This window comes from Acidiferrobacterales bacterium (genome assembly GCA_028820695.1).
Classification (GTDB): Bacteria; Pseudomonadota; Gammaproteobacteria; order Arenicellales; family JAJDZL01; genus JAJDZL01.
Window position 1 is genome coordinate 1 of sequence record JAPPIB010000008.1, and the last position, 57,671, is coordinate 57,671.

Here is a 57,671-nt window from a genome sequence, read left to right on the forward strand (position 1 = left end):
CCAGAATCGGGCTGTTGATGCGAAAATAATGCTCTAACGCGATTTCAGGGTAGACAATGACCCGCGTGGGCAAATAGACCTACACGAAATGTATCGTTCAAAACAGACTGGTGTCGATGAAAGTGACTGGTGTCGAGCAAGTTTGGACGAAGTCAAACAGAATGTTGCCAAGACTGGCTACCCTTACGACAAATTCAATTTTGTGAAAGGAAAAGTCGAAGACACCTTGCTGACTACACTGCCAGATGAAATCGCTGTATTGCGTTTGGACACCGATTGGTATGATTCCACCAAACAGGAAATGATTCACCTGTTCCCGCGTCTGGTGTCAAAAGGCGTAATCATTGTTGACGATTATTACTCTTGGACTGGAAGTAAACAGGCAGTTGACGAATATCTTGACTCAATCAATTTGCCAGTCTTCCTGAAACGAGTTGGAGATTCAGTTATGGGAGTCAAGCCGTGACTCGCACCAATCCGAGTAAATCGCCATTCCACAGTGCATGAAACTTGTCGGATAATGAATAACTCAAACAAATTCTGATAGCTGGAATATTCCTATAGCGGCAATTCGAATTTATTACTAAACCCTCATCATTTCCGCGTTTGTATCACCCCGCCCGCGATGAAATATACTACCTTGTTGTCACATGCTATGTCATTCGCCGCTTCTGCAGAGTCGCAACTGACCGTAGGAGCAGGCGCATATTGTGGGGCGCGCCTGCCGGTCCAAAAGGATGCTGACTGCAAAACAGGCAACGACAACAAAGTGTGGACGTACTCCTTCACTTTTGTGGGCCTGGGGGTTTTGTTGTCTTTTTCCGTTCTTGAACTGAGCAAATTTCAAGGCAAACTCCCGATACCGCTAAACCAAAGCAAACCTTCAAGTATTCAGTATCCTCGCATTAATGAACACAGTAAAGAAAGCCCCTGAACGCGTCACGGGGTAATGACCGTGAATCCACAATCAGAGCGTACAACATAATCCGGATATGCATTCTCAATAACGCTGTGAATGTCCCAATTGTCCTCAACAAAGTAAACGAATCGATCATTGAGGTGAGGTGTAACACTCTTGAGCGTGGTCATGATGGCTTTTTCGCTATGATTGCCGTCATCTGCGACTATATCGATCCTATCTCCTCCTAGAATTTCCTTAACGTATTCTTCAGAATAAACAAACTGGTCATATTCAAACAGTTCAGGTGAACTATTGCTGAATGCGCCGCTCTGGAGCAGGTTGTCCATATTCTCTTCGATGTTGGACAGATCAACATCAAATCCGATGCAGCGAGCATTGGGGAAAAGGTCACACCAGATTGCCAGACCGGTGCCGTTCAATACACCAAATTCGCAGATCACCCGACGCCGGTCACGGTCCTGTACATAAGGCTTGAGAAACTCTGCATAGTAAATCGCATATCCGTGATGCAACATCCTGTCACCACCCGAAGCGAGAGTCTCGGAGCCAACGGGATCGATTAAACTGTTTTTGGTGGGTATACAGATAACCTTTCCTCCAAATTTTATTTCTGCATCAATCAACCATTCCCGTGATCCTGGTTCTGAAACCGATCGTAGCCTGCGCCAAGTATTCTCATAAATTCTGTTGCGCGATCTCACAATTGAACGGTGCCAGTCTTGGCGCGTTCTCCAAGTTCTGAATTTGATGCGCAAAGTCCGATAAGTCTGATACCCGACACTGTCCCAAATTCTTGCACGAATCAACTGCTTGTACTTGAGTCTGACAATGTGTTTGTAAGCTTTGTACCTATGCCAAAAAGTTCTTTCCATTATTTTCGATAACCCTTTTTCATTAGAATCAATGGCGAGACATTGAAACTCCCTCCGGCAGTAAAGAGCACTTCGTGTTAGTTAACTCAGAACGGAAAACCACACATGCGTATTCGAATGACATGCTGGAGCCGAGTGATTGAACAAAGAGGAGCACGTTAAAGATACTCAATCATTGGGATTGGGTGTGCGTCAGTTCGTCAGTTGAAGTGGTTGTGCGTCTGACCGGCGAGTCTATTCGAGATAAAATCATAAACGCTTGATAGTAACAGAAAATTCAGTCGACGCGGTAATCACCAACGGAGGTCAACACACTCATTGCGACATCGTTGAATATGACAAATTGTTCGTAGTTGGACTGAATCTTTCTGTAAATCCACTGATTGTCTTCGATGAAATAGACGAACTTTTCGGCAAGGTGTGGTGAAGCACTATCAAGTGTGGTCAGAATCGACTCGTCGGAGTGGTTGCCATCGTCCACAAAAATATCAATTCTGTCCCCATCCAGAATATCCTCCAGGTATTTTGCACAATACACGAACTGATCATATTCATACAGTTCAGGGTAATTCGTCCCGAAAGCACCAATTTTACGCAGATTCTCCTCGTTTCGATAGAAACTGGACAAGTCGAAATCCAATCCGATGACTCTGGAGTTCGGAAACAAATCACACCATATCGCAAGACCGGTACCCTTCAGCACGCCGACCTCGCACAACACAATCCGATCCTTGTCGCGATTGTGCACATACGGCTCAAGAAACCTTGCATAGTGATCAGCATATCCACGATGGAGCATTCTATCTCCCCCTGTTTGCGGGCGCGGCTGTAAACCTTCAACGTACCTTCGGTCGTGACTGCTCAACTTTTCGATGGTCACATTTTCGGAGTATCCGCCATATCGGATTTCAGTTTGAATGAGCCAATTCGCAGTTCCCGGTGTTGTTGCCGTTGAAACTTCATCAAGGTGAAGACGCTCCGTTTCCCTGTATCTCTTTGTGATGCCGGCGTCAGTTCTGCGTTTGACCTTATATGCTCGCTCCGCGGCTCTGATTTTCAAATACCATCTCGTATTGCCAAATCGTTTCCAAATCGACCTTTTCAATCCAAGTCGAACTTCACGCATCAGATGTTTTAGCTTTCCCCTGGGCTTCATTGTTCCATTGTCCGTTTTTCGAAATGACAGATACGTGTCGGAAGCGGTCGGGGACTTTCGATACCATTGATACGCATGTGTCCGCCAATCAAACGTCTTACAGAGCATCGCCTGACGAATGTCTGATCGTTAAACCATACCGTTTCGCCCGGTCCCCAATTTTTGCAGATTAATTCGTGCAACGCGGACCACCGCGCTCTTTGGTCACAATCTTCCAGATTAAACTCTGCATCAGACTGCCAATTTGGCCCGCCTTTCCTTGGCGACATTGACGAATCGGTCAAGTTCTTCCACAACACTGGGGTCAATATTCGGCTGCTCATACTCTTCCAGCAGTCGTTTGAACAATCGATTCGCCCTGACAGTCGAATCGACCGCACCGTCTTCGTACCAAGTCTCGAAGTTTCGCCAGTCGGACAGTATGGGTCGATAAAACTCCGAATCATAGCGCTCCATCGTCTGTCGGGCGGAGAAATAATGACCACCCGGACCGACTTCACGAATGGCATCTAGACCCAGTGTATCATCATCGACAACAACTGGCTTGAGAACCTCGACCATACCTTGCAGTATCTCGGCGTCAATGACAAATTTCTCAAACGACGCACAAAGCCCGCCCTCAAGCCATCCCAACGCGTGGTGAATCAGATTGGCATGCCCCATGATACTGCCCCAAACCGCCATCTGTGATTCATAGGCAGCCTGTACATCAGGTGCATTCGATGCATTGACATTCGAGGACCGGTAAGGCAGATTGTAGAACCTGGCGAACTGCCCGCCAATCAGGGTCGCCTTGACAAATTCTGGCGTCCCGAATGCGGGAGAACCGGATTGCATGTCGACATTGGATGTGAAGCCGCCATAGATCACCGGCGCGCCTGGATTGACAATCTGGGAAAAGGCGATCCCTGCGAGCGCTTCAGCATTTTGCTGCGTCACCGCACCGGCCAGCGTGATCGGTGCCATCGCACCAGCCAATGTGAAAGGAGTGATGACAACGACCTGATTCATTCGCGACAGCTCGATGATTCCCCATAACATGGGTACGTCATACTGCAATGGTGAATTGACATTGACGATGGTAAAAAGACTCGGCTCTCGAGACAGCTGGGCACGAGAAATTTTCCGGCTGATACACGCAATCTCAATCGAGTCCAGAACACGGTCGCGACCCAGGGAATAACACCGGAACACCTTGTCCGTCAACATCACATTCGCCCGCGCCGTATCCAGATGCCTGGTCTGGGGGTTCAGGTCCAAGGGTTCGACCGGATGACCTGAAATTGCATGGGCGATGTTCACACATTGTGCCAGCTTGATAAACTTGCAATAATCCTCATAGGTTCCAGAACGTCTGCCGTTGTCTATGTCACTGCAGTTCGGCGGTCCGGCAACGGTCGAAAATGCCAGCCAGCGTCCGCCCATCCGCAAACAGCGTTCTGGATTCCTTGCATGGATGGTAAATTCAGATGGCGCTGTCCTGATCGACTCCAATATCAGGTTTCTGTCAAACCGTACCCGTGTGCTCTCGTTGTCAACATCAGCACCTGCTATCTTGAGGATCTGTCGGGCTTCGTCAAGCAGAAAATTGACACCAACCTCTTCCAGAACGGTGAGGGACGCATCGTGAATCCGCTCCATCTGTTCCAGCGACAGCAGTTCAACAGGGTCATAGGGATTCTGGACTTGCTGAAAGGGAAGCTGTGCGACGACCGAATCCGACCGCTTGGGTCGCCGCTTTCTCCGTGTTGCAGAATCAGCCACTTTCCAGCTCTGTCAAATTCGTCGCTCTGGAGTCACTGGAATCCATAAATGTTTCGAAGTTCCGCGTGAGTGCAGAGATTCATTTTCAGTCGCAAGGATAGTCGCATCGATTCATCAACTGATTCTCAGTCACCCAGCGTCTGGATCTCTAAATCTCCGTTTCGGGCAGATCAATACACTGCTTATGAAATCAGGCAGATAATATATATTTAAACGCCTTGACAATTCCTCATTATTTGCGCAGATCCTGTCGACCGCTAGCATATGAAACCCAAATCCGATCCCCTGCTCGAGCCCTTTCAGCTGAAGCATCTGCATCTTCGAAACCGGATCATCAGCACCAGTCACGAGCCTTCGTACTCCGAGGACATGTTGCCTAAACTCCGCTATCAGCTGTATCACGAGGAGAAAGCAAAAGGCGGTATCGCGTTGACTATGTTCGGCGGCTCAACACTGGTTGACCGGGACTCACCGCCGGCGTTCGGAAATCTCTACGCCGGCTCTGATGAAATTGTCCCCTACTTCAGGCAACTCGCTGATCGGGTCCATCAGTACGGGACCGCGGTCATGTGCCAGATCACGCATCTGGGACGGCGGACTTCACCTTACGTCAATGATTGGTTGCCGACGGTGGCGGCCTCGTGCGTGCGCGAACCTGCCCACCGTTCTTTTCCGAAGGAGCTTGAGATTGAGGACATCTCAAGAATCGCCAAGGCTTACGGTGCGGCAGCCAGACGCTGTGTTGACGGCGATCTGGACGGAATTGAGATCGAGGGATACGGACACCTGCTGGACGGATTCTGGGCGCGGCGCACCAACCGTCGTACTGACCGTTATGGCGGGAGTCTTGACAACCGCATTCGCTTTACCGTCGAGGTGATTGACGAGATTCGCAATCAGGTGGGCAGCGACTTCATCGTTGGCATCCGTATGGTTATCGATGAGGATCTTGCCGATGGACTGGAATTTGAAGAGGGCATGCAGATTGCGCAAATTCTGACCGATACCGGAAAATTGGACTTCATCAACGTGATCAAGGGACATGTCGATACCGACGAGGGGCTATCCCACGTCATACCGAATATGGGAACCCCTTCAGGGCCGCATCTCGAGTTCACTGCGGCGGTGCGTTCTGCCCTGAAACTACCCGTTTTCCACGCCGCGAGAATAGCCGATGTCGCAACTGCACGCCACGCAGTTGCGAGCGGTTGCGTCGATCTGGTCGGTATGACCCGGGCGCATATGGCTGATCCGCATATCGTCAGCAAGATTGAACAGGGTGCAGAGGATCAGATCCGACCCTGCGTGGGTGCAGGATACTGCATCGATCGGATCTATATGGGCGGCGAAGCGTTGTGTATTCACAACCCTGCAACCGGACGGGAGGGACAGATACCTCACATCGTACCGCCTTCACGGACTCACAGACGCGTTGTCGTAGTCGGTGCCGGCCCCGCCGGCCTGGAAGCCGCCAGGGTGTGCTCTGAACGGGGACACGATGTCGTTTTGTTCGAGGCGGCCGATCAGCCGGGCGGACAACTCAACACTGCGGCGCGAGTTGAACGCCGGCGCGAAATACTGGGCGTGACCGACTGGTTATACGGACAGTTGCAACGTCTTTCGGTGGAAATGAGATTCAACCACTATGCCGAAGCCGGAGACGTGATCCAGGAAAATCCCGACGTGGTCATTGTTGCGACAGGTGGTTCGCCCAACCTGACATTCTTGAAATACGGTGCCGATTGCGTTACCACGACCTGGGATGTTCTGGATGGTGCTGCAACATTGCATGACGACGTACTGATCTACGACGATAACGGACAACATCAGGCAATTTCCTGCGCTGAGTTCCTGATCCGCAGAGGTTCAACGGTCAGGTTCGCAACCCCCGACCGGCAGATCGCTGAGGAAGTCGGCGGCACCAACTACCCGGTCTATTACAAACTGTTCTACGAGAACAACGTGGAGATGATCGTCAGTCAGCGTCTGATCGGCGCGCAACGCAAAGACGGGACGCTGGTCGGGCACTTCTACAACGAGTTCGACCGCTCTGCCACCCAGATTGAGGCTTCCCAGATTGTCGTCGAGCACGGCACGCTCCCAAACGACGAACTATATTTTGACCTCAAGCGCGACTCACTCAACCACGGTATTATCGATTTTGACGCCCTGGTCAATGGAACTCCCCAGAATACGGTTGCAAATCCCGACGGCAACTATCAGCTGTTCAGGGTGGGAGACGCAGTGGCAAGCAGAAACATATATGCCGCCTTGTATGATTCAATTAGACTCTGCCTTCAGATCTAGATGACCGCCAGAGCCATCGACATCGCGATCATCGGCGGCGGCATTGCCGGTGCATCTGTCGGATCCTTTCTGGCAAATTCAGGTGTGCAGGTACATCTTTTCGAAATGGAAGACTCGCTCGCCTATCACACGACCGGACGAAGTGCCGCGCTGCTGACCCCATATTACGGACCCGACTCGATGAAGGCATTCGCGACAATCGGACGCTCGTACCTGGAAAGTGAATCGGCACAGGCTGAAGACCCGCTGATCGAACCCCGGGACCTGCTGACCGTGATCGACGCCAATCAGACACTTACAGTCGAAAGACCGCCTAACTGCGTCTGGTGGGACGAATCCACCTGCCTCGAAAAAGTGCCCTTTCTACGAAGCGGGAAATTCCTCGGCGGCATTGTTGACAAGGAAGTCTTCAGTATTGACGTGCACGCCCTTCATTCGCATTATGTACGCAACATAACCCGTAAGGGCGGTGTCATCCATCTTGACTCGAGGATCGATAGTCTCAATCAGGATCCATCTGGCTTTTGGGAACTCAGTACGGACGGACAATCCTATAAGACACCGACCGTATGCAATGCGGCAGGCGCCTGGGGTGATGAACTCGCCCGCATTGCAGATATCGCACCCGTAGGACTTGTACCAAAACGGCGAACTGTTGCTATTCTCGATAGCAGTCAGTTTCCAGACGTCAATTTCGACATAGAAACTTTCGTCGTAGTGGAGCCGAACTACGTCTATTTCCAGAATTTCGGTGTCGGCAAACTCATGCTGTCGGCTGCTGACCAGACTCCAAGTGTCCCCTGCGATGCACAACCTGACGAAATGGATCTGGCGGTTGCCATTGCAAGATTCGAGGAGACGACCGACCTTAAGGTCACGCGTATTGATCACAGCTGGGCTGGCCTTCGAACTTTTGCCCCTGACCACAACCCTGTCATTGGTTGGGAACCTCACCGCGAAGGTTTCTTCTGGCTGGTCGGTCAGGGTGGTTACGGCATATTTTCGTCGCCCGGCATCGGCTGCTACGCTGCCTCGCTGCTCAGTGGCAGTGAGCCTCCGAATGCCTACGTACAGTCGCCGTTTGAATTCAGTACGCTGTCACCTGACCGCTTCCGACTGACCTGATATCCGGCAATCCAGGAAGCTTACAGTCCTGACAGGGCTTGGTCGAGGTCGGCGATCAGCTCATCCACATCCTCGATGCCGACTGACAGCCGGATCAGATTGACCGGCACCTGACTGTGCTGTCCCTCAACGGTTCTTCGATGCTCGATCAGACTTTCAACGCCACCCAAAGACATCGCACGGACGAATACGTACGCCCAAGAGGCGAATTTCCGGGGTGGCTCGGAAGACCTGGATACAGAACCGGATCAACTGCATCGTGCGATTCCAGGAACCGGGTGGTTCTCATGGCATTGTCCGAAGTCCGCTCATAACGGATCGACAGTGTTCTCATTCCCCTGAGCAGCATCCATGGCTTGAACCTGGTTCCTGCCACTCATACAGAGAGTGTCTTTTCAAGTCGCACTGAGGTTTCTGGGTTAAGTGCTCGGTAAAACATGTAATCGATACGTAAGAGCGGCAAGTGAAATCGGGAATTGTCCAGCACGAAAAACAAAAATATTTTCATTCTTGCAATATTGAATTGTTCGTGCAAGAATGCAAGAATGATTTCAAGAGAAGTTCTGAACCAAATTTATCAGCATCTTGCTCAGTGTTTACCCCCACTGAAAATTAGAAAGTAATTTTCAGTGGGGGTAAACAATAGATGAACTTGGTCAGTTTTTCCTAGCGCTTCTTATTGTTCAGTCGAAAAAGTGTTTAGAAACTGTCTGCTCCATAGAAGTTTCTTGTCCGCATCGCTTAGTTCGGCTTCTTCGCATACGGCCTCCCAATGTTGCTCGATTGCAGTAATGAGCTTTTCGAAAATCATACGGGCTTGTTCATCAGACAGCAAGAAGTTATGTGCCGCTTCAAGACAGGTTCTAAGCCGGCTGAGGCTGTTGTTACCACAGATCAACATAGCTTGTGAAGCTTCATTGCCCGTGCGATTTTGCGGACATATGTCATAGGCGGGTGTGAGAGTCAGGTCCCTGCCATCCCAAAATGCCGCATGGTTGCGCGCGTGATCATCCGTATTCCCACAAAGAATGTTAAAAACGAGCCGAGAGAATACTTCCACGAGGGTTTTTCTCGGATTTGTGAAGCGGTGACGGATGATTTCAGCAAAGGTTTCGTAACTGGCGTAATGTGCCATCATTTCATCTAGGCTAAGCAAAGTCAACGCAGAGACCATGGCCTTGCGCAGCCAAATGTTGTGCTTTGGAATTCGGTCAAACCGCTCGATCAGGAGCACGTCTTTACCAACGGCTTTGGTCAGTTGGACCGGTGCGACATTCAGTTCAGCTAACGCAGCAAGCCGCATTGCAATGAATTCAGCTTTGATAACACTGTAAAGATCAGTGCTAGAGGAAAACTTCGCAATGTACTTTTTATCCTGATCTTGGATCAAGGCCTTTGGACGCGCGCCGCCGATCGAACTGCTGTGGAACAACGCTTGATCCAGCTCAGGCGTGAATAGATCCCCCTTTTCGACCCGTTCGGAGGATTCAAGTAACTCTTCTATTGTTGGGTTTTCCGCAATTCGCGGCACGTATTCTGTTGGCGAACGTTGAAAATCGAGTGCACCGATTCGATCAGAACCGGATTCCAGCAAGTAGGTCAGTTCATCCAATTCATTGGTATCCGTGTCCGCACCCTTTAGTCCGAGTAGTTTATTGATAATGACACGCCGGCCCCATGCATCGGGTGAGGCATCCCGGATGCAGCCAGGCATAGCCAAACCTTCTGACAGAGGCAGAACCCCACTCTGCAAGGGTAATTCCGGCTCATAAATCGAAATGGCAGGCTGACTGTCACCAATTCGTTCAAGATAGCTCTTGCCGTAGTTGAATCGGACATTGCCATTGTCAGCTTCCAACCGTCCGGCTACAACAGGTTCCGTTGCGTTCGGCAACCATATCCAGACGAAGGCTTCTTTCCCGCTGCTAGAAGTCATCATGCACCATCTTGGTTTTGTGGCGAACAGACTTCGGCAACAATTCCAGTTCTTGTTCTGTACGGTGCAGGTGCTTCTCTAGTGTGCTCCGATCCGCGTCAAATAGCTTTAAGCCAACTATGGTCGCGACTTCGAATACCACGCCAATTTCACATTTAGGATTTCCTTTCTCGATGCGTTGCAGCAGTCCTCTGGAAATTCCAGCGCGATCTGCCACTTCCTGCATAGTGAATTCGCGTTTTTTCCGCGCTGTGCGAATCAGGCGTCCAAGAAGGACGGACGCAGTTTGACTGTATCGCGAGTAGGTGCGTGTTATGGACTTTGGCATCAATTCTATTATTGCTTCATATATGAACCATAGAATTATTTTATGGTTCTTATATGAATCATTATAGTAAACTGCTTCGTGTTGCGTTGACCCCTCGCCAAAGCAACACAATGTCCACAAGCACAAAGATGGTTTCAGTGTGCTGCGATGGGTTATCTCATGGCGATGTACCGGAGTCCAGACCGTCAAATTATCGGCAAATTTTACGAATCGTCAGTTCTCGCATACCAAAAGTCGTCAAGTCGATTGCTAAACACACTGGCGCATAGAGTCCGCCTGCTTTACACCAATGCATTCCGCCGCCGCACTTGAGTGCGACAGCAGTATCGATCAGCAATGTACGTTCCTTGAATTCGGGCGTTCCGAACCCGTCCATCCATTGTCGTAATTCTGCCCCTTGCTCTACATCACGTCTTTCGTTCAAATGTTGATATCAACATTTGAGCAACAATTGTCGGGTGGAACTTGCACACACCAGAGTCAAGTGCCTTTCCACGGCGCACTTCTGACAGACACAAGTTACTTGAATTCATAGGACTTGAGCACTGAGGGCCGCTTGGCGACTCAAGTCATTTTGAGTGGTGCATGCCGTAGCCAAGTTGGCGCACAACTTTTCGAAATGTCTTTTCAGATTTAATCGGAACGCTGAGGTGCTTTTCGCCTGATCGCATACACAGTTTTTGAGTGTGTCTGTTGGAAGCAATGTCTGCTGCGACTTCCTCGCTGATGCACTCGATCAGTATTGCACTTCCGCGCACGCTGAGTGCACGCGCATTTTGTTCACTGCTACGCAGAAAGCCTTCAACCTTCTCCGGCAGCGGTTGATCATCCCTTGAGATCAGAAAATCCCTCAGGTCGTTGACATCGGCTCCGTTTTCGACCGATAACAGAATTTTGTCGCGAGCAAGCCGCCAAGTGTTTTCGGCTTCCTCGTTTGCAAACCTCTCAAGTGTCAACCGCTCAGAAGCGGATAAGGGTTTCGCAACTTGTATTCTTGAATCGGAAAACACAGAAATAGGTGTTGAACTCTCTGACTGATGCTGATAGCTGTCTTCGAGTCCCAGGCAGTAGGCGCCAAGCGCGGTCAGACGAAAATACTCAAGACCATCGTATTGACTGATCCACACAAGTTCCTGAGCACCCCACAGATTCCGGAAATCATATTTTGCATGCTGAATGCGATTGACGGACACGCTAAAAACTTTTCAATATTCATCACGCCAGGCGGCTATCGCCTGACGCCCCTATATGATGTCATGTCAGTATCACCCTATCCACAATTCCAGCAGCAAAAAATCGGACTGGCGATGGCGGTTGGCAACCGCAATGTTTATCGGGTGCATTGGATTTCCCCCAGACACTTTCGTCAGACCGCGGAAAAAGCCGGTCTCCCGAATGAGGAGGTCGATCTGATTTTTGATGAACTGATTGGGCGAACCGATCTTGTTGTCTCTGAAATCGAAGCGCTTGCTCAAGAAATGAGGATACCGGAACCGACATACATACCGATACTGGATGTCTTGAAAGAAAGGGCTCAAACGCTTGATTCATGACCTTGAACAGTCGAAACCGTAAGACCTTGGTTTGTGTTTACAACTATGAGATGTAAAGGGGCAACACAGGTGTTTTTCATAAGGTCAATTGTAAAGGAAGCATCATCGCTTAGAACGTGGTGCTCGACAGTTAACTGATTGACGACCTGGAAAACTCACAGTCCTGACAGAGCCTGATCGAGGTCGGCGATCAGCTCATCCACATCCTCGATGCCGACTGACAGCCGGATCAGATTGACCGGCACCTGACTGTGGCGTCCCTCAACGGTTCTTCGATGCTCGATCAGACTCTCAACACCACCCAGAGAAGTCGCACGGACGAATACGTTCACCGATGAGACAAACTTGCGGGCCGCCTCAGCACCACCTCTCATCAAGATCGACATCATGCCGCCATATCCATTCGACATCTGCCGGCATGCGATGTCGTAAGTCGGATGGCTTGGAAGACCCGGATAAAGAACCTGATCAACCGCATCGTGCGATTCCAGGAATCGGGCGATTTTCATGGCATTGTCCGATGCCCGCTCATAACGGATCGACAGTGTTCTCATTCCCCTGAGCAGCAGCCACGCCTCAAAAGTTCCAAGCAGTCCACCGGTCAGCTTGCGGACCTCGATAATGTCGTCCCATCGAGGCGTCTTGCGCCGGGTTACAAGCACACCAGCGTTGAGGTCGCTGTGACCGTTGAGGTATTTCGTTGCCGAGTGAAAGACGATGTCTGCGCCGAGCTCCAAAGCGCACGTCGTTACCGGTGGTGCCGCAGTGCAATCGACCGCCAGAATCGCTCCGGCTGCGTGCGCCTCATCCGCTGCTCGGCGAATGTCCAATACCTCCCAGGACGGATTGATCGGCGATTCAATCCATACAATCGCAGTCTTCCCCGGCTGCAATGCCGCACTGAGTCCGTCAGGATCAGAGGGATGAAACAGCGTCAGCCCCAGACTCCTCTTTTCAGAAATCCGCTTCAGCCAGTCAACGGTACCGTGATACATGACTCTGGGTGCGACAATATGCTGCCCCATGTCGACTGTCTCAAATACCGCCGCGATCGCCGCTAGTCCTGAAGCGAAGAACAAGGCCGCCTCACCACCTTCCAACTTGCAGACTATTCTTTCAAGTTGAGTGTAGGTCGGATTGTCATAGCGGCTGTAGACATAATCACCGATCAACTCGAGATTCTCGTCTCTGGCAAATGTGACCGAAGGCATGATCGGCGGGACAATTCCACCGCTCTGTCCGTCAATATAATGCCCGGCCTGAGCCAGTAACGTCTTGTAATCGTTCATTTTTTATCGCCAATGGTTGGTTGTCGAGCAATTTGTGCTCGTAAGGGATTGATGAGCAGTTGTGTCAGATCAATCAATTCTTCAGGTTGATGGGCAACTCCATCAGGTTCGGCAGACAATAGATGTTCAACTGGATGCCACCCCCAACTGACTGCAATGGTCGCGACACCAGCCTTTATACCCTCTTCAATGTCACTGACCGTATCGCCAACCATACATGTATTGACTGATGCCGAATCATATCGCTTGATGAGGGACTTGATTTTCACCGACTTGGCACCGGGTGAGTCGCCTCCGATCACATCGTCGAAATACCGTTCAATCGCATGGTTTGCCAGTACCTTGCTGACAATAGGCGCAGGTGTCGCTGAAACGATTGCAAGTGTGCCCGAATGGCTGAGCTGCCTGATCACCTGTTTCATATTCGGAAACAGTCGGACTTCGTCTGCGACCCGGTCGAGTTCCTGATCCAGGAACTCAAGGAACTTGGGTATCTGCTCGGTACCGACCCCGATTCGATCGCTGATTTCCCCGATTGTCATTCGCTGGATGTTTCGCAAATCATCCGGGGTGAATCCGGTCGGTTGATTCAGCTTGTCGGAAGCAATTCTTACCGACCGCGCAAATATATCGATTGAGTCGACTATGACACCATCGTAGTCGAGTAATACGATTGACTTCACGTCGTCATGCCAGACAGGATATGAGCAGGGAAACTTGAACTGCCAAAGTCGCTGGAAATCACTCGCAAGTACGCAAGCGGATTCTCAATGCCAAGTGATTCAGTCCGTATACGCAAAAAATTGGGGTGTCGTTCAAATGACACCCCAATTCATTCCAGGTCCGGTTAAACTCCGAAAAGAATTAATTCGGAACGGAACCGTCGACTCCCATCACGTAGTAGTTCATCCCCAAAAGATCACCGTCGCTCATGACCTCACCGGCGGCAACTACCTCGTTGCCGGCTTGGTCCATGATGGGACCGGTAAATGGATGAAGTGTTCTGTTGCGAATTCCTTCAACAGTTTCGTTGGCTTTCGCAATGACCTCTGCGGGTAAAGACTCAGCATTGAAATCTGCCATCACCACCATTCCGTCTGCAATGCCGGCCCACACATCCTGAGACTGCCAGTTTCCGTCCATCACATCTTGTGTTCTTTGGACATAGTATGGCCCCCAGTTGTTGACGATTGCTGTCAGATGGGCCTTTGGTGCAAAAGCATGCATGTCCGAGGCCTGACCGAATGCCAGAATCCCGCGTTCTTCAGCGACCTGTAACGGTGCGGGAGAGTCAGTATGCTGAGTGATGACATCGGCACCCTGGTCAATCAATGCCTTGGCGGCGTCGCCCTCCTTGCCGGGATCGAACCAAGTGCTCACCCAGACCACTTTCACCCTCGCATCAGGATTTACACTATGCAGTCCCAAAGTGAATGAATTGATGCCGCGCACGACTTCCGGAATGGGAAACGAGGCGATGTAACCGATAACATTCGATTTAGTCATCGCACCGGCGATCTGTCCGATTACATATCTGCCTTCATAGAATCGGGCGGAATACGTGGCAACATTATCGCCTCGCTTATAACCGGTTGCATGTTCAAAGTGAACGTCTGGAAAATTCTTAGCGACTTTATTCGTGGGGTTCATATAACCAAATGAAGTGGTGAAGATGAGATCGTGTCCGTCAGCAGCCAGCTGTCGGATCACGCGCTCCGAGTCCTGTCCTTCCGGAACGAATTCCACGTAAGTGGTCTGGACTTTATCACCAAAAGCTTGTTCGACTGCCAGTCGTCCTTCGTTGTGCTGATAGGTCCATCCATGATCGCCGACGGGTCCGATGTAGACAAATCCCACTTTCACCGGATCGTCCGACAGGACAATCGAAGAGGCTGTCAGTCCAAACAACGCGGCCGCGAGAGCCAATGTAATTCTTTTCATTTCCTTCTCCAATAACTGAATTCGTTAAATGTACATCTCGTACTGTTGTCAATCTATTGTAGAATCATTTTATAAGTTTTCGTATGAGTAAGAAAACAAATTGAAGTCGACCTTTTTGCGAGTATCCGAAAAGAGAATTCTGGACTGGGACAAGTCGATCAAGTAATCTCGGAGCAACTCGAATCTGTAGCAGCGATCGGTGCAACGGATGGAATCCACTATCCGCACAAAGCGATTGCCAACTCGAACGGCGAATGCGTATTGACGCACACGCTGGAACCGAGCGCGTCAATGGCGCTGAATATTCGTTGCGATGTCCTGGATAAAGCACATCGGCATTATGAAGTTCATTGGTCATCTGCGCATTTGGATGCCGTTGCATCGCCTGATCTTTACCAGGTGATCGCAGGAGTCATTCCAGCATTCAGGCCGATACTCAATGGGAAATATCCGATAGTGCGACGACAGCCTTCCAGGGCAGAGGCTGAATCATCTTACGGAGAATATGTTGTGTTGCAACGAGTTGATCATGTTGTCACAAGTGAGTGCCGACATACACTCAGAGAACTTTCTAATCTACGGTAATCAGGAGACAGAAACGTTGGAAGAGATCACAATAAAGACAAGGAATCTCGAACTCTCGGCACTCGCCTGGGGCAGCAGCGATCTGCCGGCAGTCATTGCATTGCATGGCTGGCTGGACAATGCAGCCAGTTTCATCCCAATCGCCGAGCATCTCGAAAACTTAAGACTTATCGCGCTCGATATGCCAGGTCATGGCAAGTCCCAACATCGCGCCGGAGTCAACGCGTACCATTTCATCGACTACGCAACTGATGTCATCCTCGCTGCCGATGCGCTGGGGCTTGAGAATTTCAGTTTGCTCGGTCACTCACTGGGTGCGGGTGTGGCCGGCGTCATCTGTTCGGTAATTCCGGAGCGCATCAATCGTCTCGCCATGGTCGAAGGGTTGGCCCCCGTAACCGGACCTCCTGAGAGATTTGTCGATCAACTGCGCAGTCACGTTGACCGTGCCACTCAAGCTCGCGTCCCGCCAAGAACCTACAAGAATCTCGATGATGCCGCCAAGGCGCGCCAGCAGGCCGGACTGATGTCACTGGCTTCGGCACGACTCATTGTGCGCAGAAATCTGATTGAATCGGAAGATGGATTCACATGGCGCACCGACCGCTTCCTGCGCCAACCCTCACCCGTCTACCTCGTAGAGGAGCATGTGACCCGCTACCTTGAGAGTATCCAGTGCGAATCAATCCTGATTCGATCCAAGGATGGAATCATACTGAATTGGGAAGCTCTGCGGGGCCGGGAGAAATACCTTGATCGGCTAACCGTGATCGACATCGAGGGAGGACATCATTGCCATATGGACCTGCCAGAAATCGTCGCACATTATGTCTTGCCATTTCTCAGCGGCTGATTTGTGTTGGATTTCATATCGGAGCATGATGCATAATTGAACTCATCGTTGCGCGGTCGCAACATCATCAGTACGGACAATTGTGATGAAACTGTTTGACTATCTTGCCAACGACAAGTTCAGAAAACGCTTCAAGCGACTTGGTGTGATCGCATTCCTATTCTTTCTGATCAAAGGATTGCTGTGGCTGATCATTCCCGGATTGCTCATTTATTTTGGATACTCCGGCCTTGACTGGTAGCAACAGACACAGTCAAACTGCGAACGGGCAGATACAAACCTGATAAAATTTTACTTGACCGATTTTCCAGTTGATTGCCTGAAAGGTAAACCACCGCCCATCATGCCTGCAGCAAAGAAGAAGATGTATCGCGTTCTGTTCCATAACCAGTCGAAGGTGTATGAACTTTACGCCCGGCGTGTCGTGCAAAGCGATATATTCGCGTTTCTTGAGGTCGGGGATATCGTTTTTGGCGAACAGTCGAAGTTGGTCGTCAACCCCGGCGAAGAACAGCTGAAAACCCAATTCAGCGGCGTCAACCGAACCTACATTCCCGTCCATTCGGTCATCCGCATCGATGAGGTTGAAAAGGAAGGTTCGGCGAAAATCCACGCCAGCGGAGAAAAGGGCGTCGTTACGCCGTTCCCCCTGCCCTACACACCGCCTGAAGGCGTATCCAGCGAATAACTCGAACTTCTTCTTGGGAGATTCAGCCCTGCGAGGCTGAATGATCAGTCGGCGACTTTCTGATTGGGCTCAATCGCTGTGCTTTTCGTCGTCGCTCGGGTCTTGGTCCAACTGCCTTAGTGAATGGACACTTTGCTCCAGAAGATAATCACCGTCGCTGTCGTCAGACGCACACAGTTCAACTACACCCTCAGCCACTGCCTGATGCAACTGCTTCTGACGTTGGTCAATCTGGCTGAGTAAAGACACGGTGTCGATAAAGTGGGATCGTACGTTTGACCGGTATTCATTCATTTCGGTCTGCAATTTTTCAAGCTGCTGTTTGGCACCGTTGTTCTTGCTCTGAGTGCGGGCAATCATATATCCGACGATGCCACCACCGAAAACTCCGATGACCAGCGCCAGTATGATGTTGGGGGTAAATTCCACAGCAATTACAAATGGGTATGATTGGCGGCTAACTCAGTAATTCTCTGACAATGAAGCGGCTGAACGCCCGATCGCAGTGATCCGGGATACTATGCCACCACAAAACACATCAATTCTATATTGTTGAAAGTCACAATAAATTCATAGACCTGCGTATGCCATCGGTCGCAGCTTACGCCTTATGACTACTCGCATTATACGCAAGTGATACCGAATTGCACGAAGTACCTTTTTCCCAAAACGGCAAGTGATGAAATGTAATGTGCACTCAGATTTGCAGACACAGTGAATCGTGAGATCGGAGTCATTCATACAACGGTCTTTCTCACCCTTGTATGAATCGATCTGCCGATTGGTGCTTAAACATCGAACGTAAACATCTCTATCTGACATCTGATCGTTCACGCGACACCAAAAGGTCTATCGCCGAAATCATCGCCATGCTGTGATCGCGCCCTGCCAGGTTGTCGACGAGTTCAAGCCTTAGCGGACGCACTTTTCTTTGCAGATGATAATCTTTGATCTGTCCCCCCCCCCCGAATAAAATCAAAAAAAGCCTTGTGTTTCCGGCGCGGATCGTCAGTTTCCTCCGATATCGCATAAAAATAACGGTACCCCAATTCCCGCAGTTTTGCGGTTACCCGCTTTCCCTTCTCTATTTGCGATTCGTAATGCCCTTCCATTGCAATAATCGGCAGTACTGCAGACAGAAAATCGGATGCTCCGTCAATCATCTCGCATTCATGATCTTCGACATCAATCTTGACAAAAGAAACATCATTCAACTCAAGCGGCTTCACCAACGAATCAAGCTTGTCCACTGAAATTGTTGTACTGCCATGTCGGTCGGTAATATAAGATCCACCAATGTTGTGAGAATTAATCTGAAAATTCAATTTACCTGAAGCATCAGACAAACCTAATTCCACAACCTCAATTGGTTGTCCTACAGAATTTGCCCGTAACAATCCCGCCACCATTGGATTAGGTTCAAACGCCACTACCCTCTCGAAATGCTTCGCAAAGAAGACCGCGTGGTTGCCGATATTCGCACCAATATCCAAGGCTGTCGTATGATGCGGAAGATGTGGAAACACATCACGGGAGAGAAGGGCAAGTTCCGATCTTTCGAAACCTCCGTTACACGTTATGGAATTGGAAATGAGATCACCTAAGAATACAGCGCGGACAGACGAAACAAGTACTTCCTTCTGATACCACCGCACGAATTTTTTCGTACAGCTGCGCAGTAGTCTATACCTGAGATACAGCCTTAGATTGGCAAGGTATCGCAATGCACGATTCAAAACAGTCATGGTTCAGAAAAATATGAGACTTGGAGATACTTTCTCAAGTTCGTCCAGTGCTTGAGCAACTGTACCCACCCCCAATAACACCGATGATAAACTACTCGGCTGGTAAATCCCACAGCCTTTGGGTGACTCGCGTAATCCGAAATCCAATCAACCCAGAAGTCCTCACCCGAAACTTTCGGATCAGAAATCCAACTTGTTGGTATTCGGCCACTTGGGGTCGTCAATGCTGATATCCCCGATTTCGGCTGCGAATGCGTCAGCCACCAAGTCCGCTACGTTGCTGCCAGTCAGAGTCAGCAGAAATGCTTCCAAGTCATCGATTTCAGATTCAGTTAAATTCAGTGGACGGATGAACGGTGACAGCAGTTCGTTGGCAATGCCGCCTTCGTTGTAAAACTCAATGACTTCCCTCAGGGTGTTGAACTGCCCGTTATGCATATACGGTGCGGTCAACGTAATGTTTCGAAGAGTCTGAGTGCGGAACTTCCAGCGATCATTCGGATTTTCGGTAATTCGATACAAGCCCAGGTCATTGGTGTTTCTGTTTCTTGAGACAGACAGAATGGTCTGATTGGGAACATCCGCAAAAATGCCCGGTGCCAACTGTACCCGCGTGGTTCGACTGTCCGTTGAGGAAGGCTGACCGGCTGATACCGCATATCCGAGCCCGGTGTTGTGAAAGTCATGGTCAACGAACAATGCATGGTCTTCCCCAACCCTGTGACAGACGATGCACTGCCCCTTCCCGGAGAATACACCAAAGCCCTTCTTTGCAGATTCACTGATCGCATCGGCCTGTCCACCAAAATACCAGCGATCAAAAGGCGCATCGCCCGAAAGCAAAACCCTTTGGTAACTAGCGAGTGCAAATCCGATCGTCGCGATGTCCGGACCGCGATTGTCAAATGCCGCCTCAAACAAACCATCGTAATCCTGAATTTGCTGAATTTTCCTGATGACATACCCAATCGACGGGGCGGCCATTTCATTTCTGGCAGTGATCGGCTGCCAGACCTGGTTCTCAAGACTGATTTCCCGGCCATCGAGAAAAAGGTTTTCCTGGTAGGCTACGTTGTATAGCGTGGGAGAATTGCGCAGAACCGAACGTCCCTCAACGCCGACAGCGGTGGCGAGTTCATTGTTTGTAAATCCCTGTTCAGGAATATGACAGACCGCACACGACAGCGTGTTGTTGATCGACAGCCGGCGGTCAAAAAACAGCTTCCGGCCGAGATCGATCTTTTCGCGCGTGATGGGATTGTCCTCGGGGAACACAACCTGCGGCAGACCCAGAGGAGGATTCTCCACGTAGCGCATGAGGTCTTTCTTGACACCGCGCCTTTCCAGCAGACTTCTGGAATCAGTGCGATACTCTTCGCTCTCGTAACCTTCCTTGACGTCACCCGGCCCGAAAGCCTGGCTGGCATCAAATTGCTGATCGGAATCCAGTTCTCCACTGGTGCTCGACAATGCCGGCAACACAACCAGCAGGCACAACAATCCGCCGACTGACCAATAACCGAACGGCAAAAATCTGGATTTGCACCTCATCGGACATTATTCCGATTTGGATTCCAGCAACAGCGTATCCAAGTCGTTCATCAGAATGTCGGGGTGCAGAAACGAGACACTGTAGATATTGCGAACATCCCGCTTTTTGTCGATCAGGTAGACCCGGAGCATATGCACATACTCGTCCATGTGCACACCATGCTCATCATGAGGCTTGACTGCGAACTGACCATAGCCGTCCAGTATCGGCTGCAAGTCAGTTTGACTGTCTGTTGTCAGAAATTCCCAGTCGACACCGCCTCGATGGAACGACTTTGCCACGCCGGAAATGATTTCCGGCTTGTCAAATTCAGGATCGAATGAAACCGTCAGCAAGGCAACCTCTTCAGCCAGTTCCGGACGTTGATTGATCCTGGACTGGACCTTGTAAAGCACTGCGTTCGCCAGCGGACATCCATTGACATCCGTACAGCGGGTGAAAATGAAACTGAGAAAAACAAACCGATCGGACATGAGATCATGCAGACTCGCCATGGATCGATCACCCTTGACCACCGTACCATCGGTGGCGGGCATGATCACCGGCAACTGGTAAGTTCCGGCAGCAGGCGGTTCGTAGGGCAGTTCACCCCAACCGGGCCCCCTGGACGCGGAATGAACCAGAGCAGTCGTACACGTCAAACTCAGTACCGCCATCAACAAGATCCGTCTGCAACGTACAGAGTTCATTGTGTCGACTGCCCCCAAGAGATCTTCTGATCTCAATGCTGTTCCGATCGGTTTACGGCAATCCTGGACCGGATCAGTTCAATCCACCGTTGACTCTGATTGCGTCAACTTTCGCAAACTTGGAATTCGGGTTGACTTTCCCGTAAATCGAGTATGAGCCGAACCGCATCTGGTGAGCCCGTCCGAGTCCTTCCGCATAGAAGTCGACGGTCCACTTGTGCGTCAGTTTTTCGCCATCCCAATGATAAAGCTTTACATACTGCTCATCATCATCTCCGAGCTTGTCCCAATTGCCCAACAGCGAGCTTGAGAAATAAACCCGTTCGCCGTCCCAGCTCTGCGACACCATATTGATTTGCTTGCCGATCACTTCCTCGTATGTCTGCTTTGGCGCATGTGGATCCGAGATGTCAAAATATCGTGCCTTCCCCTCAAGGAAAGTATCGACCCACAGACCCTTGTCATCGGATGTGATGGAAATGTCAACTGGCAACGGTACCGATGAGGGATCGCCTATGTCGGCTACCGCTTTGGCTTGCCACTCACCCTGATCGTCTTCGTAGATCAGCCAGATTTGAGAGGTCAATGCTGTACTGGTGAAACAGTATCGATTGTCCGCACCCCAGGCACAGCGGATCTCGAGCGGTGTACCCGGAACATCAAGCACCTTTTTGGGCTTTCTCGCATGCATGTCCCACACAATCATGGTGTTCCCGAATCGTTTCATCGCCGCACCATCCTGCAACATCTGACCGAAGTCCATCATGTAGTTCGACCAGCCGGTGAAGGAGGAGGTCAACATGATGTTCAGGTCTGCCTTCACACGAACATCGTAGCCGTATCCATCAGCAAACTGGCCTGACTTGACAGCACCGCGCAAATCGGAGTCCGTTGGCATCCAATGGGTCGCGACATATTCGCCGGCATTGTTGTATTCTGCCATTCCGGTACGCCCGCCATGATCCACATTATTGGACAGTGCGGTGACCATCATGCGACCAGGCAGCGCATAGAACGTATGCGGCCCGACCAATCCACCGGACTTCTCTGTGAAATCAGTAACAACCTTGTGCAGAGTCGGCTTGCGCGGATCGCTGTGAATGTCGAATATAAAAATCTGATTGGTATCCAGACCGCCCGCCCAGAGGTACTTGCGGTCATCCGACAGTCCTGAATGATGTGCCTCATTTCGACCGCCGACCGACAGGACATTGACCACCGAGCCATAAGACTCGGAACTTGGATTTGCATCTATCGTGACCAACTTGTCCTGCTCGTCTCCAACACCTTCGACTCCCAGTGTCCAGACATATACGTAGTCTTCCTGACCGGTAATCTTGGCGATATACGGAGACATGCATGTCTCGTCAGCTTGTGCATTAGACACTGATGCCAATGGTATTACCGACGCAATGACTAAACTTATGATTCGCTTCATCGAATTCTTCCTCCAATTTTTTCCAAACTTGCTACTTTCCAGTATGATGCCGAATGCATCGTATCAAAAATGCCCTTATATCGTATTGTTGCAGCCATAAGCAAGTATGTACCCTGGCTCATTGGAAATGAGGCTTTGCAGCCAATGAGGCACGAACCCACACACAAAAACAATATTTCATCCCAGGTCGAAGTAATCGGGGAGGATCAACCAGTATCAGGGAATTCAGCGATTGATCCGATGGACACAAAAGACCGGTAATTGGAGAGAAATTCCTGCTCGATCGCTGCAGTTGGACTCAAGAAGAATTCGTAAAAATGCTGGTCCAGCACACGATTCGGATGGCTGATACCGCTTGACATCATAGCCGCAACCTGAGATCGCCAAATGAGACACACCGGAGCAAGGCGGGAGCGAATGACATTGCGGCAATTCCATGAACCTTGCAAATTGTCTGGAGCACGTCTGACACCTTGGGGATTCTCACCTGTCCGACCAAAGTCGAACAGCCCCCAATCCGTTCATTCATCGCAATGAACAGTCTTGCATATCGTCCCCGCGCAAGCCTGCGCCGCGCACCGCCGCACAAGTACGCTCGATTTTCGCATGTAAGGAATTGGCCCGACCTGCATGAATCGGGGGCGTTTTAAGACCACTCATCAATAAAGCGAAGTAGCGTTCGAAACATGCAGTCAATCCCTCGTCTGGGACGCAGGCTGCAATCTGATCAAGTTCTTCGGCCAAACTCGCACTTCTCACCGCTGCATGCTCACGGACCTGTCGATGAAACTGATTCAGTTGTTCGTCCGTCTCTATCGCATTGTCAATCCAGGCCCTGAAGACGAACGCACGTTCGACAAATTGACGGATGTCGGCCGCCATCGCGAGGCTGTTTTCGTCGGCGACAGGAAGATTCGGCATCATCCGCTGAATGATGCCTGAAAAAAGACCAAAGGAGTTTGTCCGCACAATATCACCGCGTGGATTGAAGACCGGAACGTCACCGACTCCGCAACTTGGGGACCTCGCCTTGAAAATGCAACCGCTGATTCCGGCAAGTCGGTCGGTGCGAACTTCAGCTGCAAGATCTGCCATCCGCTCGGTATAGTCCTGCCCTTCACCGCTTGCGGTAACCATGCGCAATTCTCCCGGCATGCCTTCAACCAGTATGAGCGGTGGCCTTGGAATGCCCATACCCAACTCCACTTCAGGACAGGTCGGCAACAGTTCCGCAACCGGTGCGAGTGTGTCAATGATCGTCCGGATTCGCTTGTGGCCGCCATCATAGCGGACTGATTCGCCGATCAGACAGCTGCTGATTCCTATCCTCATGCCCGCCTTGATCTTCATACACCCATTCGAAATCACCGTTTGAATACACACGTATAATAATCCAACAATTCGATCCAACACCCGAGGGTCCGTCATGTCGTACAAAACAATCCGCTCGCTGATTCTGGGAGTCGCCATACTGATTGTGGCAGCACCGCCAGTACCGGCTTCCCAGAAAGATACGCTGATCATTGGAATGTCTCAATTTCCAGCGTCATTTCACCCCAATTTCGAGGCCATGACAGCAAAGTACTACGCGCTCAACTTCACGATGCGCCCCTTCACCGCCTACGACAAGGATTGGAATCTTGTCTGCATGCTGTGTACACAGTTGCCCACGATGGAAAACGGCGGTGCAAGGCTGACTGATCTGGGAGATGGCAAACAGGGCATTGCGGTGACCTTCACAATACAGCCGGATGCGACCTGGGGTGACGGAACACCCGTCACCACGCGGGATGTCGAGCATACGATTGAAGTTGGCAAGAATCCGGCAACCGGAGTTCTGGGCGCCGAATTCTATCGCCGGGTATTGTCCGTTGAAGTCGCTGATGACAAGACCTTCACTCTGCATATGGATCGCATCGACTACAAGTACAACGCGCTTGATCTCTACCTTGTCCCGGAGCACATAGACCGCGCGGTATACGCCGCGCCGGCTGAGTACAGGAACAGGAATATATACGACAACGATACCTACAACCCCGGACTGTACTTCGGGCCCTATCGAATCTCCAAGGTCGAGCCTGGCGCATATATTGAATTGGTGCGAAACGACACCTGGTATGGCAAGGCTCCCCATTTCTCAAAAATCATCATCAGGATTATCGAGAACACTGCCGCGCTGGAAGCCAATTTGCTGTCGGGATCAGTTGACTATATCTCAGGCAGGCTTGGCGTCACTTTGGATCAGGCGCTCGCAATCCAAAAGCGTCACCCGGATGATTTCGACTTCATCTTCCGGCCCGGCCTGATCTATGAACACATCGACTTGAATCTTGACAACCCCATATTGGCGGACCACCGTATTCGAATGGCTCTGATCTACGCCATTGACCGCCAGGCAATCAGCCAGCAGCTGTTCGGCGGGCAGCAACCGGTTGCTGACAGTTTTGTGAGTCCTCTCGACTCGATCTACAACCAGGACATCAAGAAATACGCCTATGACCCCGAACAAGCGTCACAACTGCTGAGCGAAGCCGGCTGGGTCAAGGCGGCACCCTCTGAGGGTGATCGGGCCTGGACGGAGTCGGACGAAGGTCCGCGCCACAACAGTGACGGTGAACCCCTGCTGCTTGAATTCGGAACAACGTCCGGGTCCCGGGTCAGGGAGGCTGTTCAACAGATTCTGCAAATTCAGTGGAAACAGGTCGGAATCGACGTTCGGGTGCGCAATGAACCGGCTCGGGTGTTCTTCGGCGAAACAGTCGCCAAGCGACAATATCCGGGACTGGCGATGTATGCATGGGTCAGCGACCCGGAAAGCTCACCGAGAACCACCTTGCACTCGACCGAGATTCCAACTGAGGAAAACAGTTGGGTGGGTACAAATTTCCCAGGCTACCGAAACCCTGAGGTTGATCGCCTGATCGATGAGGTGGAAGTCACCCTGGATCGGGAAAAACGATTGATGCTGTTCGCTCAGATCCAGAATCACTACATTGCGGACCTTCCAGTCATACCACTGTACTACCGCTCTTCTTCCTTCATCATTCCGAAGTGGCTTAACGGCATGGAACCGACAGGAAATACCTCGACAACAACACTGTGGGCAGAATACTGGTCGGTGAACCAATGACTGACAGCAATTTGATTTACAATTCATAGCTCTACCATTTAGTTATATTTCTCTGAAGGAGGCAACCCCACCATGAAGAAAACTTTTGTCGCTATTGCCGCATCACTGTGCATGACATTGACGGCAGGCATCATTCCAGCACAGAGTCAACAGCAGTTCGTCAGCATCGGAACTGGCGGCGTGACAGGTGTGTACTATCCGACAGGCGGAGCGATCTGCAGACTGGTCAACAAGAACCGCAAGGACCATGGCATTCGCTGTTCCGCAGAATCAACCGGCGGCTCGATATACAACATCAACAATGTCCGTTCAGGCGAGTTGGAATTTGGAGTTGCACAGTCGGACTGGCAATTCCATGCATACCATGGAACCTCAAAGTTTGAGGACCAAGGAATGTTCGAGGGACTGAGAGCTGTCTTTTCGGTTCATCCCGAACCTGTTACGATCATCGCACACGATGACTCCGGAATCCAAAACATTTCGGACCTCAAGGGCATGCGCGTAAACATCGGAAATCCCGGTTCGGGCACACGCGGCACCTGGGAAGTGATCGAAGAAGCGATGGGTTGGAGTCGAAGCGATCTGAAACTCGCAGCAGAAATGAAGTCGGCTGAAACCGGTCAGGCAGTCTGCGACCGCAAGATTGACGCATATTTCTGGCTGGTCGGACATCCGTCCGCCTTGACCCAGGAGTCGCTGTCGACCTGTGCGACACACCTGGTCAACGCAACCGGCGCTGAGATCGACAAGCTGGTCGCCGACAATTCGTACTATCGAACTGCCACAATACCGGCAGGCATGTATAACAACGAATCAGACATCAGTACCTTTGGTGTCGGCGCGACTTTTGTCACCAGTGCCGATGTTCCAGCTGAAGTCGTCTACGTTGTTGTCAAGGCAGTTTTTGAGAATTTCGAAGACTTCAAGAAACTTCACCCCGCATTCGCCAATCTGAAACCTGAGGAAATGATTTCCGATTCGCTGTCCGCACCTCTCCACGACGGCGCAGCACAGTACTACAAGGAAAGAGGCTGGATGTAACCGGAAGGTCCGACAACCGGAGGAGATTGCAAGATCTCCTCCGGTTTGCTATTGCAGATTGCGCACTCACAGACTGAGCCAGTATGAATACAGACAAGAAACAAAGTGTGTCGGCACAAGAATTGCTTGCCAGTGCCGATACCGGATCACGAGCAGCCACCGGCTGGCAAGGCCGCCTGATACTGATTATCGCGTTCATCTGGGCACTGTTCCAGATTTACATCTCATCGAATTTTCCATTCTTCCTCACTGAAGTTACGGGAATTCCCCTGGTGGTAACCAGCGCGAATGCGCGGTTGATTCATCTGGCGTTCGCCTTTGTACTGGCGACAATGTCGTTTCCTTTGCTCAAGTCCAGTCCGAAGTCCCACATTCCATGGTACGACTGGATACTGATCGTTCTCGGAGTTGTTTCCTGTCTCTACATTGTCGTTCTGCGCAATGAGATTGCAGTAAGGGCGGGACTGCCGACTACCGGCGATCTCATCGTCTCGACAATTGGCATGATCATGCTCGGAATCACGGTTTTTCGTGCACTTGGACTGCCGCTTTTAATTGTCGCATCAGTTTTTGTTCTCTACGTATTCTTCGGCAATGCAGAATTTCTGCCGGATACGGTGCAGTGGAAAGGCGCATCGTACGGCAAGGCCATGTGGCACTACTGGATGCAGAACGAGGGAGTGTTCGGTGTCGCACTCGGAGTATCCGCCTCGCTCATATTCCTGTTCGTTCTGTTCGGGTCGATTCTGGAGAAGTCCGGTGCCGGAAATTTCTTCATCAAGGTGGCTTTTGCACTGCTTGGGCACCTGCGCGGTGGTCCGGCGAAGGCTGCGGTGCTCGCATCCGCTATGAGTGGTCTTTATTCCGGATCATCGATTGCAAATACCGTGACCACCGGCACGTTCACCATTCCCCTGATGAAGCGCACAGGCCTTTCTGCGGAAAAGGCCGGAGCGGTTGAAGTCGCATCCTCCACCAATGGACAGCTCACTCCGCCGGTTATGGGGGCAGCGGCATTCCTGATCGCCGAATTCACCGGAATCAGTTATACCGAAATCATCAAGCACGCCCTCGTTCCGGCACTGGTGTCCTACATCGCACTGGTTTATATCGTTCACCTTGAGTCGCTGAAACTCAATCTGAAAGGATTGCCAAAACCACCGTCATCACTGACACTGATGATGAAAATCATTGGATTTCTGGGTGGTTTCATCTTTATCGCCTTGCTCGGACTTGCAGTCTACTTTGGAATGGGCTGGATCAAGCATGCATTTCCGGCAGCATCCTTCACTGTTGTAGTCATATTGTGCTCGGTTGTCTATCTGGCTCTGATCTGGTATGCCTCGAAAAAAGATGACCTCACGGTTGACGCACCGGATGCGCCGATTACGGAACTTCCCCGAGCCGGCGCGACCGCGATCACCGGCCTGTATTACATTTTGCCGATCGTCATACTGATCTGGTGTATCGTGCTCGAACGACTCTCACCTTCATTCTCCGCATTCTGGGCAATGGTCGCGATCACCATCGTCGCCGTAACCCAGCACCCCCTGAAGGCCCTGTTCCGAAAGACCGGCAATCTGTCGCAGGAGTTCACAAGAGGCGTGACCGAATGGAAAGATGGAATGATTGCGGGCTCCACCAACATGGTGGCCATTGCAGTTGCCACCGGAGCGGCCGGAATCATTGTCGGAACGGTCTCACTGACTGGAGCACATCAGGTCGTCGGCGAATTCGTCGAGTTCCTGTCGGGCGGCAGTCTGATCGCGATGCTCATACTGGTTGCGATCATGAGCCTCATTCTCGGGATGGGGTTGCCGACTACCGCAAACTATATCGTCGTCTCATCATTGATGGCGCCGGTCATCCTGTTGCTGGGTGCCCAGAACGGGCTGGTTGTTCCTGTTATCGCAGTCCATCTGTTCGTCTTTTACTTTGGCATTCTGGCGGATGACACCCCACCTGTCGGACTCGCCGCTTTTGCGGCCGCCGCAATTTCAAAAGGCGACCCGATCAGGACGGGCATCCAGGGCTTCGCGTATGACATCCGAACCGCGTTGCTGCCATTTCTGTTCATTTTCAATACCGACTTGCTACTGATCGACGTTTCACCGGTGAAGGCGATCGTTGTCTTTGTCGTTGCGGTCATTGCAATGATGCTGTTTGCGTCGGCAACCCAAAGATATCTGCTGACCCGAAACAGGTTGGGGGAGTCCGCTTTATTGCTGCTCATCGCATTTACCCTGTTCCGGCCGGGCTATTGGCTGGATCAGGTACAACCGCCACATCTGCGCGTCGAGCCGACCAAAGTCTACGACATTGTCCGTGACATCCCGCAAAACGGAGTCATGTCAGTGGTTATCAGCGGTCCTGATTTCGATACCGGAGAGACTACCAGTACGACTGTACTCGTTCCTCTCGGCGACTTGGAGGAAGCGGAAAAACGGCTGACCGATGCGGGTCTGACCGTAATCAATGAGGATGGCCAGATGCGTATTGACGAACCATTTGTAGGAACCGACCTGTTCATCAAGATCGGCGACCTGTTCGATTTCTACGGAGATGATCCGGTCGTGATCGACCATATCCAACAGCCGGCCGAGCGGATGCCGAAGGAAATTTTCTATATTCCAGCTCTCGTTTTGCTGGCTGGAGTACTCTTCATCCAGTCGAGACGAAAAAAACGTGAAGCGGTTGTTTAGCGTGTGTTCGGCAAGGCCGCGGCGCCACAGTCCATGACACTGCACGTGGATGCGGCACAGATCGACGACCTGATCGGTTTCCCACGCGCGGTGGTGTTTTCGCAACCCACCGCGCTTGAATCCCTGTCCAATCTTTCCGCCGACTGCGGCGGGACAAAGCTGTTCGTAAAACGCGACGACTGTAATTCCCCGGCTCTCGGAGGAAACAAGGTGCGGCAGCTGGAATATTATTTCGGTGATGCTCTTGCAAACGGTTGCGATACGGTATTGATTACCGGTGCTGTCCAGTCAAACTTCGCTCGAATCACTGCAGGATTTGCCGCAAAACTGGGAATGCAGTGTCACATTCAGCTCGAATCAAGGGTTGACACCTCATCTCACTTTTATCATTCATCTGGAAATGTTCTTCTGGACCGACTGTTCGGGGCCCGGCTTCACTATCTCTCGGAAGGCGAAAACGAGACCGCGGCCGATGCCGCACTGGAGGAACTCGCAGACCGGCTCCGATCACAAGGTCACAAGCCCTATGTCATCCATCTGGCTCCCGGCCGCAAACCCCTGGGTGCGCTCGGATACGTTCGAGGCGCGGCGGAAATTGTGCTGCAACTTCGGGATCAGAACCTGAGAATCGATGAGATTTTTGTCGCGTCAGGTAGCGGCAGCACGCACGCAGGACTGCTGTTCGGCTTGAGAGCGTTGGGATGCAAGATGCCGGTGACCGGGGTCTGTGTCCGACGCGACAAGCACTTGCAGGTCAGCCGGATTCGGACACATTGCGGCAAACTGGTGTCAATGCTGAATTTCGACCCGTGTCTGCAGGACGATGACTTTGTCCTGACCGACGAAGTCTTCAGTCCCGGTTATGGACAGGCCAGTCCGTCGGTGTGGGATGCCATTGTGCGCGCCGCCCGACGCGAGGGGCTTATCCTGGATCCAACCTATTCCGGCAAGACAATGGCAGCCTTTCTCTCGCGCGCACAGCAGTCCCCGTCCGATTCGCATCTGCTTTTCATCCACACCGGCGGGACGCCGGGTGTTTTTGCCTATCAGGATCAGCTGGAGAAGCATCTGTCCTGAGACAATTGGGGGTCAACTGCGCCGAAACAGTATTCGCAATCCGAATATCTCCAACGCGATCAGGACCGCTCCGGCTGTAATGCACGCATCCGCCAGATTGAAAGTGCTGTAATGCCAGTTGGCATAGTAAAAGTCCAGAAAGTCGACTACGTGGCCATGCGCGATCCGATCAGCCAGATTGCCCGCCGCACCGCCGATGATCAGCCATATGCCGGTGACAGCTTGGCTGCGCCCGGGCCTCGAAACCCAGAGGACGTACAGGAGTAAAGCGAGGATTCCGACGGTCACAAACAGGAAAAGCGTGTTGGCATCAATATCGGAATCGGCAAGAAATCCGAATGCGGCACCCTTGTTGAACACCAGATAGATGTTGAAAAAGTCGGTGACTGGAATTGGTCTGAACGGCTCAGCATTGGTCAGGACCAGCACTTTCGTGATCTGATCCGCGACCAGCACAGTCAAAGCCAACCCGAGATGGATGCCCAGTGTCTTGCGTTCACTGAACTGCAGCCGGGTGTCAGACATGTCAGGTTGGGGATCAGTGTGCGGGTCGAAGTTCAGTCTCGATCCGAATCACGCAAATCGTCTTTGCTCACCGGGTCCGGAAATATTGGATACACATCTGAGACAAATCTCCGGATGGCGCTCATCTGCGCCGACATCCGGTGTCTGATGCCAGCATCGAACGCACTTGCTGTGTTCGGATTTCGCCACCTGAATCGCCAGCCCGTCGATATCCGACGGCTCAGCCGCGCCATTCATGGAATCTGCCGGCTCGACCGACGCGCTGGACGTGATGGTTACAAAACGCAACTCATCACCCAGTCGGGTCAACGTCTCACGGATCGGCTCCGAACAGTGCAGGGAGACTTCAGCTGCCAGTGCTGAACCGATCAATCCTGAATTTCGACTCCTCTCAAGCTGGCGATTGACCTGTTCGCGAATCTCAATCACCTTGCGCCAGAAGTCCATTTCCGTCGCATCGTCGTTGCGAGCCGCGCTCGGCCAGCCTTCGTACCACAGCGACAGGAATACGGATTGCTCGCGCGTCCCGGGCACATGCTTCCAGATCTCTTCAGCGGTAAAACTCAAAATCGGAGCAAGCCATCGGACAAAGGCCTCAAGAATGTGATACATCGCTGTCTGCGCCGACTTTCTTCCCAGACTGTCCTGCGGCATTGTGTACAGACGGTCCTTGATCACATCCAGATAAAATCCGCCCATGTCGACGATGCAGAATCGATGAATTTTCTGGCAGATCACGTGAAAGCGATAATTTTCATAAGCGTGCTGGATCTCATCATTCAGTCCCATAGCGGTTCGCACCGCCCAACGGTCCAGTTCCAGCATATCGTCCCATGTGACACAGTCCGACACTTCGAACCCGTTCAGGTTGCCGACCAGGAATCTGGCGGTGTTGCGTATGCGTCGATACGAATCGGTCGTGCGAACGAGAATTTCCTGAGAAATACCCATTTCTGCTTCATATTCGGTCGAAGCAACCCAAAGACGCAGTGTGTCCGCACCCAGCTTGCCGATGACTTCCTGGGGGTTGATGATGTTGCCGACAGACTTGGACATCTTGCGACCTTCGCCATCAACGGTGAATCCATGAGTCAGCACCGAACGATACGGTGCGGTTCCGGTAATCGCAACACTGACCAGCAGGCTTGACTGAAACCACCCGCGATGCTGATCCGACCCTTCCAGATACATACCGGCGGGATTGGTCAGTTCAGATCGACCGTCAAGCACACTGTAGTGCGTCGCGCCGGAATCGAACCAAACGTCAAGTACATCAGTGACCTTGTCGTAGTCGCCCGCGTCATCACCGATAAATTCCGAATCATCCAGGTCGAACCACGCGTCGATCCCACCTTGTTCGATCTTTTTTGCCACCCTCTCGAATATCTCAAGCATGTCCGGATGAAGCTCACCGGTCTCCTTGTGAGTGTATAAGGTGAGCGGTGTTCCCCACACCCGCTGGCGCGACAGACACCAATCCGGGCGGTTTCTGACCATGCCATCTATACGGGCCTCACCCCACTGAGGCACCCACTGGACTTTCCTGATGGCTTCCAATGCGGTATCTCGCAGATCGGCGAGCTCCATACTGACGAACCATTGGGGTGTCGCCCGGAAAATGATCGGGGTCTTGTGCCGCCAGCAATGTGCATAGCTGTGTTCGATGACATCATGGCAGATGAGTCCGCCGCGCGACTTAAGCAGCTCCGTCACTGCCTTCGCACCGTCGTCGACGGCCAGTCCTGCAACATGCGGGGTGGTGGACAGGAACTTGCCATCGGGACCGACAGGATTGTAGATTTCCAGATCATTGCGCTTGCCCAGTTCAAAATCCTCCTGTCCGTGACCTGGCGCGGTATGGACCAACCCGGTTCCAGCTTCCAAGGTTACATGCTCAGCAACAACTGTCGGTACAGGTCTGTCGGCTCCGTCGAGTGGATGACCGAACTCGATTCCCTCAAGCGCGCTTCCACTCGCGGAAGCGACAATCTCATACTGTTGGACGCCATAACGAGACATGCATGACGCCACCAGTTCTTTCGCCAGGATGAGAAACTCGTCCGCACCTGAATTGACGGCGCATCGCACCAGACTATAGCTGAATTCAGGATGCACTGCGATTGCGCGATTAGCGGGCAGTGTCCATGCCGTCGTCGTCCAGATTACCGCACTCACACGCAGGTCATCAGTATCGGTCTGCTGTGCGTCGAACACTTGCATGACAGCACTTCGATCGATCGCCCCCATCCTGACATCGACCGTCGCGGACTTCTTGTCCAGAAATTCCACTTCAGCTTCCGCAAGCGCGGAACCACAGTTCGAACACCAGTAAACCGTCATCAGATCATGTACGATGTGACCGTTTTCCATAATCCGGGCAAGGGCGCGTACGCCATTGGCCTCGGTCTTGTAGTCCATGGTCAGATAGGGGTTGAACCAATCTCCGATCACACCCATACGGATGAAACCGTTTCTTTGTATGTCAATCTGTTCCGTGGCAAATTGCCGGCAGGCTTTGCGAAACGCCGATGGGTCTGTACGGTAGATCTCCCGACCTATCTTCTTTTCGACTTCGTGCTCGATCGGCAGGCCGTGGCAATCCCAGCCGGGGACATAGGGAGAATCGTAGCCTGCGAAAGTCTTGGACTTGACGATAACGTCCTTAAGGATTTTGTTAACCGCATGCCCGATATGCAATGCGCCATTGGCATAGGGCGGCCCATCATGCAGCACCCACTTCTCGCGGCCTTTTCCGGCTTCCCGCAGACAGCGGTACAGATCGATCGAATCCCAGAACGCAAGTATGTCCGGTTCCCGCTTGGCGAGATTGGCGCGCATGGGAAAATCAGTCTTCGGAAGATTGATCGTTTCTTTGTAGTTCATTGCGAATTGTCATTCAGATAATGGGAAACTGCCGGTAGAACAAAACTTTTCAAGATTAATCCCTACCGACTGCAGTTGAGGACGAGCTGTTTTTCATATGGTTTCAAGAGGAACATCTCCATTTCTCATATAGCTCCTTTTGGAGCTTTGTTGTCCTCTTGGCCGCTGGGGCGGTGCACGACATCGGAAAATGCTCCCAAGTCGTATGGAACCCTAAAATCAACATTTGAATGGCGAACGCTTTGGGGAACAAAATCTACGTCGGTGATGACTTTCATTGCCGCAAGGAATGAAGTTTTTCCCGTACTGTTATCGCCAATCAAAAAGGTGAGCGGTGTCAAACGAACTGATTGTTTCGCGTGAAAACAACGAAAGTTTTGCAGTCTTACTTCCTGAATTTGAGACATTTCAACATCCAAATTTAGTTTCAGTCAATTGTAAATCTTCCGGGCAAATAGTCGCAAATCAATATAACGTCGAGTCGCATAAATTGGATTGATTGAAAGCGGCGTATGGGCAACACCGCACTCTCACTGAGCACCTCCTATAGCGGTGTACTCAAAGAGAATTTTCAAAGATTTCACGGGCTAAACGGTCATGACTGGTGTCATTCATCCCGCACAATGAAAACTATTTTCAAGGCCAAGATTATCGCACAATCGAGAATCTACGAAACCCGCTGTGACCATTCGTTTCCAAAATACTCGCGGGTCCTGAGAATATCCTGCTGAATCTGCTCACACATGGTTTCGATCGAATTGAACCGAACCTCGTCGCGTAGCTTTTGCAGGAATCGGACCCGCATGCGACGACCGTAGATGTCCTTATCGAAATCCAGCAGATGCACTTCCAGCACAAACTTTGATCCATCAACTGTCGGTCGGGTACCCAGACTGGCGACTCCCGGCAGCCATGACCCATCCCCGAGATCGGCCCTGACTACGAAAATTCCCTGCAGGGCGGGTTTGGAATTCTTGATCTGGACATTGGCCGTCGCGAATCCCCACCCCCTGCCGTTTCCGTCACCGCGTACTATTCTGCCTGACAGTGAATAGTCCTCACCCAGCAACCGGTTGGCATGGATCAGGTTCCCGGATGCCAGGCACTCGCGTATGCGTGAAGAACTGACACGCTCGTCGCCGACCATGAATGATTCTGTCCTGACAACTTCCATGTCGAACTTTCGACCGAGCCTTGCAAGCATCTCAAAATCTCCGCGCCGGTTTCTGCCGAATCGAAAGTCATCGCCAACCACAATGTGACGCACGCCGAGCTTGCCAACCAGCAGGTCCTCAACGAAAGCCTCGGGTTCGGTGTTCGCAAGTCGATGGTCAAAAGTCAGGCACAAGAACCGATCCACGTTCAGTTTGCTCAGACCCTCAAGCTTCTCGCGGACCGTCATCAGTCTCGGCGGAGCGGCATGAGGTACAAAAAATTCCAGCGGATGGGGTTCAAAACTCACGATCGTCACCGGCAGGCCGAACTCGCATCCTTTGCGCGACAGGGACTGGATCACCTGTCGATGTCCCGGATGCAAGCCGTCATAGTTGCCGACAGACGCGACACATCCATGATGACGGGAAGTGATGTTATGCGCACCGCGAATAAATTCCATTCAATCGGACCTCATCTTCGGCAACCGCAACGCAGAAACCGATGCCGTCACGCCCAGTTCGGGTGAATTTCCTCGATGATTTCGGAAACCGGCCGGCGCGCAGCAAATCCACCGGTATAGTTGTGATAATGCGACACCTCCAGCTCCGGATATTTCCAGCAAAGATAACCGTCCCCGGTATCAAAATCGACCAGCCACAGACCCTTGACCACCAGACCGAGCCGCTCCAGCTTGGAAATCCACTTCTTTACAACCTCCTCGTATTGCCGCTCTACGTAAACCACTCGCGGGTCGCTTGGAACGAAATTGCGAAGTTTCTTCTTGATGATCTCAAGCTCCTCGTACGAATCGCGGGTGATCTGCTTGACGAGTGGCAGTGCCTGATTGGCTTCGGCGAGAGTGAAATACCTGGGAGAGTCCGGTGAACCGATCTGAAAGACTGTTGAACTAGCGGTTTTCATTCTTTACCAACTGGTGGATTCTGATGCCGAGCGCAAGCAGCGATATTGCGTAGAGGGCTGCACCGATCGCTACATAACCAAGCAGACGAAAAACCCGCTCGGCCACCCCGTAATCCAGCCAAAATGCCAGACCCGGCGATAACCACCACAATGCAAGTCCCATTATAAGTGAGGCGGTTGCGACACGGAAGATAAACATCGACCAGCCACTTTCGGGACTGTACACCCGATCACGTCGGAGCCAACGATACAGCAACCCTGCGTTCACAAATGCCGCAATCGATATCGCTGCCGCCAATCCCACATGCTGGAAAGCAATCGCAAGCACGACTGCCAGGATCGCGTTGACCACCATTGCAATCGCACCCGCCCGTACCGGTGTCTTGGTATCGTTGCGGGCAAAGAATCCAGGCGAGAGTACACGCACTGCGATCAGCGCGGTCAGACCTATACTGAATGCAACCAATGCCCGCGCGGACATGACCACATCGGTTTGGGTGAACGCGCCGTGAAAGAAAAGTGTCGCAATGATTTCTTCCGCCAGTACACTCAAGGCAACCGTCGACGGAAGCCCAATCAGCAGACTCCACCGCATCCCCCAGTCCAACACCCGCGAGAACTCCTGATAAGCGGTATCCACATGTTCTTTCGCCAAGCGCGGCAAAATCACCGAACCGAGCGCGACACCGAAAACACCGAGTGGAAATTCCATCAGCCGATCCGAATAGTAAAGCCACGATACGCTGCCGGTGATCAGGAAGGATGCAATGAAGGTGTTCACGATCAGGTTGACCTGGGCTACAGACGCTCCGAATACCGCCGGCAGCATCAAACGGTAGACTTCCTTTGCACCCTGTTCGGCATCGCCCTGGATTTTTCTCCGTAATCGCGGTCTAGGCAGTTTTCCGATTCCGATAAGGAAAGGCAGTTGAAACAGAAACTGGACCACCCCGGCACCCAGTACGCCGATCGAAAGCGCGATCGCAGCATTCTGAGTCACACCGGTCAGCCACAGGGCCGACGCGATCAGCGATACATTGAGCAGGATCGGCGTTGCGGCCGGTGCCGCGAATCGTCCATGTGTATTCAGAATCCCGGCACTGAGCGCGACCAGGCAGACAAAGAGTACATAGGGGAAGGTGAGTCGCAGACTGTCAACTGTTAACTGGAACTTATCGATGTCACCGCGAAAACCCGGTGCGAGTATCGAAATGACAAGCGGTGAGAATATGACACCCACAGCCGACAGGATGATCAGCACCGCCGCCAACCTGCCTGTGACCAAATCAAGAAACCCCTGGACTTCCGACTGGTTCGAAGTCGCCTGCTGCTGGGTATAGACGGGTACAAAAGCCGCCGAAAACGCGCCCTCACCGAATATTCTCCGGAAGAAATTCGGAATTCTGAACGCGACAAAAAACGCGTCAGCAATATAGGTGCTGCCCATCAATTGCGCAAAGACAATATCACGGATCAATCCGGTGATTCTGGAGACCACAGTCATCGAACCGAATGCAGCGGTCGACTTGAGGAGTTTGCCGGTTCCTCGCGGTTGCGATTGGGATTCGCGGGGCTCGCCAGTGCTCATACAGACAGTTCGATCGAGACGAGGCAGAAGCTACCGGGAACTCAGCTCAGGTGATGAATTGGCGATTCCACACATCCGGTATGCGTCAGGCCAATCCATAAAGAGAGGTTATTCGATCGGCGAACACCCGGTTTCCGCCAAAGCTGGGATGCCTTACGCAATAGACCGGGATCTCGCAGTCCACAGCCGCAAGCGCTTTTCCTGCGTCAGCTCCGACACAGACGAGACGCTTCGGGCTGACTATAGTGATCAGTTCCGACAGCACCTGGATGCCAACCTTGCGCTCGGACGCTTTGTGGGCACGGTTGGAAAACGGACGGGCCGGCAGATGAGGGTGAAACGGAAAAACGTTCCACAGAAAGATACTGGATTGTATCCGACTGAGAACTTTCCAGACCGCCGCCGCAGTGCGCTCGTGAACCGCATTTCCAACTGTCGGCGAGGCGGACTTGATGTTCCAGCGTCCGCAATGCGCATCGAAGCGCCGATCATCAGTAAATGCCAGTCCGGTGCGCCGCCCTCCGCGATACCCTAAATCCCTTCCAATCCATATTGAGTCAACTTCCGAACGCACCGCGGCTTCAAGCATGAGAATCAACGCACGTCTGCGGATCGCCGGTGCCTGCGCCACATCACAACGCTCACATCGATCCCGATAGGGATTGAAAGCATTGTCAAATGTCACACACCGAAGCTCTTTCAGAAATTGGGCTGTATTCATCGCAGTCTTCCATCGAAACAGAATCGAGAGCGACACCGGCCGGTCGCGAGAACAAAATGAACCCGGAGCGGCTGAACGGAACAGGACCAGTCAGCTGGCGACAAATCGCCTTGATTGCGATTCAATCCCAAACAAATCATACTCGGCTATTGACAATTGATGGAAAAAATAGCATTATTCTGCGCTTTACCACCTTGCAACAGAAAAAGGAACGGATTACTTTGGCAAATTCTCCCCAAGCTCGCAAACGGGCGAGACAAAACGTGAAACGACGCTCTCGCAACATGAGCGAACGAGCTGCAGTGCGCACATACATCAAGAAATTCTACAAGGTTCTCGAATCGAAAGACGCTGATGCGGCACGGGAAGCCTTTGAGGCCGCCTGCTCGAAAGTCGATCGAAGCGCCCAAAAGGGACTTCAGCATAAGAACAAGGCGGCGCGTCTGAAAAGCCGGATGAACGCACATCTGAAAGAATTGGCTGTAACTGCCGACTGAATTCAATCGCAGACGTCGCCGGACTTGCGTTTCCCTGGCGGCGTTAGTGACCTCCATACGCTACCATCGGTCAGAGTGTTTCGACAACAACAGTTCGAAACCACCTGATATTGGAACGAGCGAATTTTCGCTGTCCGTAACGATCACTGGACAACGTTTGACGTAAACGGCAAGTCTCCCGTACATCTTTTGCGCAGATTCAGGCGGGCCTCAGCATAGGTTCCGTACAAACCGCGGCCGGTAGTGACAGCGTCGGAAACCTAATTGGCACCAGAGCCGTAGAGCAGTCCCGGCAACCACAAGGCGATTTGCGGGAACATGATGATCAGCGAAAGACCTACCAGCTGCAATACCATGAACTGCATCATTCCAAGATAAATGTCTTTCAGGTCCCATTCCGGGACCACGCCCTTGAGAAAGTACGCAGATAGAGCTACAGGTGGAGATAACCAAGCCGTTTGCAGGTTGACCGCGACAAGAATGGCAAACCAGGTCAGGTTGAACTGCAACTGGTCCATCAGCGGGATTAGGATCGGCACGATGATCAATACGATTGGAACCCATTCCAGCGGCCAGCCGAGGAGAAAGATCATGGCCATGACGATCGCCAGGATAACGTAGCGATTGACTTCGAGATCCAGCAGGAATTCGGTCAGCATGGTCGGTGTTCCCAAACGGGAGAACACTGCACCGAAAAAGTTCGATGCGGCAACTAAAAGCATGATCAACGCCGTTATCTCGAGCGTTTTGATCAATGCATTGAACAATCGTCTCCAAGAAATCTTTCGATATGCGAATGCCAGTATCAAGGACCCCACGGCACCGCAGGCAGCCCCTTCCGTCGGTGTTGCCAATCCGAAAAGAATGCTTCCGAGTGCGGAAAACACCAACAGGGCCGGTGGTACCAATCCGGCGAGAAACTCTTTCCACACTTCCGCCATGCTGCTGGGTCGCTGATCTTCTGGCAGAGTTGGTCCCAAACTGGGATTCAGATAGCATCGAACCAACGCATAACCGGTGTAGATCGTTGCCAGCATGATCCCTGGAATGACCGCTGCCGCAAACAGGTCAATAACCGGAATTTCCATAACCGGTCCCATGACAATCAACATGATGCTCGGCGGAATCAGAATTCCAAGCGTCCCACCCGCTGTGATTGTCCCTGAAGCAAGCTTGACATCATACTGCGAGCGATTCATCGTCTTTGCCGCCATAATGCCGAGAATCGTAACGGATGCGCCAACGATACCGGTTGCTGCGGCGAAGATTGTCGACACAAACAAAACCGCAATGAAGAGCGCTCCTCGCACGCGCGACAGCATGAGCTGTACAGCCGCGAACAGCCGTTCCATCAGGCCAGCCTGCTCCATCATTATCCCCATAAAGATAAAGAGCGGTATCGCGGCCAGGGTCTGTTCCATCATGACCGAGTAGAATTGGAACGTCATCAGATAAAAGACGACCTGTCCAAATCCGATGAAGCCAAAAACAAAGCCGAGAAAGATAAGTGTGAACGAAATCGGGAATCCGACAAAGATCGCGATCAGCATCACGCCGATCAATACCAGTCCTAATACTTCAGGAGTCATCAGACCGGCCATCTACCGCGCGTTGCGGCGTAGTAACTTTTGAAAAACTCAGAAACGCCCTGCAGGATCAGAAAGAAAATTCCAATCGGGAGCGCCGACTTGCTCGGAGCAAGGTAAGGCATCCATGCTGAATCCATGCCTCGTTCCATCTGAAACCAGGAAACACCGGCAAAATCAAGCGATGTCCACATGAATACGAGCATTCCCGGCATGTAGAAGAAAAGATACAGCACAGCGTCGACCCTGCCCTGATTTCGCACCGAAAAGTTTCGATAGATAAAATCCGCTCGAATATGCACGCCTTTGGAAAGCGCATACGCAGCGCCTAGCATGAACAAGGCGCCGCCGAGCATTCGGCTTAGGTCGTAGGCCCAAGCAGTTGGCGCCACGAACACATAGCGTACAAACACCTCGTAGACCATGACCGTAAAAAGTGGAAGAACCAAGAAACAGACAACCCGTCCGACCCACAAGTTGATCGTATCGATCCATCTGATCAGAAACGCCATCCAATCGGGCATATCGTCAGGCAGCTGCGTAACATCACCTGTACGCCGCTCGGCGATAAGCTCATCAGTAATGTCGAGATTCTGAGGTTCCTGCTCTTCAGCCATTATTTATCAGCCACTTTTTTCGTGTTTATCCAGCAGTTGTCATAGATGATAACCTAAAACAAATAAAAATGCGCAACTCATTCCTGAATTGCGCATTTTTTTCACTTTGACAACTTTTCGACAATCGAAACAGTCAAATACTTACATTCCAGCCTGCAGCTGCTTTGCGTATGCCTGCCCCAAATTCGCATTGGAGGTCTGTGCACCCGCCCAGAACGGTACTGCAATGTCAGCAAACTCTTTCATTGAATTCCAGACTTGCGCGAAGAATTCATTGTCTGCCTTAAGCTCTTCCAAACTGACAAGGACAGCATTCATGTACTCGACGAAGTAATCATCCGGAGTGTCATGCAGCTGAACACCATGGTTATCTGTCAGGTCTTTGAGCGCCTTGCCGTTTTCGAGAATGCGATAGGCGAGAGACTGCATCAGGGACGCATTGGCGGAGACTTCAATCGCTGCGCGCTGATGATCCGTCAGACTATCCCATATGTCGCCGTTGATATAAACATCAGCGTTCACGACGTTCTGGTGCAAGCCTTGCAGATAGTAGTGCTTGAGAACTTTCTGGAAACCGAAAATCGAATCCGGCTTCGGACAGCACCATTCCGCGGCATCAATCGTACCTTGCTCAAGTGCAGGAAGGATGTCACCGCCGCCCATTGCGACTGCCGCAACTCCGATTGCGTTGTAAGTCTGGCCAGGAATTCCCGGAGGGGCTCGAAAGCGATACTTTCTGAAGTCATCCATGGAATGAATCGGCTCTTTGAACCAGCCCAATGCTTCCGGACCTACCGGCTGCAACATCAAACCTTTGACATTGACTCCCATCTCATCCCAAAGTTGATCGTAAAGAGCCTGGCCACCGCCTTCCAAGTACCATGAAAGCCATGCGATATTGTCAAGTCCAAGACCTGCTCCCGCGAAAGGAGACCCGAACAGCATTGCAGCTGGGTGTTTACCGGACCAATAATGAGTCCATGCAAACCCGCCTTCGATCAGACCTTTGTCGACTGCATCGATAATTTCCCGAGCACCGACAACTTCACCGGCACCGAGAATCTCAAATACGACTTCGCCGTTCGTCAGCTTTTCGACGTTATCCGCGAACCGCTGCAACATTACAGCTTCATCCGCAGTCTTTGGAGTCGCAGCCTGGACGCGAATCTTTGTTTCAGCGTAAGAAACAGCAGACGCGAACAGCGATACGCCAAATACGCCGGTTGCAATTATTGCGCTTAACTTTTTCATATAACTTATTTCCCAAAATATTTTGATAAGATTAGCAGTTCACCGTGTATCTGCATAGAGCAAATGACAACGGCTACCTGCAAAGCAAATATACACAATTTGAAATTCGATGTATTGGTTTTTCGGAAGTTTCCCAAACTGCTTCAGTTCCATTCACCCATCTGGCAAGTCATTATCCAGATTGATTCACGAAAGTCACGTTCCCATCAGAAAACCAAATGAGATATCTGCGAAAATACAAAATATGTCCTTGGCGTTGCGCTGCCGGGCAACGCAACTGAACTCCAAAACTCCCCACAAGGCATTGTTTTTGTGCGAATGTTGAGACTTCTATTGCAGATATTCAGCGAAGGATTGTTGTGACGGGATTGCGGGTGCTACAGCATGATCACCATATTGTCCCGATGAATGAGTTCGTGATCGCGCACATAGCCCAGTATTGATTCTATGCGTCCGGTCCGTCGACCCTTGATGTTGTTCGCCTCATCAGAATCATAGTTGATCAGGCCTCTTGCAATCTCCTTGGACTCGGTGTTTACGCATACGACCAGATCACCCCGCTTGAATTTTCCCTCAACGTGCCGCACGCCCACCGGAAGCAGACTTCGACCCTGGTCCAATAGCGCGCTGACCGCCCCATGATCAAGATGCACTTTGCCAGCGATCCGAAGCCGTCCGGCCAACCACTGCTTGTGCGCGGCAATCCGACCGGTCCTCGATTGCAGCAATGTGCCATTGATCGTATTGGCGTGGATTTTCTGCAATTGGTCAGCCTGCAGGCCCGACGCGATGATCGTCGCCGCACCCGAGCGCGATGCCTTGCGTGCCGCCTCAAGCTTGGTTGTCATGCCGCCGCGGCCATACTTGCTGCTCGGTCCGACTGCCTGGTCCAGAAACTCCTCATCCGACCAGGCCCGCTCAATCAATGATGCTGAAGGATCATTGCGGGGATCTGCCTGAAACAATCCCTGCTGGTCTGTGAGGATGACCAGCAGATCAGCATCGACGATGTTGGTGACCAAACCTGCAAGATTGTCATTGTCGCCGAACTTGATGTCGTCGGTCGCGACCGTGTCATTCTCATTCACAATCGGGATGACGTTCATTTCCAGCAGACTGCGCAAGGTGTTGCGGACATTGAGATAACGTGTGCGGTCGGCCAGGTCGGCGTTGGTAAGCAAGATCTGGGCGGTACGATAGCCATACTTGTCGAATTCAGCCTCATAATTGCGAACCAGGCCCATCTGCCCTACCGCAGCGGCCACCTGCAGCAGGTGGACCTCATGCGGTCGCTCAGTCCATCCCAGACGCTTCATTCCCTCGACGATCGACCCTGAAGACACCAGGACAATTTCCACACCATCGCTTTTCAGTTCTGCGATCTGCTGCGCCCAAGACTGAATCCTCTCCAGATTGATGCCCGACTCGACATTGGTGATCAGTGAGCTTCCGACCTTGACCACCCAGCGCCGCGCCGCACTGGCGTCGAATTGTCCGTTCACGTCAGCATCTCCGTCTCGTCTTCAGAGGCTTGCGACAGCTCCGGATCGACTGGATTGCGCTCCAGCCAGGTCATTGCCTTGCCGGCCAGTTTTCGGCAACCTGTACCGGTCAATGCCGACACTGCCATGGCTTGCCCACCAAAGTCAATGCGGTCCAATACACAACGGATCCTCGACTCAGCCTCATCATCTGCCAGAAGGTCAATCTTATTGAAGACCAGCCATCGCGGTCGCTCCAGCAACTGTGCATCAAACTCACCCAGCTCGGTCTCAATCGTCTGTATATCGTGCATCAGACTGTCGACATCGTCAGATTGTGCGATATCAACAAAATGAAACAGCAACCTCGTATGACTGAGATGCTTGAGAAACTGGATCCCCAGCCCGCTGCCCGCGGACGCTCCTTCGATCAGGCCGGGCACATCTGCGATGGTGTAGCTTCGACCGCGATCCATTGAAACCACACCGAGCGCCGGTTTCAGGGTGGTGAACGGATAAGGCGCGGTCTTGGGGGTGGCGTTCGTAACCTTTCTGATGAATGACGACTTGCCTGCGTTGGGCAACCCGACAAGACCGACATCCGCCAACAGACGCAACTCCAGTCTGAGCAGCCGTGATTCACCGCGTTTTCCGACCGTGGTGTGTCGCGGGGTACGGTTGGTACTGGACTTGAAACAGGCGTTGCCTAAACCGTGTGCACCACCGTGTGCGACTATCATGCTTTGTGCGGACTCAAGCAGTTCACCAATCAGTTCAGTGGTCTCGGCATCGCTGACTACAGTTCCGACAGGGACCGGAATGATCAAATCGTCTCCATCCTTGCCAGTGCAGTCACGCCCGGCACCGGGTCTGCCATTGTGCGCCCGGAACTGCCGCACGAACTGAAAGTCCACCAACGTGTTCAGATGCGGATCCGCGAGCAGATAGACACTGCCACCGACACCGCCATTGCCACCGTCGGGACCGCCTCGCGGTGTGTGTTTCTCGCGTCTGAATGAAAGACATCCAGAACCGCCATTGCCAGCCTCAACCCTGATCTGTGCCTCGTCGACAAACACTGTGACGCTCTCCTGAGAGGATCGAACAACTGAACAATTCCGGAACTGGAACGACCAATGCGGAAACGGCCGTTCAGACTGCCGTCAGGCGGTCAGGACGGTTATCGTCTTCTTGCGCCTGGGGCCCTTGGTTTCAAATTTGACGTGGCCGTCTGCCATCGCAAACAATGTGTAATCCTTGCCCATTCCGACATTCATTCCGGGATGGAAATGGCTGCCGCGCTGGCGTACGATGATATTCCCGGCTCGAACCTGTTCACCACCGTAACGCTTGACGCCCAAGCGTTTTGAATTCGAATCGCGTCCGTTTCGTGAACTGCCGCCCGCTTTCTTGTGTGCCATGGGTTGATTACCTCAGTTTCAAGTATCAATGATCGGAAAGGTCCTGTCAGCTGGATTCCGAATCAGTCTGTTCGTCGACGATCTGTTTCTTCTTCGCCGCTTTCTTCCGCGGTTTGTCGCCGATGCCCACAATCTCAAGCTCCGTATAGTTCTGCCGGTGGCCTTGGGTGCGCCGGTAGTTCTTTCGGCGCTTCATCTTGACAACCTTGATTTTCTTGCCCCGTCCGTGATCGAGCACCTTGGCAAATACCGGAGAATTCTCCACATGAGGGGTCCCGATCAGCGTCTCACCATCCTTCACGACGAGCAACACGTCCTCAAACTGAATATCGTCGCCAATCTGGGCGTCGAGCTGTTCGACCCGAATTTTCTCTCCGGGCTCCACCCGAAGCTGCTTTCCACCGGTTTGAATAATTGCGTACATAGAATCTATTTGCATGTGCGTTCAGGGAACAATTGTGTAACTAGTCGATTGCATTTGCAGATCACCGGATTTGAAATGGCAATGCGTCCATTGTGCGTGCCGCGGCGATCAAAGCCTTCATCAGAAACAAAAAGGCAGAATCATACCCGCACTTTTCGGTTTCGTCAATAAATTCGGCAAATTTTGCTTATGCCCGCAATCAATCATCGATCACTGCCTGACACCAACAGTCCAGACAGACTAATAGGAGCGAGTTCTGTAACCGCGCTCTCTCCTGATGCGTTTTTCCTCCCGCTTCACAGCTGCGGCAGCCTTCCTTTTCCTCGTAGTCGTTGGCTTCTCATAATATTCACGCCTTCTGACTTCGCTGAACACCCCTGCCTTTTCACAGGAACGGCGAAACCTGCGAACGATTATGTCAAACGGTTCGTCACTCTTGACACGGACACTAGGCATCGATCAATTACACCTCCGAAAATGTTGTCGATAGAGAATTTGTGGACGATCAAATCCGAGTTAGACGGCGTATTATATACAAGTCAGATTGCTTGACCCGCTGTTTTTCGAACTCCGCTGCCAGGGAATCCATCACCCTGCTGCAGGCGGCAAAAATCCAGTCAGCAAGCGCCGCTCGCGGTCAATACGCGATCAATCCTGTCAATTCTTGACATTGACGAGGCTTTCGCACCAGAATCGGCGATTGACGCCCCACTGCCGCAAGTCCTCGCCTGACAGGATGGCAAAATAAGCTCGCGTATTAACTGTCTTACTGTTCAAATCAACCACAAATCAGACAGTTTTCGCAAAATTCATTTGCAGATGGCAATTGACGCAGTTATTATTTACTACGAAATAGGATCAAAGAGGATTTTTTTGACATGGACAAAATAGACCTGGAAATTTTAGACTGTATTCAGCATGATGCCAACATGTCGGCAAGTCAGATCGCCGAGTCCGTCAACTTGAGTACCACACCTTGCTGGCGAAGACTGCGTAAACTGGAGCGGGACAAAGTCATACTATCCAAAGTCGGTTTACTGAACCGGGACAAACTGAATCTTGGCGTTGACGTATTCGTCGCCATTCGCACCAACCAGCATAATGCCAACTGGCTCGAAAAATTCGCCAAGGCTGTGATCGAGTTTCCGGAAGTCGTCGAATTCTACCGAATGAGCGGCCAGATCGATTACCTGATGCGGGTCGTGGTACCCGATATTGATGAGTTCGATCAATTCTACAAGCGCCTGATTTCGGTTGCCGACATCCACGATGTCAGTTCCAGTTTCGCGATGGAGAGACTGAAATATACGACCGCACTGCCATTGCACTATGCGCATCACAGCTGAACACAGCCCCTTGAATCTTTCAATCGGCTGCAAGAAGGATCTGTCTGCATCGTTATCAGGCAGAACCTGATCAAATGGGAGATTGAGTCGTGGGCGCGCCGCTGTGGAAGCCAGATGAGCAACGGATCGTCGAGGCGACGATCAACAGATTCGCTGACCATGTCATCGAACGGTGGGGAAGCACATCACGCGACTATGCCGCCCTGCACCAGTGGTCGGTTGATCATCCGGAACAATTCTGGCAGGCGATCTGGGATTTTTGCGATGTCAGGGCATCCAGACCAGCAACCGAAGTTGTGCGCCACCGCGAGCGCATGCCAGGTTCCCGGTGGTTCGCCGATTCACAGCTGAACTTCACAGAAAATCTATTGCGCCGAAACGATGCCGGGCCGGCGATTATATTCCGCGGCGAGGACAACCCGGACCGTGTCATCACCTACGCGCAACTCAGTGGGCAGGTCAATCGCCTGGTCAGGGCTTACCGCGACTTTGGCATCAAACCCGGCGACCGCATCGTCGCATACATGCCCAATATTCCGGAAGCCGTCATTTGCATGCTCGCCGCTGCATCTTGCGGCGCGACCTGGTCATCGTGCTCACCGGACTTTGGCGCCCAGGGAGTGATTGATCGCTTCGGGCAGATCTCTCCCAGAATCCTCATCTCGGTTGACGGCTATACCTATGGCGGCAAGAAATTCGACATCAGCAAAAAGCTCTCGGAAATCGTCGATCACATTCCATCGCTTGAGAAGGTTGTTGTTGTTCCTTACCTTGATAAGCCTGCGAGTCATGACATTGATTGCGCTTCGACGCTAGAGCAGTTTGTTTGGGGACACAGCGCGGAGCCTGTAAGTCACACCCAGCTTCCGTTCAATCATCCGCTCTTCATACTGTTCTCTTCAGGTACGACCGGCGCGCCAAAGTGCATCGTCCACGGAGCCGGCGGGACACTGCTGCAACATCTTAAGGAACACCGACTGCATGTCGATCTGAAACCGGATCAACGACTTTTCTTTTTTACCACTTGCGGATGGATGATGTGGAACTGGCTGGTTTCCGCGTTCGCTTCGGAAGCAACTATCGTGTTATACGAAGGTTCTCCATTTGAACCCGGTGAAAATGCGTTTTTCGACTACATTGCAGACTATTCGATCGATCATTTCGGAGTTTCAGCGAAATACATCGACTTCATTTCGAAAGCAGGCATTCGCCCCAAAGATACGCATGACCTTTCTTCTCTCAAGACCCTGATGTCGACAGGATCACCGTTGATTCCCGAGAGTTTCGATTACGTCTATGAGGCAATCAAGCAAGATGTGTGTCTTTCTTCCATCTCGGGTGGAACCGACCTCATTTCCTGCTTTGTTCTCGGCAATCCAACGCTGCCGGTGAGACGCGGGGAGATTCAGTGCAAAGGGCTCGGCATGGACGTCGCGGTATTTGACGATTCCGGTAACGAGGTGGGACTCGGAACGAAAGGAGAACTGGTCTGCCGCAATTCGTTCCCCTCGATGCCGATTGAATTCTGGAACGACGAAAATGATGAGAAATACCGTTCGGCCTATTTTGAGCGTTTTCCCGGCGTGTGGCATCACGGAGATTATGTTGAGCTGACCGAACATGGCGGCATGATTGTATACGGACGCTCCGATGCGGTCCTTAATCCCAGCGGTGTGCGCATCGGCACCGCGGAAATCTATCGCCAGGCAGAACGTGTCGACGAAGTCATCGAGAGTCTCGTAATCGGGCAGCGATGGGATGGCGACACCAGGGTTGTTCTTTTTGTCCGACTGCGAGATGGCCTCGAACTCGATGAGAACTTGATTTCCAGAATCAAGTCAGTCATACGAAACAACGCATCACCCCGCCACGTTCCGGCCAAAATCCTTCAGGTCGCGGATATTCCCAGAACAAAAAACGGGAAAATTACTGAAGTGGCTGTGCGCAAGATTGTTCACGGTGAGTCAATCGACAATGTCGAGGCGTTGGACAACCCACAGGCACTTGAACTTTATCGAGATCTGCCAGAGCTTCAGACTAAGTGAGGCTTTCAACGCGGTTGCCACCCGGATACAGCTCGACCCTCTGTGAACGGCGTGCTTGTCAACCAACTGCATCCATGGGTTGCCATGCGGCCGCTATTGGGGTTTGGAAATGGCGGTCAGATCATCTGCCGAAAACTACAATCCCGAATTTGGTCATAGAAAAAGTTCAAGCGGGGTAGTTTGAGCCACATCGTTCACAGGTACAGATATCAATTTAGTTTACGCACAATTATCTGTTTTCTAAGTCTCTATCGGTCTACTTAAGCGAAAACCAATTCACCGAATAATTCGGACATGATGTATGAAGGCAATGCTAACGTCAGGAAACACTTCAGATGTCACGATAAGAGCATCATCAAGAGAAAAATCCTCCGTCCAAAATGACTCCTCAATACGATTCTGCATAAGAATCTCGCAAAGTTCTCGTACATTGAGGCTATTGTTGTTCGGATGTAGCAAATCGGGATTTTCGGAACGAACTGTCCCGGGAGGCGACTCTCCTATCCAAGATTCGACCAAGTCTGATATGTAATACCCACTGTAAACTCCTTTCTCGTTTTCCAATTCGGCATCAGTTAACTCGGCGGAATTAGCACCCCAAACTAAAGCGATGTCCCCAAGATTAATTCCAAGCACACGTTCCGGATCAACTCCAAGCACACGTTCCGGATCAACTTCGATCTCGCTATCCCCTTGACTACGGCACAATTGAGAATTTACTATCTGGTCATAATCATACAAAAACTCGGGCCAATAACTGGTAATGTGAGAAGGATCGAATACAAGGTCGCGTGCTACCGCTAACTGGTCAAGCCATGTGACTTCCGTCTCATTCACCGTGACTCTATGAGGACTTTGTGGGGCATCTTGCGAAAAAACACAATTTGACGCAATGAATAGAGCAAATGCGATGGAAGGAATTAGGCGCACGATAAACTTAGGAAAAAACAACTCTATCAAGAGTCCACATTACGAATATCGGAAGCAAGAACGCAGCAAGATAACTTCGTACCGGCCCAGATTTCCTACCTCCGTATGTAACCATAAAGGCAAAGAATATTGAAAGCAAAAGGAAAATTGGAAGTAGCAGAAAATCAAATGCTGTATCTACTTTCGTGTCAATGGTTCCTAAGAAATTAACCGAGAGAAACGTATCTACAAAACCATCTAGGATTTTTTTGGTCTCAAAAACAAAACAGGTTGCGGAACCAAAAAAGGCGCATAGCGCACGTGCCAATCGCGGTAGCTGTTCACTTTTGTCATCAAACCAAACGTCAGTGATTGTGTCAATTAGTCTACCCAGAGCTCGGCTAACTGTCGGATAATTTTTATTTGGATTGTCTTGGGCACTCATTTGAAAAATTTGAACTCAGTCGCAGTAACTGCCTAGAATTTATCCAATTTGCACAATAAATTATATACTACACATCGTGTCGACTTCAGAATTTTGCATCATAAGTGATTGATAATATGATAGACGATGTTTTTTTGGTACTACAAGTTCATCTTCCCGGCAGAGTGTGCGTAAAATTTCTGGCGATTTTGCGAGTTGCCGGATCTATCATTCCAGAAATCGTCGAATCGATTACTGATCACACTCGCCCGAAGAAATTGTGACAAATGCAATCGCTTCGACGCCTTTTGGTGCAAAATGACAGCCGAATTTTGACTATTACCAGAAATCTGACATGCAAACCGGAGTACGTGAAATCGTGAGCACCGCCAAAACGGCCCAAATTCTGGACAGTGTCTGTCCACTCGACTGTCCGGACACCTGCAGTCTGGAAGTGACAGTAGCCAAAGACCGTATCGTAAAAGTGCGAGGATCAAAGGCAAACCCCTATACCGCGGGCGTGATCTGCAACAAGGTCGGACGTTACTACCCGGAAATGGTTCACGGCGGGAAACGGCTTAGAAATCCCCTGATCCGCACCGGCGAACGCAACTCAGGGCAATACAGACGGATATCCTGGGACGATGCACTGGAGCACGTGCATCGCGGATTCTCAAGAGCGATCGATGAGTTCGGGCCCCAGTCGGTGATGCCGCTCAATTATGCCGGCCCTCACGGGGAACTTGCCATAGGCTCCATGGATCGTCGTTTTTTCCACAAGCTCGGCGCCACACTTGTTGATCGGGGCCCGTTGTGCGGTGCCGTAAGAACAACTTCGTATTCCAGCTTGTACGGGGAGGCGCCCGGCATGGCTCCCGAGCACGCCCGTCACTCAGATCTGATTGTCGTGTGGGGCAACAATGCGACTGTATCGAACCTGCATCTGGCAAGGGTCATCAAGTCAGCGCGCGAAAGCGGCGCGAAGGTGATCACAGTCGATCCAAAACGAATTCGAATCGCCGAACAAAGCGACCTTCACATACACATCATGCCAGGAACCGATGTCATATTTGCGATGGCGGTTGCGGCACAGTTGGAAAGACAGGACCAATTGGATCTTGACTTTATCATGGAGTGGACTTTTGGATACGAGCGTTATATGGATCAGGCGCGGCAATACTCGATCGACGACGTCATCCAAATCTGTGGAATCAGCAAGAATCAGTTCGATCAGTTCATCCAGCTATACAGCAATGCGAAAAATATTGCGGTATCGGTTGGAAACGGAATGGAACGCGGTCATAGCGGCGGTTCGGGAATTCGCGCCGCCATGGCACTGCAAGCCTTGACCGGCAATCATGGCCGCATCGGTGCCGGTGTGATAGCGGAACCGGATCTGACTGTCCCTAGAACGACCGATCGACTGCGACGTCCGGACCTGATTCCGTCCGGAACCCGAACCTTCAACATCGTTGATACCTCAGCATTGTTGCTGGACGAAACCCTGGATCCGCCCATCAAGGCATTGATGATCTACAACCACAACCCGGTTGCAACCCATCCGAATCAACAGCAGATGATCGAGGCTTTGGAGCGTCAGGATCTGTTCATTGTCGGATCAGATATTGTCATGACAGACAGCATGGCGTATGCCGATGTCATTCTGCCGGCCGCCAGTCACTTTGAGTATGCGGATATATACGGTGCCTACGGCCAGAATTACGTGCAACGAGCAGCACCCGTCATTCCCCTGGTCGGTGAGGCCTTGCCGAATACAGAAATCTTTCGCCGTCTTGCCGCGAAATTCGATTTCGAAGACGCCATATTCACTGAGAGTGACAGCGAGTTGATGGATTCGGCATTCGACCCGGACGACTCGCGTTTCGAAGGTTCCCGCCCCAGCGAGCTTCCGCTGGACCGGGCAATTGAATTCAACCAGCCTGACGGCGAATTCGCCATCATGTGCGACAATGTCCGACCGGCCACTGCATCTGGAAAGATTGAGCTTTTCTCGGAAGATCTGGAGCAACGATTCGGGTTCGGCGTACCGCGTTATCGTCCGGTTTCGAAAGACTTGCCATTCGTACTGATTTCACCATCGTCCAGCAAGCGGACCAACGCCACGTTTGGTGGCTGTGCGGCCTCCGACGGGATGGAGATCGTGGAGATCAATCCGCAGGATGCTGAAACTCACGCAATAGCCGATGGTGATGTCGTTGAAGTCTTCAATGAGCGCGGGAAGGCAGTACTGAAGATAGTCGTATCGGACAAAACCCGACCCGGTGTGCTTTACTCGCCCAAGGGCACGTGGCGCAATACAAGCCATACAAACATGACTGTGAACGCGTTAATCCCTTCAGACATAAGAGCGGACCTTGTCGGAGGCGCATGTTACAACGAGACCTTTGTAGACCTGAAGCGACAGATGTAGTCGCAGGCGAATTCATCCAGCCGACTGAGCAAGCACGACTTCATTCAGGCCAAATCGAAATCCACATCTGATTTGCCAGATACCTGTCGTTTACCGCACGATGGAAGTTCGGCCGCCCGCGACAAAACCTGAGGCACTATCCATGATCTCAGCGAATGCGAGTGCTATTCAGGATGTCTTCATCCAGTTCAATTCCCAACCCCGGCCGTGTTCCCAGGTCAAGACTTCCATTGCCATCGTGCATTACCGGTCCTGTCAGCATGAAGTCCCTTTCCTCCAACGTCCATTCGGGCGGATCGATTGCATACTCAAGATATGGAGGAGCTCCGGTTCCGGCCGCGAGGTGGGCGTTGGCCAGCAAGCCGATTCCGTTTCCCCAGGTATGCGGACTGAACGTGACACCCAAAGCCTTTGATTGCTTTGCAACGGCAGCCAAGCCGGTGATTCCACCGAAGTACACACAGTCTGTCTGCAACACATCCAGACAGCCTGACGACATCAGATACCGCAGTTCGTAGTACTCCGTATTCATCTCTCCGCTTGCAATCCTCGGCCCATCGGAAATCGAACGAAGTTTCCTCAACCCCTCAAAATCTCCGCGATGCAATGGCTCCTCCAGCCAATACAGATTCAGCTCGCGGGTCTTGTCGATCATCAACCTGGCATCATCATACGTCCACCAGTCACTGGTATCCCATGGCATCCTCCAAGCCTGATTGGCGTCAATCATGATTTCAATCCCGTCACCGAGCGCTTTTCGCACGGCGCGCAAAGCCTCGACATCCTCATCCAGCGCCCGTCGCCCGACCCTGAACTTGATCGCCTTGAATCCCATGTCCCTGATTCGACAGGCCTGCTCCGCGAGTTCGTTCGGCGGGCGAACCGTTCCCGTCGATGCATAGAGCGGAACAACCCCGCTGTCACCGCCAAGCAATTCATAGACGGGTTTGTCTTTCGCTTTGCCATACAGGTCCCAAAGTGCGAGATCAAGCGGCCAGCAACGTGATGCGAAAAGTGAAATGCTGTCGAGTATCCGGTTATGACGGTCAAAGTCAAACGCGTCCTCACCCACGAAAAGATCCTTGTATCGCTCGAATCCGATCATCGCGTCGCCGGACGCGATTCCGACCATTCCGTTGTCTGCCATGACGCGGACGATTGTGGTCTGCCACGTCTTCAATGGCCTGGGGTCCCAGGACGAGGGAAACGGTGGCTTGATTTCCAGCTCGTGGCGTGTGATTTGAATATCCTTGATTAACATACTTCCAAGATGGATTGAAGAAATGACGGTCGAACGTTTCGCCGAATTGTATTAGCATTTGAAATCCGGCGGAATCTTACATTCTAAATCCGTCACGAGTCGATGCTCATAAAGATCATTTGACAGTCGCATTTGAAGATGGCAAGGGGCGCAGAAGCGAAAACTTTGGCATGACTGTGGCGGCGTCAGACCAATGTGCGAATGACAATACAATCAACGCGTCGAGAAGTCACCGAGCGAGACATCCAATCTGCTGTCGGACTGACGTTAAGAACCTGTTGATAATCATACGTGGATTTGACCTTCGCCAGCACGACAATCGCTTAGTCAGGTTCACTCAAATCATTCGTTATCGCTTTACTGCCTGTATCAATCGCGAAGCTCTGCAGTCGATACGAGCACTTAAATCATGGATGACGGGAAACTCTCTAATCGTTGCCGACAAAATGTCTCGGATGTTTTCGGCTAGCTCGCAAATCCGATTTCTAAATCCAGCAACACTAATTCCTGATTTTTTCGACAGTCGTTCAAAATTTCTGGCTCTCAATCGATCAAACTGATTTGCCTTGCCAATCTTCATCGCCATTACTTTGGTAAGCTCATCATAGTAGTCGGTTGACAATACATCATATGCCGGTGCCAATCTGGTCGACATGGAACCTCCTTGTTCTCTAAACAACAAAGAAAAATTCTTTCCATGCGCGTCGTTATTGCCAATAATCAGATTGAAGACTACGAGATTCAGAAAATTCTGGATGTCGATAGCAGGTAAACTGGAAACAGTCTTCAGCATCTCGACACAATCAACTATTCCCGGGCCGCCCTCACTTTGATATTTTCGTTCCGAAGGTATTCCCAACGCTTGGCAGAAATCCTCCTGATGCAAGCGCGTGGGAAAATGCTCAGCGACCTCGAATATTCGATCATAACGCTCTACGAGTATGAATTCGAAGTGTTCGATAGATTTTACGGTGGCGTTGACAGCAGGAATACCTATCGACCTTGCGAGCGATAAGCAGAAGGTTTCATTACTGACGATATTCGGATATTGGGCGATTGCCGGTTTTAGGATATGTGTGCTGGCCGCCCCACCGAGTGGAAGCGAATATCGTCCATTTCGGTCAACATGTATCGCAACCTTTTGCTGTGCACCAGCCAGCGAAATTCGCACCTTTGATTCGCCGGCAAGCAATGGACGTGTCGATAGCCGCTTCAGGATTCCAATTAAGTCCGCATCACCTAACGGTTGATACTCGTAGTCTTGTTCCGAGGGAAGTGTTCCATTAGGCAAAAACGTCAGAGCTCCTGCACATTCACCCCCGATTTTTTCAAGCATCGCAAAATCATTTTGTGCACTGATGCCAAGATTGCGGGCTATGAGTCTGCGGTTATATTCTTCCGGGAGAATACCGGCAAAAAAACCTCTGCATTGCTTTTGTTTGAACTGTTCATTTCCAAGTGGCAACGATGTTGATATGGCAAAATTATGTTCATCATTCAACCACTGTGCGGAGTACTCAAAAGTAACCTGCCCGGACTTCTTCTGTGTGAGATACCCAACCAGTTTGTTGGAAAAAAATACGTCTAGAATGCGGCTCATTCAATATCCACAGTTGGTGGTGGAATCAGCTGAATTTCAATTCCAAGCAGCTGAACAACGTTAAGTACTTTGGCCAACTCACATGTTGGTTTGCCATTTTCCAAATCAACAATAAATCTTTTCCCGGTGCCACAAACGACAGCCAGGTCACCCTGCGTAAGACGTTGTAACTTTCGCGTTTCTCGAACAAGCAAACCAATGGAAATTGTTGTATGTTTCATTTCGAATTTAAGGTTACCGTACGGTATTATTGTTATAGACATAGATAATATTAGATGATATATTACCGTACAGTAAATATCAACGTAATTATCGATATGATGTCAATAATTTTCCCGCTCGGTAAATTATTCTAACCAATGAACAGGCTTGGGTAGTGCCCTCAAGGCAACGCGCTCGAGCCTCCGGATCAGGTTCGCCACGCTGGATCGCCGATTGAGGCGGTATTCGAGTTCCGCTAGGCAGCGTCACGCAATTCTCGGGTCAAATGAGTAATCGGTGTTGCCTAAGTTCGTTTCGGACTACCCGGCACCGTATTGGCATCCTTGCCCGATAGACTGTATCTGAGAACAGATTGTCAAACGTTTTGCCAAATTGGATTATCATCTGAATCCCGGCGGAATTTCGACACTCTAAATCCGTCGACAGGCGACGCAAACTTCAATCAGTTCCAACCCACAAACCAGATTCTCATGAACCAACAGATGCTTGATGTGGAAATCTGGCGCGGCGGCATGTCGGGTCATTACAATTCGTATCAGGTGCCAATTCAGGCCCGTCAGACGATACTCGACATCGTGACCTACGTTCAGCGCGAACTCGACAGCACGCTGTCTTACCGCTTCTCCTGTCGGGTCGGAATGTGCGGCACCTGTGCAATGACCGTCAACGGCGTGCCCCGGTGGACCTGCCGTACCCAGACTTCAGTGATCAGCAGCCGTTCAGGAATCAGGATCGCACCCTTGAGGAACTTTCCTGTCATCAAGGACCTGGTTGTAGACATGAACGACTTTTTCGAGAAGTGGGATCGGGGAATGGGCGCTTCGGATCAGGAATACTCTGATTCCGGGCAATTCGCCCAAGTCCGCCCCGACAGCGCGCAACGCAAGGCAGTTGACCAAGCCATCGAATGTATCGGCTGCGGAGTGTGTCACGCCGCTTGTGACGTGGTCGGATGGAATCCGCAATACCTCGGGCCTGCGGCGCTGAACCGCACTTGGTCACTCGCCAATGACGAGCGACAGCAGAATCGAAAAGCCCTCTTGCAGTGGTCGGCAACCGAGTCCGGCTGCCTGTCGTGCCATACAACGAGATCTTGTACCACCTGCTGCCCGAAAGAACTTGACCCTTCGGGATCCATCGCCGGACTCAAGCAGCAGATCGTTCGGTCACTGATCTGAATTCGTCCGAAAGTCAGGACGGAAGCACTTTTCCCGGATTCATGATATTGTCGGGATCCAACGCCAGCTTGATTGAGTTCATCATGTTCAGTTCGACGGTGGACTTATACCGCGTCATATCCCGTAGTTTCAAAAGACCGATGCCATGTTCGGCACTGAACGATCCGCCAAGACTGTCCGCAATCTCGTGCACTGCGTCACAGACCGCATTCCATTGATCGAAAAATTCATTGCCATCCATGTTTGGCGGCTGGCTGAGATTGAAGTGGATATTGCCATCGCCTATATGCCCGTATGCAAAACATCGCACGTCTGGAATCATTGACTCTACGCTCGCAGTAGCCCGGTCGATGAACTGTGCAATATTGGACAAAGGCACACTGACATCATTCTTGATACTCTTGCCCTCATAGTTCTGACATTCCACGATCGCTTCTCTCAACCGCCACATCTGCATCGATTGCCGCTCACTTTGGGCCACCACGGCATCCA

Annotated in this window: 49 protein-coding genes and 4 pseudogenes (1 of these 53 running past the window's edge); 16 read left to right on the forward strand and 37 right to left on the reverse strand. The window is 51.5% G+C overall.

Annotated features, from left to right (window positions below; all coding sequences use genetic code 11):
* Positions 1-88 precede the first annotated feature (88 nt).
* Positions 89-466 carry a hypothetical protein gene (locus OXI60_00915; protein MDE0308382.1) on the forward strand — a complete coding sequence of 126 codons (378 nt, stop codon included), beginning with the start codon at positions 89-91 and terminating at the stop codon, positions 464-466.
* Between the two features lie 473 nt (positions 467-939).
* On the opposite strand, the gene OXI60_00920 is transcribed toward OXI60_00915, so the two are convergent.
* From OXI60_00920 to OXI60_00930, 3 genes are all read right to left on the reverse strand, one after another.
* A complete protein-coding gene (locus OXI60_00920; GenBank protein ID MDE0308383.1) occupies positions 940-1,437 on the reverse strand; it encodes a hypothetical protein in 498 nt (165 codons plus the stop codon).
* 634 nt (positions 1,438-2,071) lie between these two features.
* Positions 2,072-2,593 (reverse strand): hypothetical protein, encoded by a 522-nt coding sequence (locus OXI60_00925; protein MDE0308384.1) that lies wholly within the window; start codon positions 2,591-2,593, stop codon positions 2,072-2,074.
* A gap of 588 nt (positions 2,594-3,181) precedes the next feature.
* Complete coding sequence (locus tag OXI60_00930; GenBank protein MDE0308385.1) at positions 3,182-4,714, reverse strand: trimethylamine methyltransferase family protein; 1,533 nt, start codon at positions 4,712-4,714, stop codon at positions 3,182-3,184.
* A gap of 264 nt (positions 4,715-4,978) precedes the next feature.
* Here OXI60_00930 and OXI60_00935 point away from each other — a divergent pair, with 264 nt between their 5' ends.
* A complete protein-coding gene (locus OXI60_00935; GenBank protein MDE0308386.1) occupies positions 4,979-7,021 on the forward strand; it encodes an NADH:flavin oxidoreductase in 2,043 nt (680 codons plus the stop codon).
* On the forward strand, positions 7,022-8,146 hold the full coding sequence (locus OXI60_00940) for an FAD-binding oxidoreductase (GenBank protein MDE0308387.1): 1,125 nt from the start codon (positions 7,022-7,024) through the stop codon (positions 8,144-8,146).
* Between the two features lie 20 nt (positions 8,147-8,166).
* Here OXI60_00940 and OXI60_00945 read toward each other — a convergent pair.
* From OXI60_00945 to OXI60_00960, 4 genes and pseudogenes are all read right to left on the reverse strand, one after another.
* Positions 8,167-8,480, reverse strand: a pseudogene (locus OXI60_00945) (PLP-dependent transferase).
* A 342-nt stretch (positions 8,481-8,822) separates the two neighbouring features.
* The gene (locus OXI60_00950; GenBank protein MDE0308388.1) at positions 8,823-10,082 is read right to left on the reverse strand and encodes a type II toxin-antitoxin system HipA family toxin; all 1,260 of its coding nucleotides are present in this window, start codon (positions 10,080-10,082) and stop codon (positions 8,823-8,825) included.
* Positions 10,072-10,410, reverse strand: coding sequence for a helix-turn-helix domain-containing protein (locus OXI60_00955; GenBank protein ID MDE0308389.1), 339 nt, complete (start codon positions 10,408-10,410; stop codon positions 10,072-10,074). Before OXI60_00955 ends, OXI60_00950 begins: the two co-directional genes overlap by 11 nt.
* A 569-nt stretch (positions 10,411-10,979) precedes the next feature.
* Positions 10,980-11,603 (reverse strand): hypothetical protein, encoded by a 624-nt coding sequence (locus OXI60_00960; protein ID MDE0308390.1) that lies wholly within the window; start codon positions 11,601-11,603, stop codon positions 10,980-10,982.
* Between OXI60_00960 and OXI60_00965 the strand changes: the two are divergent.
* Positions 11,580-11,963: pseudogene (locus tag OXI60_00965) on the forward strand (HipA domain-containing protein). The gene OXI60_00960 and the pseudogene OXI60_00965 overlap by 24 nt on opposite strands.
* A gap of 155 nt (positions 11,964-12,118) precedes the next feature.
* Here OXI60_00965 and OXI60_00970 read toward each other — a convergent pair.
* From OXI60_00970 to OXI60_00980, 3 genes are all read right to left on the reverse strand, one after another.
* Complete coding sequence (locus OXI60_00970) at positions 12,119-13,252, reverse strand: aminotransferase class I/II-fold pyridoxal phosphate-dependent enzyme (GenBank protein ID MDE0308391.1); 1,134 nt, start codon at positions 13,250-13,252, stop codon at positions 12,119-12,121.
* The gene (locus OXI60_00975) at positions 13,249-13,935 is read right to left on the reverse strand and encodes an HAD family hydrolase (GenBank protein MDE0308392.1); all 687 of its coding nucleotides are present in this window, start codon (positions 13,933-13,935) and stop codon (positions 13,249-13,251) included. Before OXI60_00975 ends, OXI60_00970 begins: the two co-directional genes overlap by 4 nt.
* Positions 13,936-14,116: 181 nt before the next feature.
* Positions 14,117-15,193, reverse strand: coding sequence for a BMP family ABC transporter substrate-binding protein (locus OXI60_00980; protein MDE0308393.1), 1,077 nt, complete (start codon positions 15,191-15,193; stop codon positions 14,117-14,119).
* A 529-nt stretch (positions 15,194-15,722) separates the two neighbouring features.
* On the opposite strand from OXI60_00980, the gene OXI60_00985 reads away from it, so the two are divergent.
* From OXI60_00985 to OXI60_00995, 3 genes are all read left to right on the forward strand, one after another.
* On the forward strand, positions 15,723-16,631 hold the full coding sequence (locus OXI60_00985; protein ID MDE0308394.1) for an alpha/beta hydrolase: 909 nt from the start codon (positions 15,723-15,725) through the stop codon (positions 16,629-16,631).
* A gap of 85 nt (positions 16,632-16,716) precedes the next feature.
* Positions 16,717-16,872 (forward strand): hypothetical protein, encoded by a 156-nt coding sequence (locus OXI60_00990; protein ID MDE0308395.1) that lies wholly within the window; start codon positions 16,717-16,719, stop codon positions 16,870-16,872.
* 54 nt (positions 16,873-16,926) lie between these two features.
* Positions 16,927-17,319 (forward strand): DUF1820 family protein, encoded by a 393-nt coding sequence (locus OXI60_00995; protein MDE0308396.1) that lies wholly within the window; start codon positions 16,927-16,929, stop codon positions 17,317-17,319.
* 69 nt (positions 17,320-17,388) lie between these two features.
* Here OXI60_00995 and OXI60_01000 read toward each other — a convergent pair whose 3' ends face one another.
* The 6 genes and pseudogenes from OXI60_01000 to OXI60_01025 form a co-directional block, all read right to left on the reverse strand.
* Positions 17,389-17,748 carry a DUF1043 family protein gene (locus tag OXI60_01000; protein ID MDE0308397.1) on the reverse strand — a complete coding sequence of 120 codons (360 nt, stop codon included), beginning with the start codon at positions 17,746-17,748 and terminating at the stop codon, positions 17,389-17,391.
* A 476-nt stretch (positions 17,749-18,224) separates the two neighbouring features.
* Positions 18,225-18,812, reverse strand: a complete 588-nt coding sequence (locus OXI60_01005; GenBank protein MDE0308398.1) for an FkbM family methyltransferase — start codon at positions 18,810-18,812, stop codon at positions 18,225-18,227.
* A 432-nt stretch (positions 18,813-19,244) separates the two neighbouring features.
* Positions 19,245-20,615, reverse strand: coding sequence for a hypothetical protein (locus OXI60_01010; GenBank protein MDE0308399.1), 1,371 nt, complete (start codon positions 20,613-20,615; stop codon positions 19,245-19,247).
* Between the two features lie 6 nt (positions 20,616-20,621).
* A complete protein-coding gene (locus tag OXI60_01015) occupies positions 20,622-21,305 on the reverse strand; it encodes an SCO family protein (GenBank protein ID MDE0308400.1) in 684 nt (227 codons plus the stop codon).
* 142 nt (positions 21,306-21,447) lie between these two features.
* Positions 21,448-22,683: pseudogene (locus tag OXI60_01020) on the reverse strand (selenium-binding protein).
* Positions 22,684-23,268: 585 nt separating this feature from the next.
* Positions 23,269-24,093, reverse strand: a complete 825-nt coding sequence (locus OXI60_01025; protein ID MDE0308401.1) for a DUF523 domain-containing protein — start codon at positions 24,091-24,093, stop codon at positions 23,269-23,271.
* A gap of 76 nt (positions 24,094-24,169) precedes the next feature.
* Here OXI60_01025 and OXI60_01030 point away from each other — a divergent pair, with 76 nt between their 5' ends.
* The 4 genes from OXI60_01030 to OXI60_01045 all read left to right on the forward strand — a co-directional run bounded on the left by OXI60_01030 (position 24,170) and on the right by OXI60_01045 (position 30,693).
* Positions 24,170-25,873 carry a peptide ABC transporter substrate-binding protein gene (locus OXI60_01030; GenBank protein MDE0308402.1) on the forward strand — a complete coding sequence of 568 codons (1,704 nt, stop codon included), beginning with the start codon at positions 24,170-24,172 and terminating at the stop codon, positions 25,871-25,873.
* Between the two features lie 72 nt (positions 25,874-25,945).
* On the forward strand, positions 25,946-26,914 hold the full coding sequence (locus OXI60_01035) for a TAXI family TRAP transporter solute-binding subunit (GenBank protein MDE0308403.1): 969 nt from the start codon (positions 25,946-25,948) through the stop codon (positions 26,912-26,914).
* An 83-nt stretch (positions 26,915-26,997) separates the two neighbouring features.
* A complete protein-coding gene (locus OXI60_01040; GenBank protein MDE0308404.1) occupies positions 26,998-29,616 on the forward strand; it encodes a TRAP transporter permease in 2,619 nt (872 codons plus the stop codon).
* A 3-nt stretch (positions 29,617-29,619) separates the two neighbouring features.
* Positions 29,620-30,693, forward strand: a complete 1,074-nt coding sequence (locus tag OXI60_01045; GenBank protein MDE0308405.1) for a D-cysteine desulfhydrase family protein — start codon at positions 29,620-29,622, stop codon at positions 30,691-30,693.
* A 12-nt stretch (positions 30,694-30,705) separates the two neighbouring features.
* On the opposite strand, the gene lspA is transcribed toward OXI60_01045, so the two are convergent.
* The 7 genes from lspA to OXI60_01080 all read right to left on the reverse strand — a co-directional run bounded on the left by lspA (position 30,706) and on the right by OXI60_01080 (position 38,486).
* Positions 30,706-31,218: a signal peptidase II gene (gene lspA / locus OXI60_01050; protein MDE0308406.1), complete on the reverse strand. Its 513-nt coding sequence runs from the start codon at positions 31,216-31,218 to the stop codon at positions 30,706-30,708.
* Between the two features lie 48 nt (positions 31,219-31,266).
* On the reverse strand, positions 31,267-34,101 hold the full coding sequence (gene ileS, locus OXI60_01055) for an isoleucine--tRNA ligase (protein ID MDE0308407.1): 2,835 nt from the start codon (positions 34,099-34,101) through the stop codon (positions 31,267-31,269).
* Between the two features lie 125 nt (positions 34,102-34,226).
* Positions 34,227-34,508 (reverse strand): AAA family ATPase, encoded by a 282-nt coding sequence (locus tag OXI60_01060; GenBank protein ID MDE0308408.1) that lies wholly within the window; start codon positions 34,506-34,508, stop codon positions 34,227-34,229.
* A gap of 260 nt (positions 34,509-34,768) precedes the next feature.
* Positions 34,769-35,716, reverse strand: a complete 948-nt coding sequence (ribF, locus tag OXI60_01065) for a bifunctional riboflavin kinase/FAD synthetase (GenBank protein ID MDE0308409.1) — start codon at positions 35,714-35,716, stop codon at positions 34,769-34,771.
* A 47-nt stretch (positions 35,717-35,763) separates the two neighbouring features.
* A complete protein-coding gene (locus OXI60_01070; protein ID MDE0308410.1) occupies positions 35,764-36,177 on the reverse strand; it encodes a DUF2203 domain-containing protein in 414 nt (137 codons plus the stop codon).
* The gene (gene murJ, locus OXI60_01075) at positions 36,164-37,765 is read right to left on the reverse strand and encodes a murein biosynthesis integral membrane protein MurJ (GenBank protein ID MDE0308411.1); all 1,602 of its coding nucleotides are present in this window, start codon (positions 37,763-37,765) and stop codon (positions 36,164-36,166) included. Before murJ ends, OXI60_01070 begins: the two co-directional genes overlap by 14 nt.
* Positions 37,766-37,850: 85 nt before the next feature.
* Complete coding sequence (locus tag OXI60_01080; protein ID MDE0308412.1) at positions 37,851-38,486, reverse strand: uracil-DNA glycosylase; 636 nt, start codon at positions 38,484-38,486, stop codon at positions 37,851-37,853.
* 221 nt (positions 38,487-38,707) lie between these two features.
* On the opposite strand from OXI60_01080, the gene rpsT reads away from it, so the two are divergent.
* A complete protein-coding gene (gene rpsT, locus OXI60_01085; GenBank protein MDE0308413.1) occupies positions 38,708-38,983 on the forward strand; it encodes a 30S ribosomal protein S20 in 276 nt (91 codons plus the stop codon).
* A 260-nt stretch (positions 38,984-39,243) separates the two neighbouring features.
* Here rpsT and OXI60_01090 read toward each other — a convergent pair whose 3' ends face one another.
* From OXI60_01090 to rpsU, 8 genes and pseudogenes are all read right to left on the reverse strand, one after another.
* Positions 39,244-40,572, reverse strand: coding sequence for a TRAP transporter large permease subunit (locus tag OXI60_01090; GenBank protein ID MDE0308414.1), 1,329 nt, complete (start codon positions 40,570-40,572; stop codon positions 39,244-39,246).
* Entirely contained in the window at positions 40,572-41,186 is a 615-nt protein-coding gene (locus OXI60_01095; GenBank protein ID MDE0308415.1) for a TRAP transporter small permease subunit, read from the reverse strand. The genes OXI60_01090 and OXI60_01095 overlap by 1 nt, the downstream gene beginning before the upstream one ends.
* Before the next feature lie 141 nt (positions 41,187-41,327).
* Positions 41,328-42,437, reverse strand: a complete 1,110-nt coding sequence (locus OXI60_01100; protein ID MDE0308416.1) for a TRAP transporter substrate-binding protein — start codon at positions 42,435-42,437, stop codon at positions 41,328-41,330.
* A gap of 377 nt (positions 42,438-42,814) precedes the next feature.
* Entirely contained in the window at positions 42,815-43,939 is a 1,125-nt protein-coding gene (proB, locus tag OXI60_01105) for a glutamate 5-kinase (GenBank protein MDE0308417.1), read from the reverse strand.
* On the reverse strand, positions 43,936-44,997 hold the full coding sequence (gene obgE, locus OXI60_01110) for a GTPase ObgE (protein MDE0308418.1): 1,062 nt from the start codon (positions 44,995-44,997) through the stop codon (positions 43,936-43,938). Before obgE ends, proB begins: the two co-directional genes overlap by 4 nt.
* Before the next feature lie 84 nt (positions 44,998-45,081).
* Positions 45,082-45,339 (reverse strand): 50S ribosomal protein L27, encoded by a 258-nt coding sequence (gene rpmA, locus OXI60_01115; GenBank protein ID MDE0308419.1) that lies wholly within the window; start codon positions 45,337-45,339, stop codon positions 45,082-45,084.
* 130 nt (positions 45,340-45,469) lie between these two features.
* Positions 45,470-45,763: pseudogene (gene rplU, locus OXI60_01120) on the reverse strand (50S ribosomal protein L21).
* 240 nt (positions 45,764-46,003) lie between these two features.
* The gene (rpsU, locus tag OXI60_01125) at positions 46,004-46,219 is read right to left on the reverse strand and encodes a 30S ribosomal protein S21 (protein MDE0308420.1); all 216 of its coding nucleotides are present in this window, start codon (positions 46,217-46,219) and stop codon (positions 46,004-46,006) included.
* 422 nt (positions 46,220-46,641) lie between these two features.
* Between rpsU and OXI60_01130 the strand changes: the two genes are divergently transcribed.
* Positions 46,642-47,109 carry an Lrp/AsnC family transcriptional regulator gene (locus OXI60_01130; protein MDE0308421.1) on the forward strand — a complete coding sequence of 156 codons (468 nt, stop codon included), beginning with the start codon at positions 46,642-46,644 and terminating at the stop codon, positions 47,107-47,109.
* 89 nt (positions 47,110-47,198) lie between these two features.
* Positions 47,199-49,154, forward strand: coding sequence for an acetoacetate--CoA ligase (locus OXI60_01135; GenBank protein ID MDE0308422.1), 1,956 nt, complete (start codon positions 47,199-47,201; stop codon positions 49,152-49,154).
* A 276-nt stretch (positions 49,155-49,430) separates the two neighbouring features.
* Here the strand turns inward: OXI60_01135 and OXI60_01140 are convergent, their stop codons facing one another.
* Both OXI60_01140 and OXI60_01145 read right to left on the reverse strand, forming a co-directional pair.
* Positions 49,431-49,991 (reverse strand): hypothetical protein, encoded by a 561-nt coding sequence (locus OXI60_01140; protein MDE0308423.1) that lies wholly within the window; start codon positions 49,989-49,991, stop codon positions 49,431-49,433.
* A 100-nt stretch (positions 49,992-50,091) separates the two neighbouring features.
* A complete protein-coding gene (locus tag OXI60_01145) occupies positions 50,092-50,508 on the reverse strand; it encodes a hypothetical protein (protein ID MDE0308424.1) in 417 nt (138 codons plus the stop codon).
* 358 nt (positions 50,509-50,866) lie between these two features.
* On the opposite strand from OXI60_01145, the gene OXI60_01150 reads away from it, so the two are divergent.
* Complete coding sequence (locus OXI60_01150; protein MDE0308425.1) at positions 50,867-52,918, forward strand: molybdopterin-dependent oxidoreductase; 2,052 nt, start codon at positions 50,867-50,869, stop codon at positions 52,916-52,918.
* 148 nt (positions 52,919-53,066) lie between these two features.
* Here OXI60_01150 and OXI60_01155 read toward each other — a convergent pair whose 3' ends face one another.
* The 3 genes from OXI60_01155 to OXI60_01165 all read right to left on the reverse strand — a co-directional run bounded on the left by OXI60_01155 (position 53,067) and on the right by OXI60_01165 (position 56,000).
* Positions 53,067-54,179, reverse strand: a complete 1,113-nt coding sequence (locus OXI60_01155; GenBank protein MDE0308426.1) for a mandelate racemase/muconate lactonizing enzyme family protein — start codon at positions 54,177-54,179, stop codon at positions 53,067-53,069.
* A gap of 349 nt (positions 54,180-54,528) precedes the next feature.
* Positions 54,529-55,779: a type II toxin-antitoxin system HipA family toxin gene (locus OXI60_01160; protein ID MDE0308427.1), complete on the reverse strand. Its 1,251-nt coding sequence runs from the start codon at positions 55,777-55,779 to the stop codon at positions 54,529-54,531.
* On the reverse strand, positions 55,776-56,000 hold the full coding sequence (locus OXI60_01165; protein ID MDE0308428.1) for a type II toxin-antitoxin system Y4mF family antitoxin: 225 nt from the start codon (positions 55,998-56,000) through the stop codon (positions 55,776-55,778). The genes OXI60_01160 and OXI60_01165 overlap by 4 nt, the downstream gene beginning before the upstream one ends.
* A 471-nt stretch (positions 56,001-56,471) precedes the next feature.
* On the opposite strand from OXI60_01165, the gene OXI60_01170 reads away from it, so the two are divergent.
* Positions 56,472-57,179: a 2Fe-2S iron-sulfur cluster-binding protein gene (locus tag OXI60_01170; GenBank protein MDE0308429.1), complete on the forward strand. Its 708-nt coding sequence runs from the start codon at positions 56,472-56,474 to the stop codon at positions 57,177-57,179.
* 13 nt (positions 57,180-57,192) lie between these two features.
* Here OXI60_01170 and OXI60_01175 read toward each other — a convergent pair whose 3' ends face one another.
* A protein-coding gene (locus OXI60_01175; GenBank protein ID MDE0308430.1) for an FAD-binding oxidoreductase crosses the window boundary here: on the reverse strand, positions 57,193-57,671 show its 3' end. 949 nt of this gene lie beyond the right edge of the window; only the last 479 of its 1,428 coding nucleotides appear in the window; its start codon lies beyond the right edge, outside the window — the gene reads right to left on this strand; its stop codon occupies positions 57,193-57,195.

What these genes read in the sequence shown, in the direction of transcription:
- OXI60_01095 (MDE0308415.1), bottom strand. Translation starts at nt 41,186, where the DNA reads ATGGCTGAAGAGCAGGAACCTCAGAATCTCGACATTACTGATGAGCTT.
- OXI60_00940 (MDE0308387.1), top strand. Translation starts at nt 7,022, where the DNA reads ATGACCGCCAGAGCCATCGACATCGCGATCATCGGCGGCGGCATTGCC.
- OXI60_00985 (MDE0308394.1), top strand. Translation starts at nt 15,723, where the DNA reads ATGTTGTCACAAGTGAGTGCCGACATACACTCAGAGAACTTTCTAATC.
- OXI60_01025 (MDE0308401.1), bottom strand. Translation starts at nt 24,093, where the DNA reads ATGAAGATCAAGGCGGGCATGAGGATAGGAATCAGCAGCTGTCTGATC.
- OXI60_01010 (MDE0308399.1), bottom strand. Translation starts at nt 20,615, where the DNA reads ATGAGGTGCAAATCCAGATTTTTGCCGTTCGGTTATTGGTCAGTCGGC.
- OXI60_00920 (MDE0308383.1), bottom strand. Translation starts at nt 1,437, where the DNA reads ATGTTGCATCACGGATATGCGATTTACTATGCAGAGTTTCTCAAGCCT.
- OXI60_01060 (MDE0308408.1), bottom strand. Translation starts at nt 34,508, where the DNA reads ATGTCTCAAATTCAGGAAGTAAGACTGCAAAACTTTCGTTGTTTTCAC.
- OXI60_01090 (MDE0308414.1), bottom strand. Translation starts at nt 40,572, where the DNA reads ATGACTCCTGAAGTATTAGGACTGGTATTGATCGGCGTGATGCTGATC.
- OXI60_00915 (MDE0308382.1), top strand. Translation starts at nt 89, where the DNA reads ATGTATCGTTCAAAACAGACTGGTGTCGATGAAAGTGACTGGTGTCGA.
- rpsU (MDE0308420.1), bottom strand. Translation starts at nt 46,219, where the DNA reads ATGCCTAGTGTCCGTGTCAAGAGTGACGAACCGTTTGACATAATCGTT.
- murJ (MDE0308411.1), bottom strand. Translation starts at nt 37,765, where the DNA reads ATGAGCACTGGCGAGCCCCGCGAATCCCAATCGCAACCGCGAGGAACC.
- OXI60_01100 (MDE0308416.1), bottom strand. Translation starts at nt 42,437, where the DNA reads ATGAAAAAGTTAAGCGCAATAATTGCAACCGGCGTATTTGGCGTATCG.
- OXI60_01040 (MDE0308404.1), top strand. Translation starts at nt 26,998, where the DNA reads ATGAATACAGACAAGAAACAAAGTGTGTCGGCACAAGAATTGCTTGCC.
- OXI60_01030 (MDE0308402.1), top strand. Translation starts at nt 24,170, where the DNA reads ATGTCGTACAAAACAATCCGCTCGCTGATTCTGGGAGTCGCCATACTG.
- OXI60_01015 (MDE0308400.1), bottom strand. Translation starts at nt 21,305, where the DNA reads ATGAACTCTGTACGTTGCAGACGGATCTTGTTGATGGCGGTACTGAGT.
- rpmA (MDE0308419.1), bottom strand. Translation starts at nt 45,339, where the DNA reads ATGGCACACAAGAAAGCGGGCGGCAGTTCACGAAACGGACGCGATTCG.
- OXI60_01035 (MDE0308403.1), top strand. Translation starts at nt 25,946, where the DNA reads ATGAAGAAAACTTTTGTCGCTATTGCCGCATCACTGTGCATGACATTG.
- OXI60_00935 (MDE0308386.1), top strand. Translation starts at nt 4,979, where the DNA reads ATGAAACCCAAATCCGATCCCCTGCTCGAGCCCTTTCAGCTGAAGCAT.
- ileS (MDE0308407.1), bottom strand. Translation starts at nt 34,101, where the DNA reads ATGAACTACAAAGAAACGATCAATCTTCCGAAGACTGATTTTCCCATG.
- OXI60_01070 (MDE0308410.1), bottom strand. Translation starts at nt 36,177, where the DNA reads ATGAAAACCGCTAGTTCAACAGTCTTTCAGATCGGTTCACCGGACTCT.
- OXI60_01155 (MDE0308426.1), bottom strand. Translation starts at nt 54,179, where the DNA reads ATGTTAATCAAGGATATTCAAATCACACGCCACGAGCTGGAAATCAAG.
- OXI60_00970 (MDE0308391.1), bottom strand. Translation starts at nt 13,252, where the DNA reads ATGAACGATTACAAGACGTTACTGGCTCAGGCCGGGCATTATATTGAC.
- OXI60_00955 (MDE0308389.1), bottom strand. Translation starts at nt 10,410, where the DNA reads ATGCCAAAGTCCATAACACGCACCTACTCGCGATACAGTCAAACTGCG.
- OXI60_01145 (MDE0308424.1), bottom strand. Translation starts at nt 50,508, where the DNA reads ATGAGTGCCCAAGACAATCCAAATAAAAATTATCCGACAGTTAGCCGA.
- OXI60_00925 (MDE0308384.1), bottom strand. Translation starts at nt 2,593, where the DNA reads ATGCTCCATCGTGGATATGCTGATCACTATGCAAGGTTTCTTGAGCCG.
- OXI60_01165 (MDE0308428.1), bottom strand. Translation starts at nt 56,000, where the DNA reads ATGAAACATACAACAATTTCCATTGGTTTGCTTGTTCGAGAAACGCGA.
- OXI60_01130 (MDE0308421.1), top strand. Translation starts at nt 46,642, where the DNA reads ATGGACAAAATAGACCTGGAAATTTTAGACTGTATTCAGCATGATGCC.
- OXI60_00990 (MDE0308395.1), top strand. Translation starts at nt 16,717, where the DNA reads ATGAAACTGTTTGACTATCTTGCCAACGACAAGTTCAGAAAACGCTTC.
- OXI60_01080 (MDE0308412.1), bottom strand. Translation starts at nt 38,486, where the DNA reads ATGAATACAGCCCAATTTCTGAAAGAGCTTCGGTGTGTGACATTTGAC.
- OXI60_01160 (MDE0308427.1), bottom strand. Translation starts at nt 55,779, where the DNA reads ATGAGCCGCATTCTAGACGTATTTTTTTCCAACAAACTGGTTGGGTAT.
- OXI60_00950 (MDE0308388.1), bottom strand. Translation starts at nt 10,082, where the DNA reads ATGACTTCTAGCAGCGGGAAAGAAGCCTTCGTCTGGATATGGTTGCCG.
- OXI60_01170 (MDE0308429.1), top strand. Translation starts at nt 56,472, where the DNA reads ATGAACCAACAGATGCTTGATGTGGAAATCTGGCGCGGCGGCATGTCG.
- ribF (MDE0308409.1), bottom strand. Translation starts at nt 35,716, where the DNA reads ATGGAATTTATTCGCGGTGCGCATAACATCACTTCCCGTCATCATGGA.
- lspA (MDE0308406.1), bottom strand. Translation starts at nt 31,218, where the DNA reads ATGTCTGACACCCGGCTGCAGTTCAGTGAACGCAAGACACTGGGCATC.
- OXI60_00980 (MDE0308393.1), bottom strand. Translation starts at nt 15,193, where the DNA reads ATGAAAAGAATTACATTGGCTCTCGCGGCCGCGTTGTTTGGACTGACA.